Below are 57,340 nucleotides of genomic sequence, written 5' to 3' on the forward strand. Positions count from 1 at the left end.
AGCCAACAAAATCTTACCTTTTACTGAGGATTCATTCTTCTCCATGAACGGCTCTAAATAAGCCACGGACGCCTTCATCACTTCAGCGCTTTGCAGCACCTCTGCTACAATCAATTCGTTATTGTTAAACAGTCGTCCTACTTCCTCCATCCCCTTCATCAGCGGGCCGTTAATAATCTCCAGCGAAGAATATTTCACAAGCGCTTGCTCCAGATCCGGAATGAGTCCCTCCTTACTTCCCTCCACTACGTAGGAAGCCAGTCTTTCTTCGAGCGAAAGGTTTGATATCTTTTCTTTTTTCTCCACTTTCTTGTTACGAAAAGCTGCTACAAAAGCGGATAAAGTATCGTCATTTGTTTTATAGATCAAGTCTTCCGCAAGTTTCCGCTCATGCTCTGGAATGGATGCATAACGCTCAAGCTTCTCAGTGTTTACAATCGCATAGTCCAGACCTGCTTTGGTACATTCATATAAGTAGACGGAATTGAGCACTTCACGACCCGCTTCAGGCAAACCAAAAGAAACGTTACTGATGCCCAAGATAGTATGCACTCCGGGAAGCGCCTCTTTAATAATGCGAATACCCTCAATCGTTTCCTTAGCTGAACCGATATATTGCTCATCACCTGTTCCTACTGGAAATACAAGCGTATCAAAAATTAGATCCTCCGCTGCCAAACCGTAACGGTTCACCAACAGATCATAAGAACGTTTAGCTACCTCAAGCTTATCCTCACGTGAAATAGCCTGCCCGCGTTCATCAATCGTACCAACAACAACAGCGGCGCCGTACTTATGAATAAGAGGAGCCATGTTCTCAAATTTCTCTTCACCATCCTCCAGATTAATGGAGTTAATAATCGCCTTACCTTGCGAATATTGAAGTGCTTTATCAATGACTTTAATATCCGTTGTATCTATCACCAAAGGTACTTTTACCTTGTTTACAACCAGTTTCAAAAACGCTTCCATATCCGTCATTTCATCGCGGTCCGGGTCCTGCACACAAATATCAATGACATGCGCTCCGCTTTTTACCTGAGCACGGGCAATTTCAGACGCCTCTTCATATTTGCCTTCCACAATCAAACGCTTGAATTTGCGGGAGCCCAGAACATTTGTTCGCTCACCAACCATATACGGACGATTGTCCTGTTCAATATATACAGGCTCAATGCCTGATACGGCAGGAGGATGATGACCTACCAGCGGACGCGGCTCGAACTGCGCCATACTTTCACTCATAACTCGAATATGCTCAGGCGTGGTACCACAACATCCCCCAGCAATATTCAACCAGCCTTTTTCAGCGAAAGCAGCCATTTTACGTGCTAATGAATCAGGCGATTCATGGTATTGGCCATTTTCATCGGGCAAGCCCGCATTTGGATAACAGCTAATAGCTGCAGAGGACATTTCAGATAGAGAGCGAATATGATCACGCATAAACTCTGGACCCGTAGCACAATTCAACCCAATCGAAATTGGATGTAAGTGTTCCAGTGATATGGAAAAGGATTCGATATTTTGTCCGGCCAACGTCGTTCCCATAGGCTCAATCGTGCCTGAAATCATTAGCGGAAGCTCGATACCTGTCAGCTCAAAAGCCTGCCGAATTCCGATACTTCCAGCCTTGACGTTAAGCGTATCCTGTGAGGTCTCCAAAAGGAGTACATCCACGCCGCCTTCAATAAGTGCCAAGGCCTGCTCTTGATAGCTGTCAATCAGCTCAGCAAATGTAACACCGCCTGTGACAGACAAGGTTTTCGTGGTTGGGCCCATAGCTCCTACTACAAAACGAGGCTTGTCCGCAGTGCTGTATTTATCCACCGCGTTACGCGCCAGTTTGGCCGCCACCAGATTAATTTCACGGGCACGTTCTGGTATATCGTAATCCGCCAAAACGACGGATGTTGCTCCAAATGTATTCGTTTCAATTAGGTCTGCTCCGGCCTTCAAGTATGCTTCATGAATCCCTTGAATGACATCCGGTCTCGTTAAGACCAGCATTTCATTACAGCCCTCCAGCTCTTCCCCACCAAAATCATCGGGGGAAAGGTCTTCCTGTTGAATCATGGTGCCCATGGCCCCATCAAGAAGGAGTATTCTTCGTTGTAATGCATCCTGCAAGCTAACTTTATCCAAATTTCTTCACCCCCGCAAAACGTTAAATCCTAGTTTAGCAGAAACCGTATCATTTAGATAGATTGAAGTAAAAACATACGTTTTATACAGGTTGTTCTTTGTAAAAATGACTTCTCTAATCCATTTTTATAGTTTGTAGCATTTTAGAACGTACTTAACCCTGTATCCTTTAGCTATAGCCATTTGCATTATAAAATGTTGAAATCCTGTATTGTACAACGTTTCAAGACATGGTATTCTTTATACAACATTAATCCAAGTGGAAAAGAGGGAATAAATACATGGCCGAAATCTTAATACGTAATACGAATGAAAGAATTAGCGGTGAAGAACAAGTACGTGAATTTCTGGAGAGTCACGAGATATTGTATGAACATTGGGATGCTTCCAAATTGTCCGGGGAGCTGCAAGAGAACTTTACCTTAACAGATGATCAAAAGGCCGCTGTTCTCAAAACATTTGAACCCGAAATCAAGGATTTAGCCGCACGTCGCGGATATAAAATATGGGACGTTATCACTCTATCTGAAGCAACGCCGAATTTGGACGAGCTGCTGGCCAAGTTTGAGCAAATTCACACCCATACTGAGGATGAAATCCGTGCCATTGTCGCTGGTAAAGGCATCTTTATCATTAAAGGACCTGAAGAGATCGGCTATTTTAACGTAGAACTTTCACCGGGGGACGTTATCTCCGTACCCGAAAATATACCTCACTTCTTCACTTTAATGGAGAATCAAAAGATCGTGGCAGTCCGCTTGTTCATTGAAGAAAATGGCTGGATTGCGGAACCGTTCGAAGATCCAACCTTCATTAAAGCATAATTACGAATTTATCCTTGTGTAAATAAAAAACTCCCTCTGCTCTGTGACAATCGAGCGAAGGGAGTTTTCTTAATACTCGTTTCTAAAGGTGTAGATTTCTTACTTTAACGACTGAATAATTCCATCCAATTCAGACAGATGCTTGATTTGAAACTTCGGCTTGATCTCTGTGGTATTGGTTTTGGCGTTTCGGTTCACCCACACCGAGTGAACACCTGCTGCCAACGCTCCTTGAATATCAGTCGTCAGCTTATCTCCTACCATTAAAGCATGTTCAGGCTCAATACCAAGAAGCCCCAACGCATGCTGGAATATAGACGGATCCGGCTTGCCTCGACCAAATGAACCTGAAATGACCACATGATCAAAGAAAGGAGCTAATTGAGGAACTCCATCCAGTTTCTCCTGTTGTAAATCAGGGGAACCGTTTGTCAATAATAACAGCTTGTATTGTCCCTTCAATTGTTCTAGAATTTCAAACGTTTCTTCATATACATGGGGACGCGCGCGTCTTTCCGAAGCAAATTGGGTAGCCAGCTTTTCCGCCAACTTCTCATTATCTATCCCTAGTTGCTGGAGTCCTCTGCGCCATGATTCCTTTCGATAAACAGGGGCCAACTGTTCCAATTGACGGAATTCAGGTTGCACACCTGCTGTAAAATTCGCCCACAATCCTTCAAACGGATTAATGCCGATCATTTGAGTAAAACTAAAGGTTTCATAGGATTCATACAAAGCGCGTGCTTCTTTACGTACGGCTTCCTCCAGAGTTTTTGGATCAACACCTGCTTCACGGGAGCCTGTTTGACACGCTGCATCAAATGCCTCTTCTACACTACGTTCATCCCACAAAAGGGTATCATCAAGATCAAACATTACCGCCTGAATCGTCATCTGAATTATCCACTCTCTTTCCACAGTTTATGTACGCCTATTTGCTTGATTAAGCATTTGAATCGTTATGTGTGCCCATATTAAGCAAGCGGCCGCAGCATGTTATATGAAATAACATCATACGGCCTTTGTTACAGAGCTACAGGCTAAATCAGTTATTTCTTGTCAACCTGTATCTGATTGGATAGCGCAAACTTCTCAAGTCGCTCTGCAATGGCATCCGTGTCATAGCGACCTAACGATTTTGTGAAAATAAAATTACCGCCCTTACCTTTTCTTTCAACGGTTACGTAACCCTTTTCAATCTTGATGACTTTCATGTCCCCAGCGGTCATTGGACGTTCCCTACCACCTTTCAGCATATAGAGAGTATCCTTTCCCACTTTCAGATAAGGACGACGGATAAAAAAGATAACAGCCAGCATCAAGTACAGGCCGAATACAAGCCAATCCATCCCTCGCATACCGGTCTTAGTCAAAAAGTAACTCATAAGCATGTACAATACAGAAAGACCAGCCAGCATAATTGGCACAGTAATGTTACGGCCACGGAAAATATCCATTGCAGAACCTGCGCCGCTAATGGTTTGAATACCTTGCTTTTTGCGCGATTTATTTAAATGCGCTGTGTTTTTGCGTACTTTTCTTTCAAATGATCGGGCCATCTCTCAATTCCTTCCCAGATATATTACATTAAAACAATTGCCTCAAAGCTGATCTATATAGGTACCATGAGAGGTACCTAAAACAAAAGGCAAATTGCAGGCTTGGGCGCTTTAACAACATTAATGCTTCAGCCCGTCATTTCCCTTCGATGTATCATCGTCCACAAATTCAATCGTTTCTAGCTGCTGCCTAAAATTACGGCGAATGTTACCTAAATAAATTTCCCGAAGGTTGGCACGTTCTGTGGTTTCCTCTTCTGTTAATCCCTCGGATTTTGCTTTGCGCGCTAATTCATTAATGCGCTGTACCAAGCTGTCTATATCCAAATTGTGTCCCCTCCATAAAAGCAAAGATATAATACACTTTGACATGTAGAAAAGAGCTTGTCAAGGCTCCCGCATTACGCTCCCTGACAAGCTCTAATAGTCTATAGATCATAAGTCAGGAAGCTTGAGTACCTGACCTGCCTGCACTCCCCGATCCTCTAAACCGTTAATCCGCACAATTCCTTCTATATATACCCGTGTATCCATTCGTTCCGGTTTATGATTCGCGGCAATCTGCCACAACGTATCCCCAGGTTGTACTGTCAGTTTAGTCACTTCTTCCTTGGAAGCTGAAGGAGCCGCGAAAACCGTAAGTACACCTGCTCCTGCAATCCAAGCAACAATCACTATAATAAGAAGCTTAAGTAAAAGAGTATTGGTAATAATCTGCATAAAACGCGCCCTACCCTCTTTTCGGGTCTCCTGTAAATTTTCTATATTCATTGGAAAAATACTTTGATAGGTGCTATATTTCATCATGGTTGTGTCCTCCAAACGTTTGTTCTTATGTTTTCACAATATAACACGAACGTTTGTTTTGTTCAATAGAAAAGAGAACAAAAGTTCGCAATTTTTTTAGGGATTATTTAGAACTTATGTTTGTACGAACGGAGGTTCTATGCTATAATTTTCCCAAACGTTACTAAATGGGGTTGATACGGTATGTCTAAGATTTCGAGCCGCCAGCAGGCCATTCTTGAATTTATCCGCAATGAAGTGCGTCTAAAGGGATACCCCCCTTCTGTACGCGAAATAGGCGAGGCTGTCGGATTGGCCTCCAGTTCTACGGTTCACGGTCATTTGGATCGTTTAGAGAAAAAAGGACTCATTCGCCGCGATCCTACAAAACCACGGGCTATTGAGTTACTCGGTCAAGACGAATCGGATAACAGCAACTTGATTAATTACTCCATTAGTCGTGTCCCCGTCGTCGGCAAAGTAACCGCTGGTCTTCCTATTACGGCGACAGAAAATATTGAAGATTACTTTCCTCTTCCCCAACACTTTGTTGGTGAGGATAAAATATTCATGTTATCTGTTGTAGGCGAAAGCATGATTGAGGCTGGGATTGCTAACGGAGACTATGTAATCGTACGTCAGCAGCAGACCGCTGATAATGGCGATATTGTTGTAGCTATGACAGATGAAGACGAAGCTACAGTTAAAACCTTCTACAAAGAAAAAGATCATATCCGGCTTCAACCTGAAAATCCAGCCTTTGAACCGCTTCGTCTGACACACGTCAGTATTTTGGGCAAAGTTGTAGGACTCTTCCGGGACTTCCACTGATTTCTCGTTCTTCCTTCCCCGTTATTCTATCCCCTAATACAAAACCGGCTGCCTAGGGCAAGCCGGTTTTGTATTGTTATTATGCTTACTATGTATCTCACAACTATTCTTTCCTTTTAGCAACCTATTCCTATTGTATCTACTATAAAATCAGCCTCATCATCTCAAATAATCCCCCACTGATCTTGAACAGCTATACTGTTATGGGCAAAACTAATAGATCTTTCTTTCTTTTAGCTAAATATGGTATATTAATTACTCATAGCTCTGTAGGAGGAATTAAATGAAAAAAATAATAATTTCAGCGTTTGTCATGATATTTATCGTCGTAAGCTGTGCAGTTCCAACAATGGATCATTTGTATGCAGAAGAGAAATCACACATAACAACCTACGATCGTATTCAGTACATACAAATACTCATCCATTTCAGGTATTTAGAAAAGCAACTTGAAGCTGTAATTTCCGAAAGAAATAATTACCCAGAAGCCAGCCAAGAATATAAACAGCTCTCAGAACAACTGAATCATATTCTTGCCCAAGAGGCGTACTACGAAAAAAAACTTAACACCCTTAATAGTAAATAATTTTCATACAAACTGCATATTATCTTTATTCTACACATTAGACTCATGCCGACCTGCCTGTAACATCTCCTGCAACGTAAAGTTGAAAAGGCGAAGACAGGTTCGCATGAGTTTTTTTGTTAACCTTTAGGGATATAGGTACTAGCTTCTTTTTGCTTCTAATAGATTTATGCTGATACATTACTATCACAATTGACATATGTATATAGCAGAACTAAGCAAAGGAGATATGCAGATGATCAGAAATAGAGTTAAAACGTATAAGCATCGCATCGGGAAAAACAGATATCTGGTCGTTAAAGTCTTTCAAGCCGCAGCTGCTAAAACAGGAAGCGGAAATGCACTAGCAACCAATGCCTTGAATATCAAAATTTCCAAGCGTAAGCATAAACGCCACTAAGATTCAACCGCACCTTCATTTCTTGAAGGGAGGTGATATTATGAGCAGAAGACATTGCAGACGTGATTTAAGAAGAAGAAGATTGAACATCCGTTCCAATCAAAGAGCCACTGCGCGTGCAAGAGGTAACGCACTGGCTGTTAATTTGTTTAGCGTAAACGATAGACAACGCAGACGTTAATAATTGTTTCCATGCAAAAAGCGGGAGGAATTCTTCCTGCTTTTTTGTGTTAAACAGCACACCTAACTACTGCTATGAATCATTTAAGCAAGCGGAGGGGATTGTAAAATATCACACATAGTTGAACAGTCGCTACCATTTTACTCTTTTTATAAATCTAACAGACAGGAAAACGTGGTTCTCTTTTAGAATAATGTGCATAGAGAAATTAAACCAGGAGGAGACAAGCCATGATAATTAAAATGTCACTTTCAAATATGGGGGATTTTAAGAAGTCAAATGAGAATAACGGCTTTATTGTGTCCGGAAGGATTATACCTAAATACGAGAACAACAATTGGACATATATAGAAGAAAGTTTTCCCGAACCATATTTTAAACAGTATGAGGATGATGACGTCGATATCAGTTATATTAATGAACAAGGAAAATCTATTTTTTTATATTATGATGAGAACGACTGTGTTGGGAAAATTAAACTTTGTACTAATTGGAATGGCTATGCTCTAATTGAGGATATTGCCGTCGCTAAAGACTGGAGACACAAGGGAATCGGAGCAGCCTTATTGAGTAAAGCAACCGAGTGGGCTAAGCAGAATAACCTTGTTGGTCTTATGCTTGAAACACAGGATGTGAATATTTTAGCTTGTCGATTCTATGCTAAAAATAACTTTGTAATCGGCGGAGTTGATACTATGCTATATTCTAACTTTTCCACAGCCCATGAGAAAGCGATTTTTTGGTATTATAAGTTTAAGTATTCAAATTAGCCTATCCTTCTGTAATAAGGCCGAATTTAAAAACAATATCATCTTGTACGCACACTTTGCATTGCTACTTTTCCCGTATCTAGTAAAATCAAACTGATCAGCACACAAAACTCTGCCGGCCAATGAAGGTTAGCAGAGCTTTTGATTTATTTAGAGTATTCACTTACTTCAAACGTGAGGATGCGATCATTTTCAGCATGTAATCCTTTTTTGCTCTTATCAGGAATCTGAAACTGAACGTTTATATACAATAACAGATAAAATCCCGCTAATTATAATGACCACTGAAAAAATCAATAACATATTGCTATATAAATAAGCAGATGGAAAATATAAATATTTGATGAATAAGACGTATTGACAATAAGCCTCCTACAACTGAAATCCCCGTTCCTTCTGATAAAAAGCTTATAAAATTAAGCAAGCTCATTCCTGCGCCAGCTTCTTCTTGTTTTAAACTACTTGAAACAATAGTGGATATTACTGTTTTAATAAAAGAAAGACCACCGAAAACAAAGACTAGAATAATAGACATCAGCCAAGGTGTCATTTCAATAAAGAAAGCAGCTACCAAAAAACTGACGGCAAGAAATGCAACGCCGACTGCTAGCACATGTAAGGAACCTTTCTTATCAACAAGTGCTCCTCCAAGAAAACCAAAGAAAATAACACTCATCGTTCCAGGAAAAATAATTCCACTGCCAATCATTGCGGTACTTAAGTGGTGAACGTCTTTCATCATATAAGGGACCATAGAAACAAATCCAGCTACGGTACCAAACATAAGCCCGCCACAAAGGATTCCTATCATAAATGCAGTATTTTTCCCCAATGAAGGATCAACAAAAGGATTGGTTACTTGTCTGATATGTTTTAAAAAGATCAAGAAAAATAGAACACTTATCACCAGAAAAGAAATTCTGTAAGAAGTTGTATACAACATAAACAATACAATACCTAGAGATATAAGCACGATTCCTGCAATGTCAAACGAGCCCTTTGAAATGACTTCCTTTTTCAATAATTTTATCAGGAAGGGAACAGTTACAAACGTTAAAACAGGAAGAAGCAGTAAATAAGACCAATGAATATAATGAGCAATCACCCCACCAATAGCCGGTCCTATCCCTTCACCCATTGCTACGATAGACCCGATGAGGCCATATGCCTTTCCCCTGTTTTCTTTTGGGATATAGCGAGCAACTACGACCATCACAAGTGAAGGAAATGCAGCTGCACCAATCCCTTGTATAAATCGCCCCAAGATAAGTGTTGGAAAAAAAGTATGTCCCACAAATCCAATTAATGATCCTATGCAATTCACTATGATTCCAAACAGGAGCAACCTTTTAATACCTAACTGATCAGATAACTTTCCGTATATAGCTGTTCCTATAGAAAAACTTAGCATAAAGGCAGTATTCACCCAATTTGTAATGGCTGGTGTCTTATTGAATTCATCAGCAATATCAGGTAAAGAGATATTAAGAACCATTTCATTTAACACACTAAAAAACGAAAGCACACAAAGCCACATTAAAATTTGGTTATGGCTCAAAACGGACTGTGAATAAGGGGTTTTCACTTTTGACCCTCCAGAAATAAGATACATTCAAGACATGAGTGCGGCCTTGCTCCATATCATTGGAGGTTTAATACAGCGCCTATTTCCATACGAGAAAATGTAATGATCTTTTGGTCACCATCCCAGCCCCCTATGATTACAATATAGAGCGTATATCGCTCTTGTGGTCCCCTCTTCCAAAACCAGCAGACGCGCCTTTATGTCCATTACACTGCTACCTGTTTTTCTCTCCAGTCCTTCATGTTGGACCACGTCATTGCTCAGTAGAATAATTGTACAGTATTGGTAATAGCGTTTTGATATCGGGTAACAAAGCGTTCAGCTTCTTTATTACCTGTCGTTTTCCCTATACTGTACAGATCAGAACAATGAACGATAAAAGCGGATACAACTATTGTGCAACAATAGCGGAATTAGACGGTTGCCAAAGTGACACTGAACTTTTGCAGATGTTTATGGTGGTGTACGTGAAGCCAAGGAGAAGAATATGGGGGCGATATTCCTGTGCCAGTAGGATAAGACAAGAACCTAATTAAGCGTACAATCGCAGCACGTTAGATACATTTAAACTAATCAGGAAATTATCCAAGTAGGAGGGAATAACCATGGCATTTGAAGGTTATAGAGAAGACAAGCGAGGACAATGGTTTGACTGGCCATTCCCCTTGTCGGTATCAATACTGTATGTGGATGCGGATGTAGATGAAACAGAAACGAAATGGTACCTCATTATCGAACAAGAAAAACATTTGATCCGAATTAGGGATGAAAAGCAAATTGAACTGCTTCATCACTGCATGTTTGGAATCTTGTTAAATGACGAGAATATCAACTGGATTATTGATAAAAATGGCGGTAGATTTACCTATCACGACAGTGTACAAGATTTCATCAAATTCCAGAAAGAATACCTGGATATATTTTAAAAACCGTGAACAGTTAAAAGCTCTGCCGACCAATTAAGGTAACAGAGCTTTTCGATTTATTTAGAGTATTCACTTACTTAAATACACTTTTGGAATCAAGCCGACTTTAGAGCAGTGGAAAAGGCTACGATCCGGCGTGGATCAATCGTTTTCAAGCGGTTTGCCGACCGTTAATAGCAGTTTCATAGTCTTAATTTTCACACGCTAGGTACTAACTTCTCCATAAGTATTAGTTGTGATTTCGTACTGGCAAGGTCATTATTGTGAGTTATTGGTGCTTTTTGGGCAATTAGTTAAAGCTAAAGCTCACGTATCGTCACAATACATGTATGGGCTTTGGCTATTTCTTAGAACCCCCACCGTTGTCGTGAAATTCACTATTCTGTACCGTTACGTCGGAAAATCCTTTTATAAGGAGCCCCATATTTGTATTTTAAATCTTTATGTTGTCAAAGAGTACCCTATCGTTCACATAGCTACTACCCTCCAACAAAATACTATAATTTGTAATTCTATCATAACTTGGCGCTTTATCAGGCTCGGTTGTTGCTACACCATTCACTGTTAAATTTTTAATAATTACATTCAATGCCCGGTTTGAATTGTTCGAAGTTAAAGCTCCATTATCCCTAGTTAGCATCAATTTGCAGCACTGTAGCCTCCTTACCTACTGTGGTAAAAGTAACATTACTCTTTAGATATATTGGTTTTTTGATGCTGTTATTACATTTGTTTACTTCAACCTTCATCCTACCACCTCTTTGAGAATTTTATCTAACAGAAGCCTGATAAGCCAGCAGTGGTCTTGACTCGCTACTGAAAAGATAAAATGAAATGAAATACAATAAGCGCAAAACTATTATGGCAGGAATCCACCAAGTATTTGCCGAAAGAGAAGCGAATACGGTGGCTATTGCCAAATAGCTTATGCGCTCAATGGGCTCAACTATTGAATATCCATGAGTGAAGTGATATTTTCCAACAGTTCTTTTTACAAACTAAACCCAAAGTGATTTAGTGATGATAACTAAGAGAATAAAGAGCACTAAAATTGCCGCTGTAGAAGTCCATACACCGCCGCCACCTGTATTTTCATAGGCACCCATGTCTTTTAACCTCCTTTATTTGTCGTTACCTTAATATATGTTTAAATACGTTCTATGATAGGGCATGCAGGTAAATAAAAAAAACACTAGCTTAGCTAGTGGTCAAGACCCCATTTTATAGACAACTGAAAAAAAACTCTAGACTATAAGCTGTTTTCGGTATTCTTTCGGAGGCAACTTATTTAACTTTCGTTGTGATCGACTTTGGTTATAAAATCGAATATAGTAGCCAGTTATGTGAGTCCTTCATTACTTGTAATTAAGGAGATAGGAAGATATCTTTCGAATACATCGCTTTAAACATCAATATATCGGTCTGTATATCCTGTCCGTATCTGTATCAATCACGAAACCAACCTCTGTGTCATCTTCAAAACGTAATCGATCAAAATTATGAAGTCGACAAAATATATCAGGTAAATCTCTAATATTAAGACTCAGCATTTTTGCTTGTATATACTTTTGATATAGTTCTTCTTGTGTGCATAGGGGACCAGTAATCAAATTCTGAAAAAAGAAACCTTCAATTTTAATAATCATAATATCACCACTGGTGGTAACCATTCTTTATAAATTTAAAATACTTACATAACAATAGCTCAACTAAAGCGCATGTTAAGTTAACCTTTGTGAACAAGTTAAATCTCCCTTGCTACCACATTTGTTTATGATAGCTTCTATTTTTCCGTTAATTTATTAAATATCTCTCTATCTTTGGAAGTAAAGTCGGAAATCCGTTTCTTTTTCACGTATGTGTTGGTACTTGAATCCAATTTGATGAAGCCATTTTCCCCAACCATATATACGATATTTTTTTTTATCTTATATGACACAATATTATCAACAGCTTTTTCCGTTGGAGCAGCAAGATGATTATAAAGTATTAAACAGTTGTCCCGCCCCCCTCTCAAAATTTGAAAAGTCCCGTCACCAAAATATTCTACGGTATCTTTGCCATCTGGGTATTTATAGTTCGTATTATCCGCAAAATTTACTAGAAAAATTATAGTAGTAGTTATAACTAGTAGAGAGACCAAGATCAAAATAAAGATATATCTAAACTTCATCTGCAATTCACACCTCACTTCTAGGCTTTTCTTGTATCAGTTACTGTTACATAAGACGTATACTCATTGAGTGTTCCCCATGATTCCATTATATTTGTTAGATTGGCCGCAGCCCAACCGAGTTTGTTGTTCCCAGTAAACATTCGTTTAAAATTAAACTCGAAATTATATTTATCATAATATATTGTAGTAATTTTCCATTGCCCGTCAACGTAATCCCCATTTATTTCATAATACATGTTGTGAAAAGCATTATATAAATCTCTATCACTTTCTAATTGCGCAGATCCATTATAAGAAAAACTTTTAACTTTTTTACCATTAGCTTTTTTGACTTCATCATTAACTATTGCGATGTGCTCTTTAGATTTTTTAACTTGCTGCGCCTCATATGACCACTCGTTAAAGTGTAAATTTCCTGGTTTGTAGTCAAGTGAATGTTGAAGTAAATGGGCTGTGATGTCCCCGTACTTCTTTCGAGCTATAGGAACAGCTACTAATGCAAATGCTTTACGATCAGGATAATGTATTACAGTGTCTGTCGAATCTTTTACCTTCTCTACGCCTCGTACCCAAGTCTTTTCTAGTTCTACCATAGGATTTTCAAACGGAAAAGTAATATTTCCTGCATACACTAACATATTCTTACTATATGCACCTTCCAGTACTTTTTGCGAGACATCAGACTGATCCTTTTCTCTTGTTTCCTTAGATTCTAACTGAGGACTGTATTGAATTTTTCTCAATTGATCTTCTTTTTGTTTTAGAACAAGTTCAAACTCAAGGATCTCTTTACTGGTATCAATCTGTTCTTGATACTTAACTACATAAGCATGTGTAAACGTAATATCTCGGATTGTGTTTTCATTTCTAACGATTTGGATATTACATTTGCGATAGTAATCCTCACTATCAGGTTTATATTCTGTATTTGCCCATGTATACAGCATGTTGGAATTATCCGCATTGTCTATAACTGAAGGAAGCGAATGAAGCGGAATTTTGCTTCGAATATGTAGCGAATGAGCCAAGTTTGTAGACTTAGCTGAAAGGTTTATGGAACTATTATTCTTATAAGTAAAGCCAGTGATTTCACCTTTTACAAACTCAATTGGCTCACCACCGGATTTGCGTTCTATTCTTAATGAAATACTCATTAAAATAATCTCCTTTGTTAATTTAATCTGGTTTTGTAGGAAAAATTTATGAAAACTAATTTCCAGGTATTAATATATACGAAAAATATTAAATAGTAAACATATTTTCAACGTGATAAAGGACATCAATTGAGTTTCGTAACCTCGGCAAATTATATGAAGAAGCTAAAACGAAATATAATTCAGCCTAACACGAACCTGTTAGAAACGTTAAAAGCTCTGCCGACCAATTAAGGTTAGCAGAGCTTTTTATTTATTTAGAGTATTCACTTACTTCAAACGTTAGGATACGATCATATAGCATGTAATCCTTACGGCTACTGAATGGGCCTTTATTGTTATCGTGCTTATTGATAGCATATGATGCTGATCCAGAACCAGCCTGCTTGCTTTCGTACCAGGCAATAAAGTCATTGACTTCTTTCATGCTTAGGTCGAATTCCTTTTCCAAACCAGTTGTCATGGTAACTACCAGAATTGCACGATCCCCGTTTGGAGTCGGTTCCTCTGTTCCTGGGTTAGGAGTGGAACTTGATACTTTAGACATCATCTCCAATTCGCTAAGAGCTAGATACTGACTTCCATTATTACCTGTAATATTAATTCTATAATCCTTGTATGAATTAGAATTAGAGAAAGCGAATTTTTTTGGAGTACTATCTACCCATCCACTGATATTTGACTGAGTGTCTAGCACGTTCCAAGTAACCCCATCATTTGAGCCTTCGAAAGTCCAGTCTTTAGGGGCACGATCAGTTGCCGTTGTCTGTGGATATATAACATATTGCTCAATAACTTCGGCTTTAGGAAAATCATATCTTAACCAAGCAGAAGTTGTACTTGATGTCCATGCACTAGCAATTGTCGCAAATTCCTTGTTAAACGCCTCATATGCATATGAATATTCATTACTTGCGCTTGCTACTCCAGATGGCAAAATGTTAGTTGTCATATGCGGAACCAGATTTTCTGAATACTCTGCTTCAGCCGCAAAAACATTCGATAAGGGTAAAGATAAAAGAACTAAAAATAAAATCGTTATACATGCTTTCTTCATTAAATGATCCTCCAATATGTTTGATAGAACTAAGAATAATTTAATTGAGGAAATGTGTCTAAACATAAACTTGCTTATCTATAAATATGTTCTATATTTTTGCATATTTATTTTTTATTGGGTATTAAAAAGGACTCATTCCAGCTTCTATACTGGTTGAGTCCTTGTTTTTATTTCACGATAAACCTCACTTTGATTCCATCAGCATACTTTTCTAACTGATGACTTACCCATGATCCTGCTCCCCGGTTATCACTAGGGGTTATGTATCTGATATCAGCACCTACGCCACCTTCTCCACACATTCTATCGTCACACTAAAAAAAGAGAAAATAACTTCAATGTCCAGCAGTAATGATAAGCTGCTCCTCATAACCACTCGTTTCATTAATCACGGCAATCCCGAGTATAGTCTGGTTGATATTGCAACAGGTAAACGCACCAAAATAAAGTTGCCCTTTTTATCCCGCCAATTTGTCTATATGTCCCCGGACGGCAAGGGGGTCTATTATTTGGGCAGCACTTCTCAGAAAAATCAGGCAGAAAGACGCGGCGTATATTATTATGATTTCACATCGAAAATTCAAACCCCCATTTTCATACAAGAAGAGGGTTTTATCCATAACTTCATACTGCTGAACAAGTACTCATTCTGTTGAACTATGCCAAAAAGCCGGAAAGAAGCTTACGCTTTCTCTCCGGCTTTCTTTATCTGATTCCAATCACTAAACCTATTGCGTAACTTCTCCCACAGTCGCACCTTTGAGCACTCTTCTCTTACTAGCTTGGCCAGTAGAGCTTTTAGTGTTTACTTTGAAATTGTATCCGATTAGTCTATTCCATAGTAACAGTCGTTTGATCGGGTGTTTTTGGCGCAGTAATAGGGGCAGGAGCAGGACTTTTTGCACAAATCCTTAAAAACCAAGATAAGGGCAAAGGAATTACGATTAACTTGATGCGTACAGGATATTCCATCACAAGCAACTCTTAATTCCCATCTTTAACAGCCCCCATCCGAGTACAAGATAGGCATAATGAGTAAAGGGAGCTGATATTATCTATAATTCATTCACTTCAATATTTTTCGTTGTACTTGCTATAATAATTCAAATTACAATACAAAAATTGGAGCCTCGGATAAGTAAAAGCACAATGTTGAAAGTGAGAATTGCAATAACAACAACAGTCATGCTTGTCGGAGTCGTGTTGTATATAATTGACCCTCAGTGGTGGATCGTGATTGCTTTTGCAATATTTTTCTGTATACTACTTGTTATGCTTTTTGTAAATTTTTTGAAAAGACGTAGTAAATCACATTGATTTATGATTTGCATGCTCAGCGTTTAACAAGAGCCTTCCTTAAATGGAGGGCTTTTATATTACATACCAAATCTTATGGGTACATCCTATATGAGCAAAAACAAAAAAAGCCCCACCAGCCGAAACCAGCAGGGCATTAGTTTTTTAGATTTACTCTGTAATGACTGGAGTTTGTACGGAATCTACTGATGCAGAAATAGGCTCGGGTGCAGATTGAACCTGAGCGTCTGGCATTACCTCAGCCGTAGCCTGTGCCAAGAAATCATTAAGCTTTGCAGCCAGATCCGATACAGCTTCCTTAGCTGCTACTTGTGCCGCTTCCTCATTTGGCTGTGCTTCAGTAGCGAGTACCGCTTTTGTTTTAGCCTTATACTCCAGATATGCCTTTTCAATTGCTGCTTGTAACTCCGTAGACGATACCACAATGCCCTGTTCCGTAAGCCGTAAGGATGCATACTGTAAAGCCTCTTGCATCTTATGAACCCCACCAGCATCTTTAAACGTAGTCTGGGCAAGTGCAAAGCCTCTCCTGCTACTTTATGGATTACCTCACGTTGTGCTGCCGTTGTACGCGCTTCTAGCTACACGTTAACCTTAGTCTTGAGTTTATTCAGACCTCCTAAAACAAATGCTGTAAGCACACCCGCAGCGGCTGTGACAATGGTATTTACATAAGGCTGTACAGTTTCGATAATTGTTTGCATGATTACTTTTCCCCTTTCGTTTTCAACGATGCGATTTTATTTTTTGAATCCCAGGACACTACAGCACCGTATGCCGCCGCAACGGGTCTGAGCTGCACGTATGCCACTCCTTCGACCAGTTGGATAAATTGCAGCTTGGCTCCATTTAAATAAGCGACCTTGAGACTGGTGTCCCAATGACACGATAAGCCCAACACAGTAGCAAGCACACGCAGCGGAACATACGTCCTGCCACTATAGAGCAGCGTCTTCCCTACCTGTTTGCCATTTACGACGAACGTACCGGACGTGACTGTCTCCGGCTGCTCAGGGCGCTTTGTGAAACGTTCACGCAGCTCGTCCGCCGTACCATCATACTCATTCATATCCACGTTCCCTTTTATCCCTGCTACCTTGCCGCTGTCGCTGTATTGCCAAATATCCCAACGTTTCCACGTCACTGTGTCGCTTGGGACACGAGTATCACTGTACCGAGCTATCCATAATGGGTAACCACCCAAAGAGGCGTTAAAATTCGCTGCAAATGCATTACCTGTATAGATAATGGGCTTGCGTCCTGTAAGTCGCTCCAGTTCGAGAAGAAAAGCCAAAGCTACAGCGCTAATAAGCGTTTTGGACAGGTTACCGGGATTATTTTCATAATCCATTACAGGGGCAAGTCTAGCGTTTTCCCACCACCTACCTGTTCCAATACTTCGGCAAAATGCCGCGCTTCCGCTTTAGCTGCCTCAACAGTGGTGGCATCTAAAAAGTGGTATGCACCCGGCAATACCCCGACTGCTCTGGCTCCTTTTGCATTCGTGGTGAATGTAGGATCAACGTAACGTTGCCCCTGGCTGGCCTTATTAAAAGCAAAAGATATACCATCTGCCTTGACCGCCTTCCAATCAATCTTTCCTTGATAACGGGATACGTCGATCCCTCTTGCATTACGGCTGTTTCGTCGTTGCATCCTCTTTCTCTCCTTCCTTACCACCTTTACTTTTCAAAACTTCTACGGCCTGTCGGATCACAGGCGGGATAAGAGCGCCGAGTCTGCCGCCATTCTCCAAAATGGACAGCAGTTCATTTGCCATATAAAAATAGGCGACCGCATCTCGGAAAAGGTGCGAATCGCCTAAGACTCCATTGATTAGATGAGATACAGCAACTATTGTAAAAATAAATACCTCTCGAGCGATACCGATAAGACCAATCTTGCTTTTTAAGCCGGGTCCGGTTCCCTTCTTACCTTCTGCGCCAGCGGCAAATAATCTGGTCACATAATCAATAATGACCAGCGCGAGCAACACCCCCAATACTATATACAATTCTTTAAGTATTTTTCTTTCCGGCGTGCTGGCTGTGAAGCAATGACAGCAGAAATGACTAACAGTCAATTCTTCAACTGGTCTTGTTAGATCCAGTTGTATATATCCATGTTGACTTTATTTTTGCCACGGGTTTCGTCACCTCCTCAAGATGCAAAATAAGCCCCTGAGTTATCAGAGACTTCCATACTTATATCTTAAATTGGTTCTGCTGCTATAACGCTAGGGATTTTAAAAACCCATATGTTATTAACCTAATACGAACGAGCAGGATAGTTGAATAACAGTAATCGATCTAAGGAGCATGTCGAACTACGCGAGGCTTCAGCCTAACAGGGCTACGCAGGTTGTAGTTAAATTACTATTGTGATAAACTGGATGTAATTTGATGACGGGAGTTGAACGGATACATGTAGAACTTTCTTGCTTTGAGATCACGAAAAGAACGGACTCAGCGATCGGCTGTGGTCGTTTTATTCATCTCTGCAAGAAAGGTCTGCGTTTCGTTTGCGTTCCCTCTCCGGACAGTCATACGGCCCCTTGAAATGGGGCCGTATTTCCTCGTATGGATTAGAGCCGCAAGATAGCACCTTTCTTGCGGCTCTTTTTTATTTCCAAACGAAAGGATGACTGCCATGCCCGCCATTCAGGTAACCAATCTTACTTTTGCCTATCCAGGCAGCTATGACCCCATATTCGAAAATGTTCATTTTCAAATTGATACAGACTGGAAGTTGGGCTTTACGGGGCGAAACGGTCGGGGGAAAACGACGTTCTTAAACCTGTTGCAGGAGAAATACGAATACAGCGGTACGATCTCCACACCAGTCGCCTTTGATTATTTTCCGTTTCCCGTCGAGCACCCGGAGTATTTGACCTTAGACGTCGTCGAAGAGATCGTGCCAAGCTATGAGAGCTGGAAGTTGATGCGCGAACTGAACCTGCTTAAGGTTTCAGAAGACGTGTTGTACCGGCCATTCGAATCGCTGTCCCAAGGGGAACAGACGAAGGTATTGCTGGCCGTGCTATTCATCCAAGACAATCGATTTCTGCTCATCGACGAACCGACCAATCATCTCGACTTGCACGCACGCAAGCTTGTCGCCGATTATCTGAATACGAAGCGCGGTTTTATTCTTGTTTCACACGACCGGGCTTTTCTCGACCGCTGTGTGGATCATATTCTATCGATCAACAAAACGAATATCGAAATCCAAAAAGGCAACTTCTCCAGTTGGTGGACGAACAAAACTCGCCAAGATACGTTCGAAATGGCACAAAACGAAAAGCTGTACAAAGACATACAGCGTTTATCTGCTTCTGCTAAACGTACTAGCGGCTGGTCTTTCGAGACCGAAAAATCGAAGAACGGCACACGAAACTCCGGCTCCAAGCTTGACAAGGGATACGTCGGGCATAAGGCAGCGAAAATGATGAAACGCTCGAAATCCATCGAACAGCGGCAACACGCCGCTTTAGAGGAAAAATCGAAATTGCTCCGAAATATCGAACAGTCAGAAAGCCTTGCGATCTCTCAGCTCGTGTATCCCAAATCGGAACTGGCTATGCTGGATCACGTCACGATTTACTACGGGGAAAGAGCGGTTTGCAAGAACATTTGTCTGACGATCGAACCAGGAGATCGGATTGCAATTTCAGGTCCAAATGGTTCAGGTAAGTCTAGCTTGCTTCGCCTGCTGAACGATGAGACGCTACATTATACAGGTACGTTTCAACGGGAGCCTCAGCTTCGCGTTTCCTATGTATCCCAGAATACTTCTCATCTGCGAGGAACGCTTTCCGATTATGCAGCAGAGCACAGAATTGACGAAAGCTTATTTAAGGCCGTGTTACGTAAGCTAGATTTCGCCCGCATCCAGTTTGAAAAGGATATATCGGCGTTTAGCGGCGGGCAAAAGAAGAAGGTTCTGATCGCGAGAAGCCTATGTGAGGAGGCTCATCTGCATATTTGGGACGAACCGCTCAACTTTGTCGACGTGATTTCCCGGATGCAAATTGAGGAGCTGTTGCTTGAGTACACGCCGACCATTGTATTCGTGGAACATGATCGGGAATTTCATGACCGTGTCGCCACGAAAACGATTGAACTCGGTGGAGATTAGAATTTTACAAAGTGACTTGGAGTAAGACATGATTCAACGGTAGAAAGCTTTGCACAACAACTTTTATGAAAAGGGAAGCGATTGAACTTAAGGGACACGAGAGTTCAATAGAACATCGGCAGTCTAGGATTTTATTTTCTCATCCATGGCTGCCGATTCTTTCTATTGGGGGCATTCTAATAGTTATTTCACTAAGACTGAGAGCTATATTGGTAGGTCCGTACATATAAAACGTGGAATAGCAACATATTACAGTTACCGCTATCTAGAAGGGAACTGTATTGCTATGGTTGACAAGTTAAAAAAATGGCTGTTTAAGCAGCCTTCACGATCTAAAAATGGTACGAGCTCTGAACCAGTTAATGATAAAAAATCGACTGAGTTATCTAAGGAACTGAGTGGCACGCTTAAGGACAACGTGACCCTGCTGAAGCAGGAAATAGGACATAGCACGGATTTCATTCTTCGTTGTTTGAACGATAAACAGGGCAATCCGGTTCTCGCTGTAGGTTTTCTTCAAGGCCTGATTGATCAGCAAATTTTAACGACACTGCTGGAGGAACTTACTGCAGGTATTCGAAATGGGGATCTCTCTGATCGTAATGTTGAAAGTTGGTTGATGGATCGTATTCCTATTGGGGGCATCACTTGCCTTAAAAATGAGAAAGCACTTATCCATGCCGTTCTTCATGGACAGGTGGCTCTCCTCGTCGAAGGCAGCTCCAAGGCCTTTGCTGCTTCTATCAGCGGGGGGGCTAAAAGAGCTGTTGAGGAGCCAACATCGCAGACAGTAATTCGCGGTCCTAAAGAAGGGTTTACCGAGGATATTTCCACCAATATCGCACTCCTCCGGAGAAGGATCAAATCAACTGAACTCCACTTTGATTCTCGAATTATCGGATCATACACGCAAACGAAGGTATCGGTAGCATATGTTCGAGGTATTGCAGATCCAGAGGTGGTTAAGGAAATCTCCAGACGATTAGATTCCATTAACACTGATAGTATTCTCGAAAGTGGATATATCGAGGAATTTATTCAAGATGGGGTATGGACACCCTTTCCAACGATGGTTAACACCGAGCGGCCGGATACTGTAGCAGGCAGCTTGCTTGAAGGGCAAGTAGCGATATTGGTTGATGGGACCCCATTTGCCCTGATTGCTCCCGTAACCTTTTTTCGTTTCATCTCTTCCAGTGAGGACTACTACCAACGTTATGATCTAGCATCTTTTCTTCGGATCGTTCGGATGGCATCCTTTTTCTTGGCATTGCTTTTACCCGCGTTCTTTATTGCAACAACTACGTTTCACCAGGAAATGCTGCCTACAACAATGCTCATCACTTTAGCTGCACAGAGAGAAAATACACCATTGCCAGCCCTACTTGAGGCAATGATAATGGAGCTGACCTTTGAGGTTATTCGCGAAGCAGGAGTACGAATGCCGCGCGCCGTAGGGCCTGCAATCTCTATCGTTGGGGCTTTGGTTCTTGGACAAGCTGCCGTTCAGGCGGGATTGGTTTCCGCAGCTATGGTCATTGTGGTATCATTCACAGCCATCTGCAACTTTGTGTTACCTGCATTCAATATGGCTGGGTCTGTTCGTTTGCTCAGATTTGGACTTATGCTAATGGCAGGTTTATTGGGGTTATACGGCGTTTTGTCAGTCTTGGTTCCCATCCTCGTTCGATTAGTATCTGTAAATTCGTTTGGCGTTCCTTATATGATGCCGCTCGCACCTTTCTATAAAAGCAATATGAAAGACCTGTTTGTGCGTGTACCTAGGTGGAAGATGAAGAAGCGGCCTGTAATGATTGGGGATTCCAATCCAGTAAAGCAGGCAACGGAACAGGAATCATTTGCAGAACAGGCGGGGGAATACGGCCGAGATCCCATGGCGTAAGGAGGAATCGATATGTCTCAATTAGGCAGGTTTATTTGGGTCTTGGTCATATTATTCATTTTGCCGGGTTGCTGGAACCGAGTCGAACTGAATGAGCTGTGGGTAAATGCAGCTACAGGAGTAGATATGATGGACGATGGACAGTGGATGGTGTCCTATCAGATTATTATTCCCTCCGCCCTTGCAAGTGGTACCGGAGGAGGAACGGGAGGGTCTTCTCAACCGGCATCCCATGTATTCTCAGTAAAGTCCAAAACCTATAATCAGGCGTTATCGTACAGCAATTTAAAAACATCAAGACGAATTTACGTAGCACATAATCGTGTTGTATATATCGGCAAAAGAGCGGCTGAGAAGGGAATGGACCGTTTAATCGATTTTTATCTTCGTAATACGGAAGCGAGGGAGATGGTCAATATGATTGTATCGGACGGACTAGCATCTGATCTATTAAAGAAATTGTTGCCGCCTGTTCAAGGCGCCGCCATGGCTGAATTGGTCAACAAAGAGAGCAATATTTTATCGGTGTTTCCGAAAGTTAGGGTTTATGATTTCGTATTAAGCATGAACTCGGATTCCAAATCTATTGAAGTCCCTGTCGCCGAGATGATCGGAGACAGAGACTATCAGGATGAGAAGGAAGCAGAGAGTCTGGATGTCTTCAAAAAAACCTCGGCCCCGCTCAAATTGGCATTGACTAAATTGGCGGTATTCCAAAAAGGAAAGCTCAAAGGGTTTCTCAACAAGGAAGAGAGTTTGGGTGTATCTTATCTGTCTCAAAAGATTAACAACACCGAAATTTCGTTCCCATGCAGCGAACAACCCGGTAGGGAAATGTACTCTTCCATACTAGTAAACTCTGCTAATGTAAAGCTTACACCCAGAAAAACCAGTTCTCATTACACAATGCAGGTTGGAGTAAAAATTAATGGGACTTTAAATGAAACTACATGCACTAAGGATATTTCCAAGACGAAGACCATACATGATCTGGAAGAAGAGATTGCAAAAGAAGTGACCAGTACGATAAATAAGGGCTGGGCTAAACTTCAGGAACTTGGTGTAGACGCAACTGGTTTTGCTGACCGGATTCACAGGAGGTTCCCAAGGGAGTGGGAGACGGTGAAAAAAGACTGGGATCAGGAATTCAAGAAGATAGAACTGGACATTCGAGTGGATGCACGGATTCAGCGTCCTGGCCTCCTACAGAAGCATATCGGAAGTCAAACCTAACCCATTTTTATAAAGGGGCTTAAAAAGTATGAATAAAACCGTCACCAGAGTATCAGGGTTAGCTATCGCCTTTTCCTTATTTCAGGTTGGCAGTACAACATTATTCCTATTGGGAGGTAAAGCCAAACAGGATGCATGGCTAGCCATGTTGATCGGTGCACTTGCGGGCTTCATACTGCTAACAATGTACTTATCCATGCATAAACTTGATCCACATCGGGATTTGTACGAGCTCTTATGCCATTATTGGGGTAAATGGGTTGGTAGTCTGGGGGGGCTTCTGTTCATCAGTTACTTTGCTTACGAAGCTTCCAGGAGTGTCAGGGACATTGGTGAGCTTGGCGCATTGACATTGCTGAACAGAACCCCTACTGAAGTCATTACGTTTATAGCGTTAATTGTCTGTGCCGATGTGGTGTGGTTTGGACCGAAAGTCTGGTTCCTTCTATGTCATATATTTCTGCTTCTTGTTGCGTTTGGTTACTGCATGATACTAGTGCTTACTCCTTTTACAGGACTCATACACTTTGAATTTTTGTTTCCTGTATTGGAGAACGGCTTAACTCCCGTAGTGAAGGCTGCCATACCCGAGATTGTGTCTTTCCCCTTTGGGCAGACGATTCTTTTTCTTGTGCTGTTCAAGATCGTCACGGATAAACGTAAATTACAGCGATCGATCATCATTGTTTACTGGATCACTGCTGTGTTCCTTATTGTAATGAATGAACTCACAGTCCTGGTTCTAGGTCCGGAATGGGCAGCATCAAGCACCTATCCCTTATTTGAGGTTACTCAACTAATTCAGCTTCCGAAGATCGTTGAGAGAGCTGATGTCCTGTTTTCGATGATTCTATTTATTGGAATCGGAGTCAAAACGGCTGGTTTTATGTTTGGTGCCGTCATTGGGCTTCAAACGATAACCCCCTTTAGATATAAGCCTGCTTTACTGTTGCTAAGTATCATCATATACGCCCTTACGTTTCTCTCCCCTAGGTTAACCGAATTTTTGTGGTTCGGTCTTCATGTAGCCTTGGTTCGAGTCTGGCCTATCTTTCAGATTGCTCTGCCTGTCCTCCTTTTCCTGACCATGCTAATTCGGAAGAAAAAGAGAAGGACTTATAGTTAGCTATAGCCTTCTCAACACTGTCTAATTTCTTCTTTGTCTTAGCCACATTGGATTCTCTAATGACTAATGTTGAAGAACTTACTGATGTTTTCGACCAATTTGTCAGCAATCTTTAGCTTCATGATTCAATTTTTCTTTGCTGTTTTACTATGCTATGCCTTTACGCTTACCACTATGGCATTTTCAGAAAGAGAATTTCCATTTATCTTGAAGGTGTCTTGATTTATCTCACCAATGGGTCATTTCCCCTAGAGCGCCAAGGGATTTCACTTCTTAATAAAGCACAGATACTGATCACGTTCCCACTGGTGAACTTGTGTGCGATACAGATACAAGTAGCTCCAGCAAATCTTCATTAGTGTGATTTTGTAACTTATCAGGTCAATTATGTGCGCCCGCTGATGCTTTTTTGACAGCCAGTTAAAAATTCCCCACTGATTGGAGTTACTTGGAACTGTCGCCCTACCAATGCCCTTCATTTGACGCTAACCGATGCCGGATGGACTGCATTTGCAAACTTCTATAAATACAGAACAACGTCTGACTTATCCAGATTTACTATTGATTTCCGAGCGAATAAACTTCTTTTTTTAATGTCACAACAAAAAGAAGGTAGGAAAAGTTCCCCAACCTTCTTAGCATTCATATTTCTATGTTTGAATAATATCATTGTTTTTTACAATGTTACTGCGGATTTACCATTTTAACTTTATAGATAGGCTTTGGAGTAGTGATAGTGTTTAATGGATCTTATTACTGCCACTACGTCCTCTTGCCATGCTACACAATCCCTCCCCCATAAATACGTCTGCTTACTATAAGTGAATTAGACAAACTGACGATATGAAATCGTACAGTCTTTTCTAAAGCGGCTACATATAATGTTCTATATATCATTAAAAATGGCTTAAACGGTCAACTTTAATATAGTAAGAGTAGTATTGGTAAAGTTATGAAGTTGGGCTGGGGTTGCATTTGCATTTACCAATTGAATAGTTGTAGGAACGACCCCTACAGTAATAATGACTTCTGCCGAAATTGGTCCGCCACCGTTACCCGTGAAGGGAACAGGAGTAACAGGGATTCCATTTACGGTAAGGTTAAAGGCAGCATCACCTTGGTTATGAATTGTAAAATCTATTAGATAGCTTCCCGTTTCGTTGATTGTTATCGTTGTAGATGGAGGAGTGAAAGTAAATGCACCACCAACATTAGCCAAAACTCCAGTAAAGGTAATTGGTGAGTTACCCGGAACTGTGTCCGTTCCCGTACCAGGATCTGCTCGGAAAACACTTAAGAAGTCTGATATCCCGCCGCCTGCTGGCCCTGCTGCTCCCGTTGCTCCTGCTGGTCCTACCGCTCCTGCCGGTCCCACTGGTCCTGCTGGCCCCACTGCTCCTGCGGGTCCTGTTGGTCCGGGAATTCCTTGAAAACCTTGTAGCCCTTGCTGGCCTTGAGCACCTGGAACTCCCTGTGGGCCCGGCAGTCCCTGCGCTCCCTGCGGTCCCTGAGGTCCTTGAGGTCCTTGAGGTCCTCGGATCCCTTTAACAATAACTTTCGGTAAAACTTTGACCTTTTTAACTACACATCTTCTAAATTTTCTCCGATGCATTTTCTTTTGCCAATAATAATGTCTAAACATAATTAATGATCACCTCCAAAGTCTAGTCAAAGTAGCTTATTGTGCAATTAACCAAAAAGATTGGGCTGTTGACTTGATCTTGGGAAAATAGGCATAGGTCTGACCCTATCGTGTTAGATTATTACTGCTTATCCTTCTAAAGCTTAATAGCCCTACTATCAACCGATCCAGCCCCTGCACTGTATGTATCTTTCTATTTCCAGCTTGCAAAATCTTTACCCAAAAAAGGAGATGAGATAATGACTAGATTGTTAGATGCTCGAACATCTCAAAACGCAAGTTACGGTAATACGATCTCAATCTCCATGCCAGCCAATACTCCTGTTGCCATTGCAGAGCTTGGCTTAGACGTGACGGGCGCTGGGGAAAATATGCGTGTACAATTATCAGGGATTGCTGAGCTTTCATTTCCCACTACTCCACCTTTTGACTCCGTTATTGCTATTTCTATTGTTAGAGGCACTCTCGACTCTCCTGTTGCATACGCCCTTTACTCTGTTAGTGTCTCCGAAGCAAACCCAAACGCTGTACAGGTCGTTACCATTAATGCATCCGATTACAATGTCCCTCTACCACCATCAAATGAATTGGTGTATACCTTATATTTATTTTGCACAGCGGATGCCACCCGAATAGGAATAGAAAGTTTTAATGCGGTTGCCTATTCAGATTAACATTACACCATCATATGGAGGGCAAAGCCCTCATTTTTTCCATCTGTCCTTGAGGGACGACACTTTCCATCTGTCGTTCTTTTTTGGTATAGTTTACTTAAGGAGTTGATCAAATGGGATTCATGCTTATTTTTATTGCGATTATTTTTTTCTCACTTGGTATTTTAAGTAAACGAAACCCCACTTGGGGATGGCGTGCAAACGAAGCCTGGAAGATCAAAGGTGACTCAGAACCAAGCGACGCTTACATTGACGACATGAAATTTAGAGGCTCTGTATCTATACTCTTTGGGTCCTTCTTTTTAGTATGTGGACTTTTGGTTATCTTCCTATAAGTTCCACTACCTGTTACCAATCACCAAAATACCATATTGAAACGGAATTTGCTGTTTGGCTGATGCTCCTCAAATATCATTTAGTATATTTTCAAAACAGAAATCTGTCTCTCATCCAAAGCTTCCAGTAATCGAATTTCCTTAATCTTCAGAGACCGACCTGCCGCTGTAGTAAGTAGTAAAGATCATTTTTCTCGCATAGTATTTATTCATCAAAACAGCCATCCTATAAGGAAGAACAATGTAAAACTCGACTCGTCACTCTCGAGAGTGAGTGGCTTAGAAAAGCTAGTATACCCGGGTGTAATGACTTGTTTTCTTTCTAAGGCTTTCAAGGCATCCAACACATATTTCGCATTCAATGTTAGTTTTAAAATTTTCTCTCGTGAAACTGATTGGCGTTATGCTCTTTGTTCGGACAAACGCATATATAACATCATGCGGTATTGCTACATGGAGCTAGGGCTACAATGAAATTTGTACAGGAGAGGCTTTGGACGTGGTGACATCCAAATATCAGCCGACGTTTATACACATCTCCAAAAAATAGAGATGAATAGCATGGAGAACTATGAGTCTTTTACCGAGGGCCGACTTTAATAATATTTTTTGTGGGGAGAATTAATTAGTCTCAAATGACGGATGGATTACCCAAAAACAAAAAAATCCCTCAACGCTTAGAGCGCCAAGGGATTTCTCATTTTAATACAGCGTCAGATATTGATCACGTTCCCATTGATGTACTTGGGTGCGATACAAAAGCTCTCTATTTCCCTTTGAGTCCCAGTATGTTTTTTAGGTTGAACACAATATGTAATGCTTTAATTTCAGATAAGCAATATACTTCAAAATTCACCTGCATTCTCAAAAGTCGCGGTCAAAATGCGGTCAAAAAAATAGCTTTAACGGTTACTCGTTAAAGCTATTTTTTTCTCATTTTTGCGATGTGACAGACTTGATGTAATTAAGTATTTTCACCAACTGTTCGGGTGAAATTTTTCTTCCTCCATATTCCCAAATTTCTTCAATAACAGACTGTACTCCAATTTCCCTAATAGTCCCATTTTCAAGTGGATAAGTGAAGATGTCATTCTCTTTGATACCTATATAATTTTCTTCATTTGAGAATATCATAAAAACCTCTCCTGTGTGATTGAAATGTAGTTTACTGATAAATGATTATCCTGTATACTCTCTGTGGAATATTAGAGGTGGGACTAACTTGGCTATCCTGGCAGGGATGCCACCCCACACTATGCGCCTCTCTTATGGGAGGCGTTTTTTTGTTACACCCAATCTATATAATTATCTAGGCTTATCCGCCTCCCTTTATTTTCAAAATCGAACCTTATACCTATATTAAATGCCAATATTAGGTGCTTTGGCAACAAAAATTCATTATATGAATTTTGTCGAATAAAATCGCTGTTTTCGACAAAAAAGAGTCGCACATTAACGACTCTTTACGTTATCAAAATACTGGGGTTTAAAAATAATAACTCTTGACGGACTTCCGTAAATTTGTGATATGCCAGCAAACATCTTTTTGACTTTTTACTAGGTTCTTCGTCAAAATAAACACATCTTTTCCTTTCGTCCAATATAGTTATATTATCCACATTGATCATGTGGTAACGGTCTGCTTTGAAAAAATTGTACCCACTATTTCTTAATGTAGTTGTCCAAAAAACTAGCGTTGAATGTAAATAATAAAATTCGGTGCGTGTATGAACTATTATCCGATCTACTAATCCATCATATATGCCAAAAAGAATATCCCTAATTGGTATACTTACGATGTCCCCATTTACTTCCTTAGTAACCGTTATTAGTTCCTTTACGATTTCATCCATTAGTTTCATCTCCAGCTTTATTTAAGCAATTCTTCCGGAGGTTCCGGGTTGTGGACAAACACCAAACTTGCAACACTGACAGACATTAGTGCAACGGCAGCAAGGCTCGATGCAATTGTGCTATAGATGTTTTTAATCATGTTAGTTTTCACCTCCTAAAGTTAATTAGAGATACAGATTGCACTAAAAAACTTATAGCTACATATGGATTGCCAATCCATAAATTAAAGCTCACTGCAATAAAAGCACCGGACCGAAGCAGTGGAAAATAGCGTGGGGGTATACGCGTTTGCCGCTCTATCCCAGCAGGTGCAAAAATCAGAATTAGCAGCATGCTAAACAAAGTTGTGCCTGTTGTCCAATTGTAATCCAAGTTTATAAAAGACATCCCTGTAAAGAGTGCTGTAGAAACTGCAACACACCACATACTACTTTTAAGATGCAGCCCGCCTGTCATTTGACGCAGGAAAGCAAATGATGCCATTATAATCAACACTTCAATTGTGAAGCCTGTAAAAGCAGAAACAAAGAGTGTCATACTGGTAATAAACACTACGTTTAATATTACAGCCATAGCGTGCTTTAAAACGGCCACAGAAGCAGGATGGTCCGGCACAACATTTTTAATGTGTTGAGCTATACGCAAGGCTAAAACCTCAATCAGCGTATTCACCCCTCTTCTCTTTCTTTTTTTAATGCATAGTATAAAAACATTCCTGCAGCGAGTACGAAATAAATAATAATAAGTGCAAGATCAGCCGCATACATGATAAATGCGGCAGCTACAAGGGACGTAACGATAAGAATTGTTACTATGGTATGTTCCCATTTAATGCGAAGTCTCTCGAAATCAAATGTGAATCCAATCCTGAATGTGTTCAAAAACCAAGATATCAAGAAGACCAGGGCACTGGTTAACGCTTGTAATAACGCTCCTTGGGTGGTATTTTGTAGATGGCTAGAGTCCATCCCATTGAATGCAGCCACCAGTATTATGGCTTGAACAGCACCATATAAGAATACTCCGGCTATAGAAATTATCGCCGACCATAATATTGGTACCTTAATAACTGTTTCCAATAGAAATGTGAACAACAAAATATTAACTATTGGTGCCAGATAAGACAAGGAAGTTTCTTCACGGAGCATGTAGCTCTGGAGGTTCATTATTAAGCTCACAAATAATCCTTGCCAGACATAATCAATTCCTCTTAAACGAAATATAGCAGTCATAAAAAAAAATGCGGCCATAGCTTCCGCTGTCGAAAATAGTAAGAACCTAATAGGCTCCCACATAACACATATCCCCTTCACGTAATTGGTAACAAACACACTTTTAATACTACATTTGCTACCAATGTGTGGCAATCCAAATACCAGTTGGATATGGAATTAATTGTGTATATGTGAGGTAATTATTTTCAACTTGTCGAAACAATATCCTCTAGCTTAATCCAACTAAAATCATCTTCCCCACGAGACAGCTTTACTTCGCGTCTAGCCGTGTTGATTACTGTTATCACACCAGTCATTACCTCATCATCAAACGAGGTTTCCGCATCAATTTCACCCGGCGGGAACGATTGACGTATCTGGTAATACAACACATCCTGTTTCTGCTGTCGGCCTGTTATCGCCTTATATTTTGCTTTAGAAAGCAGAAATTCTGCGTCAGCCGTAGCTGGATCGCATTCATAGGCCATGATCAAACCATTTCTTTGATTTTCTCAAAAGGTACGACGGTATCTCCAGAAATGGGGATATGTCTTTGACCGCTAGGAGAATCTAGCTGGGATTTCACCTCTTGCTGCTCATTTGGAACTGTTTCTTTCTTTGGAACTGATGTCTCTGATTTTGTTTTCGGAATGGAGGGTTTTTCGGTTGCTTGTGCCATCTTATCAGAAGATCCTTGTTCCTTGGTAGGAATTTTATTCTCAGGATTACCTTTTGCCGTGTCCAGCTTTTTCTGCTCAGTTTTTGACATTTGCTTTACCTCCTTTGACACTGGCCAGGTTGACCCGAAGTATCGCTATCCAGACATAAAAATACCGCCCAGCTTGTCCAATGGGGCGGCATTTTGTGCAATGTGATAGCTCGAATTTTATTGCCCGTGTACCGGGCTTTTTTGCAGTTTTCCTATTATAACAGTCCCCACCGGAGCAGCTGGATATACCGGAGTAACTAGTTAGCGGAGGAGCAATTACCTCAAATAAGGGATTCGACCAGCAGTATTTCTGACTCAAGCAGCGTTGCACAACCAGTGGATTCATTTGGTGTCACCTTGACACTACCATCATCTGCCAAATGGCGGCTTTTTTTATATGCCGTTTGGCAGCTATTAAACTATAATCCTTATTCAAAATCCCAAAGATTCACCAACAAGGATAACCTTTATTCTCCCCGCTGCTTTACACATTCTTGTTTGGACAATGTAAGAACAGATGCAATCATCTGTTTTACAATCTCCGCAAGCACCATTGATTAGGCAGGGCGTTTTTTGCGGCGAGTGTAAAAACGGGCTGGATGAACACGAACAGCGGTATACATTAATGGGGGCCGCATATGTTCTGGCTCTTATAAGTGCGTCTTCAGCGGTCTTGCAAACCTTATTCATCCCAACGATAGCAACAACACTTTTCGGTCCAAAGGTAATCGCCGCTGTTCGATTGCCCACACTGTCTATATTGACCAATATGCCATCTTCGCTAACGGCGTTAAAGCTCGTTAAATAGGTGTCGCACAAAAGAGATTGGCGCATGAGGTCATAACGTTCCTCCATTGTTTGCGCTTTATCACGATCAGTGATTATATAGCTGCCTTGACGTACTCGATTAAGGAGCCCGATTTCCTCAAGCGTGACCGACCCCCCCCATGATACCGAAGAATGTTCCGGAATAAATGATAGTGCCTTTTCTACAGCTTCTATGGCGTTATCACAGTAATAAGCCTCAAACCTTCTGCTTTGCAGATTTTTAATAACCTTTGAGGCTAAAAGTCGATTTCTCGCTTTTATTGAATTTTCTTTCCCTTGCATTGTTTTTCCTCCATTCTGACGTTAGAAAAGGTGACTAACTTCTTATGTATTTATGATTAATATAGTATAGTAAAAAGAAAAAGTATGTTGCACGTGCAACGAGGAGTCTCTCATGAACAATTTAGATTCCCTATGTCAATCACGTTTATTTTCGGGGATTCCCCCAAATGTTATTCCCCAAATGCTTAAATGTCTGTCAGCCACACGGAAAGAATATGCAAAAGATGAAATGATTGTCCGTGAGGGCGATTTAGTTGATGATGTCGGCATCATATTGCAGGGTAGCGCTCAAAGTACGAAATTGAGCGTCACGGGAAAACAAATTATTATATCCCTCCATTATCCGGGTGGATATACCGCAGTTTTAACAGCGGCTAGCCGTGGAAGAAGATGCCCTATGTCAGTACAGGCAATAGAACCACTTGAGGTTCTGTTTATTCCTATCAAAAGCATATTGAGCCGTTGTACGAAGTTATTTATGGCACACGAACAATTACTTGGCAATCTTTTTGATAGTATTGCAGAACGAGCGTTAGAACTGCATGACCGAAATGATTGTCTGATTATGCCTACTATTCGGGATAAGGTCTTAACTTATTTAACAAGAGTTATGCATGAAGCTGGAACAGAAACTTTTACTATTCCTTTTGATAGAGAAGCCATGGCCGAGTATTTAGATGTAGATCGAAGTGCTTTATCCAGAGAGCTTGCATGGATGAAGCGGGACGGCTTGATTGACTTTTATAGAAACGAATTTAAGCTATTGCAAAAGCAGTAGAAAAAGATTTTCACTAACCGGCAAGCAGGGCAAATGTATTAACACTTGCTTCTTTGCTTGTTGGGGAGTGCCTTCACCAAACCCAGCTCCCGATATTCTGCTTTGAGCGCATTTATTTTCGGCAGCTTCTTCCCTGACAATAAGCGTCGGAAAGTATCTTGCGCCGTCCGATAAGCGGCAAGATCGGCCCCATGCTCTGCAAGATATTTTTGGCTGCATTTTGCCGCTTTGTATTCTGCAAATACTGTTACGCCGCTACCATCTGTTTGATGTTAAAAATTTGGCCCAACGTTCATAAGCGGGGCCTTTTCCTGCTCTCATGCGAGATTCAATATCTTCAATTAGAATGACCTTGCCTCGTTCCTGTCGAGTGTCCTGACTCTCAATAAATGCCCTTATATCCTCCTGACTATAGCTTTACCAAGCGTGGAAGCCCGAAGCCGGGTAAAGCGTTGCTGCCCCTCTGCGCGGAAGCTGATTGTACCTCCGCAGCCATGCTTGACCTCATATCCAGCAGACGATATTGCATGTAAAAAACATTTATATCTGGCGGCTTCATTATAAGAAAAACATCAATCTGCGCTTTTAATTTATCTTGGAATGTTAACGGCTGACGAATCCCAAGCCACTCGCCATAATGATTGAACTTCCCTTTGCTATGGTGTTTTGAATTGGTAATAATAGATAATCCCTGTTCTAGGCAAATACGGTCAGAGAGCCGACGAACGGCACGAGCAGTACCAATAAAATCTCGGAACTTTCTCGTACAGTCCAGGGAGGTTGAATTCTAGTATATATGGCAATGGGGACGGTCAACGTGAGAAACAACGAAGAAAGCGTGCTGCCCCTTTGTCCAGCGCATAGCCAGTTCATAGCCAATTTTAAGTGGGGCTAAATACGATCACTGTCAAGGCTGTACGTGTATTGTAAGACTCTATTAGAGCCTGCTCGATCAATTGTACCTCTTGGTCATCCAGCTCCGGTTTACCGCGCCGCTGACGGTCTTTCATTAAACGCAAATAAGCTTCTTTGTGCTCAGGGATGATTATCCGACTGCTTTCCCACAAGCCATTACCTTCTAATTTTTCCGACATGTATGTAGCCTCCTGATGTATTATGTAGAAATTATATTAAGAACATATGTTCTAGACGAGACCTTTCGCGTTCTGAATCTAAAACTTTTGTACTAGAAAATTATTCCTAGGTCATATATACTAATTTACAATAATATTACCAATAGATAGGGGTTATGTAATGACTGCAATTGCTGTGATTGCTTTGCTGGTTTTTTTTGTGTTTTTTGTTTTGTGGGCTATAGCTTTAATTAGAAAGAATGGCAAGGCTAAGAAAATGTTTCTCTTTGGTTTAGCTGCTCTCTTAGTATTTATTATTGGAATATCAGTCGCTGACACTCAGAAACCAGCCGAAACTAATTCCAAACCAGTAGCTACCACGCCTGTTAATGAGAACAAAGTTACTACTGAACCAGTCCAAAATGAACAGACTGATGCTAAAAAACCATTGATTGACACATCGCTTCCTTTTGATAAGTTTTCATCTGCTCTCTTTGCATTGCCAGTATCCAAGCAAGGGGAAACATTCGATAGTGTAAGAAACCAAGTTGTTTCATGGTCAGGTGTTGTTATTGAAGCTGGATCAAGCAGCCTTTATGTCTATGGTAAACCAGCAGATTACAACGGTGAATCATGGTCAGATATTAGCACTGAAAAGAAAAAACTCGGGGATGTTATCGTTGTAAAAGTTTCAGATCGTTCAGAATTGAATGGTCTTAATCCGGGGGATATAGTTACCTTTAAGGGTGAACTTGGTTCCCGTGGTGTTAAGGGAGAAGCCAATTGGAAACTATATAACGGAAAAATAGAGGGTCGGACAGTAGCAGAATCGCCAAACCTCGGAACCATTACCAAAGCTAAATATAACAAGATTAAAAATGGAATGACTTATGAGGAAGTTGCGAAAATTATCGGTGGTTCCGGTGAGGCTGTTTCAGAGGTTGGTGAAAAAGGAGACGAATTTTATACTGTAATGTATTCGTATAAAGGTGAAGTCGGACCTGGTGCAAATGCCGTTTTCACATTCCAAGGCAACAAACTACAAGCAAAAGCACAATTTGGTCTCGAATAAAACAGCCCCGGAGCAATCCGGGGTTTTAATATTTCTATAACCATTATGACTATTGTCAACAAAGGTAATTCCATTGCCTGAATAAAATGAATATGATAACATAAGAATAGAAAAAGGGAACGGCAGCCACCGTCCCCTGCACGACTTACCGCTATAAGAGCGGTCAGCAATTGAGGTTTGATCCAGAAATAGACCGTATCCTCGTCAGGGCGGTCTATTTCCGTTTATGGAAAGAAAGTATCAGAATCACCAACGTTGCGAATTGAATCATCAACATCAGTGTGTCTTTAACTTCCATGGCGTCACCTCCCTTCCGGGAGATTAGCCGACCGCCCTTTATAGCCGTTTTGTCGCACAATCCAGATTATACCACAAAAAAAACCTAGGTAGGTCCGGAAACTTGTTTTTATTTTTCCATTAATTTATTAAATATCTCTCTATCTTTGGGAGTAAAGTCGGAAATCCGTTTCTTTTTCACGTAAGTGTTGGTACTTGAATCCAATTTAATGAAGCTATTTTCACCAACCACGTATACGATATTATCTTCTATTTTATAAGACAGAACGTTATCAATCACTGAATTTGGGGCTTCAATTTGATGAGTGTATAGTATTGGAGGCTCACCCGCTCCTCCCCCCCTGTAAATCTGAAAAGTCCCATCTCCAAAAAACTCTAACGTATCTTTTCCATAAGGGTACTTCTTAATCGTGTCATCTCCAGAATTTGCCAAAAAAAATATAGTAGTAGTTATTACTAGTAGAGAGATCAAGATGTAGATGTATCTGCGTTTCATCTGCACTTCACACCTCACTTCCAAGCCTTTTTTGTATCAGTTACTGTAACATAAGATGTATACTCATTGAGTGTTCCCCATGATTCCATTAAATTTGTTAGATTGGCCGCAGCCCAACCGAGTTTGTTGTCCCCAGTAAACATTTGTTTGAAATTATATTCAAAATTATATTTATCATAATATATTGTAGTAATTTCCCATTGTCCTTTTACATATGTTCCATCTATTTTGTACTTCATTTTGTGAAAAGCGTTATACAAATCTCTGTCACTTTCAATTGCAATAGACCCATCACTTGAAAAACTTTTAACTTTTTTGTCGTTAGCTTTTTGTACTGCTTTATCAATTACATACATATTATGTTCTTTGGATTTTTTAATTTGCTGCGCCTCATACGACCACTCGTTAAAGTGTAAATGTCCTGGTTTGTAATCAAGTGAATGTTTAAGTAAATTGGCTGTGATGTCTCCGTACTTCTTTCGAGCTATAGGAACAGCTACTAATGTAAATGCTTTACGATCAGGATAATGTAATACAGTATCTGTCGAATTCTTTACCTTCTCTACGCCTCGCACCCAAGTCTTTTCTAGTTCTACCATCGGATTTTCAAACGGAAAAGTATTATTTCCCGCATACACTAACATATTCTTACTATATGAGCCTTCCAGTACTTTTTGCGAGACATCAGACTGATCCTTTTCTCTTGTTTCCTTAGGTTCTAACTGAGGACTGTATTGAATTTTTCCCAATTGATCTTCTTTTTGTTTTAGAACAAGTTCAAACTCAAGGATCTCTTTACTGGTATCAATCTGTTCTTGATACTTAACTACATAAGCGTGTGTAAACGTAATATCTCGGATTGTGTTTTCATTTCTAACGATTTGGATATTACATTTGCGATAGTAATCCTCACTATCAGGTTTATATTCTGTATTTGCCCATGTATACAGCATGTTGGAATTATCCGCCTTGTCTATAACTGAAGGAAGCGAATGAAGCGGAATTTTGCTTCGAATATGTAGCGAATGAGCCAAGTTTGTAGACTTAGCTGAAAGGTTTATGGAACTATTATTCTTATAAGTAAAGCCAGTGATTTCACCTTTTACAAACTCAATTGGCTCACCACCGGATTTGCGTTCTATTCTTAATGAAATACTCATTAAAATAATCTCCTTTGTTAATTTAATCTGGTTTTGTAGGAAAAATTTATGAAAACTAATTTCCAAATATTAATATATACGAAAAATATTAAATAGTAAACATATTTTCAACGTGGTAAAGGACGACAATTGAGTTTCGTAACCTCGGCAAATTATATGAAGAAGCTAAAACGAAATATAATCCAGCCTAACACAGGCCTGTTAAAAACGATAAAAGCTCTGCCGACCAATTAAGGTTAGCAGAGCTTTTTACTTATTTAGAGTATTCACTTACTTCAAACGTTAGGATACGATCATATAGCATGTAATCCTTACGGCTACTGAATGGGCCTTTATTGTTATCGTGCTTATTGATAGCATATGATGCTGATCCAGAACCAGCCTGCTTGCTTTCGTACCAGGCAATAAAGTCATTGACTTCTTTCATGCTTAGGTCGAATTCCTTTTCCAAACCAGTTGTCATGGTAACTACCAGAATTGCACGATCCCCGTTTGGAGTCGGTTCCTCTGTTCCTGGGTTAGGAGTGGAACTTGATACTTTAGACATCATCTCCAATTCGCTAAGAGCTAGATACTGACTTCCATTATTACCTGTAATATTAATTCTATAATCCTTGTATGAATTAGAATTAGAGAAAGCGAATTTTTTTGGAGTACTATCTACCCATCCACTGATATTTGACTGAGTGTCTAGCACGTTCCAAGTAACCCCATCATTTGAGCCTTCGAAAGTCCAGTCTTTAGGGGCACGATCAGTTGCCGTTGTCTGTGGATATATAACATATTGCTCAATAACTTCGGCTTTAGGAAAATCATATCTTAACCAAGCAGAAGTTGTACTTGATGTCCATGCACTAGCAATTGTCGCAAATTCCTTGTTAAACGCCTCATATGCATATGAATATTCATTACTTGCGCTTGCTACTCCAGATGGCAAAATGTTAGTTGTCATATGCGGAACCAGATTTTCTGAATACTCTGCTTCAGCCGCAAAAACATTCGATAAGGGTAAAGATAAAAGAACTAAAAATAAAATCGTTATACATGCTTTCTTCATTAAATGATCCTCCAATATGTTTGATAGAACTAAGAATAATTTAATTGAGGAAATGTGTCTAAACATAAACTTGCTTATCTATAAATATGTTCTATATTTTTGCATATTTATTTTTTATTGGGTATTAAAAAGGACTCATTCCAGCTTCTATACTGGTTGAGTCCTTGTTTTTATTTCACGATAAACCTCACTTTGATTCCATCAGCATACTTTTCTAACTGATGACTTACCCATGATCCTGCTCCCCGGTTATCACTAGGGGTTATGTATCTGATATCAGCACCTACGCCACCTTCTCCACACATTCTATCGTCACACTAAAAAAAGAGAAAATAACTTCAATGTCCAGCAGTAATGATAAGCTGCTCCTCATAACCACTCGTTTCATTAATCACGGCAATCCCGAGTATAGTCTGGTTGATATTGCAACAGGTAAACGCACCAAAATAAAGTTGCCCTTTTTATCCCGCCAATTTGTCTATATGTCCCCGGACGGCAAGGGGGTCTATTATTTGGGCAGCACTTCTCAGAAAAATCAGGCAGAAAGACGCGGCGTATATTATTATGATTTCACATCGAAAATTCAAACCCCCATTTTCATACAAGAAGAGGGTTTTATCCATAACTTCATACTGCTGAACAAGTACTCATTCTGTTGAACTATGCCAAAAAGCCGGAAAGAAGCTTACGCTTTCTCTCCGGCTTTCTTTATCTGATTCCAATCACTAAACCTATTGCGTAACTTCTCCCACAGTCGCACCTTTGAGCACTCTTCTCTTACTAGCTTGGCCAGTAGAGCTTTTAGTGTTTACTTTGAAATTGTATCCGATTAGTCTATTCCATAGTAACAGTCGTTTGATCGGGTGTTTTTGGCGCAGTAATAGGGGCAGGAGCAGGACTTTTTGCACAAATCCTTAAAAACCAAGATAAGGGCAAAGGAATTACGATTAACTTGATGCGTACAGGATATTCCATCACAAGCAACTCTTAATTCCCATCTTTAACAGCCCCCATCCGAGTACAAGATAGGCATAATGAGTAAAGGGAGCTGATATTATCTATAATTCATTCACTTCAATATTTTTCGTTGTACTTGCTATAATAATTCAAATTACAATACAAAAATTGGAGCCTCGGATAAGTAAAAGCACAATGTTGAAAGTGAGAATTGCAATAACAACAACAGTCATGCTTGTCGGAGTCGTGTTGTATATAATTGACCCTCAGTGGTGGATCGTGATTGCTTTTGCAATATTTTTCTGTATACTACTTGTTATGCTTTTTGTAAATTTTTTGAAAAGACGTAGTAAATCACATTGATTTATGATTTGCATGCTCAGCGTTTAACAAGAGCCTTCCTTAAATGGAGGGCTTTTATATTACATACCAAATCTTATGGGTACATCCTATATGAGCAAAAACAAAAAAAGCCCCACCAGCCGAAACCAGCAGGGCATTAGTTTTTTAGATTTACTCTGTAATGACTGGAGTTTGTACGGAATCTACTGATGCAGAAATAGGCTCGGGTGCAGATTGAACCTGAGCGTCTGGCATTACCTCAGCCGTAGCCTGTGCCAAGAAATCATTAAGCTTTGCAGCCAGATCCGATACAGCTTCCTTAGCTGCTACTTGTGCCGCTTCCTCATTTGGCTGTGCTTCAGTAGCGAGTACCGCTTTTGTTTTAGCCTTATACTCCAGATATGCCTTTTCAATTGCTGCTTGTAACTCCGTAGACGATACCACAATGCCCTGTTCCGTAAGCCGTAAGGATGCATACTGTAAAGCCTCTTGCATCTTATGAACCCCACCAGCATCTTTAAACGTAGTCTGGGCAAGTGCAAAGCCTCTCCTGCTACTTTATGGATTACCTCACGTTGTGCTGCCGTTGTACGCGCTTCTAGCTACACGTTAACCTTAGTCTTGAGTTTATTCAGACCTCCTAAAACAAATGCTGTAAGCACACCCGCAGCGGCTGTGACAATGGTATTTACATAAGGCTGTACAGTTTCGATAATTGTTTGCATGATTACTTTTCCCCTTTCGTTTTCAACGATGCGATTTTATTTTTTGAATCCCAGGACACTACAGCACCGTATGCCGCCGCAACGGGTCTGAGCTGCACGTATGCCACTCCTTCGACCAGTTGGATAAATTGCAGCTTGGCTCCATTTAAATAAGCGACCTTGAGGCTGGTGTCCCAATGACACGACAGACCCAAGGCATTAGCAAGCACACGCAGCGGAACATACATCCTGCCATTAAAGAGCAGCGTCTTCCCTACCTGTTTGCCATTTACGACGAACGAACCGGACGTGACTGTCTCCGTCTGCTCAGGGCGCTTTGCGAAACGTTCTCGCAGTTCGTCCGTTGTACCGTCATACTCATTCATATCCACGTTCCCTTTTATCCCGGCTACCTTGCCGCTATCGCTGTATTGCCAAATATCCCAATGTTTCCACGTCACTGTATCGCTTGGGACGCGAGTATCACTGTATCGGGCTATCCATAGTGGGTAGCTGCCCAATGAAGCATTAAAATTGGCTGCAAATGCATTGCCTGTATAGATAATGGGCTTGCATCCTGTAAGTCGCTCCAGCTCTAGCAGGAAGGCCAACGCTACAGCACTAATAAGCGTTTTAGACAGGTTCCCGGGATTATTTTCATAGTCCATTACAGGCGGAAAGTCCAATGATTTCCCACCACCTACCTGTTTCAACACCTCAGCAAAATGCCGCGCTTCCGCTTTGGCTGTCTCAACGCTGATTGCGTCTACAAAGTGGTATGCTCCCAACAATACCCCGGCTGCTCTGGCTCCTTTAGCATTCGTGGTGAATGTTGGATCAACATATCGTTGTCCCTGACTTGCTTTAATGAAGGCAAATGAAATACCATCCGCCTTGACTGCCTTCCAATCAATCTTTCCTTGATAACGGGATACGTCAATCCCTTGAGCATTACGGCTGTTTCGTTGTTGCATCCTCTTTCTCTCCTTCCTTACCACCTTTACTTTTTAAAACTTCTACGGCCTGTCGGATCACAGGCGGAATAGGAGCGCCGAGTCTGCCACCATTCTCCAAAATGGACAGCAGCTCATTTGCCATATAAAAATAGGCGACCGCATCCCGGAATAGGTGCGAATCGCCTAAGACTCCATCAATTAGATGGGATACAGCAACCATTGCGAAAATAAATACCTTTCGAGCGATACCGATAAGACCAATCTTGCTTTTTAAACCGGGTCCGGTTCCCTTCTTGCCTTCTGCGCCAGCGGCAAATAATCCGGTCACATAATCAATAATGACCAGAGCAAGTAACACCCCCAATACTCCCGACCACCCACCGTAAAAATACGTCACAGCGCTGCTTCCTAAAGCAGTGCTGAACTTAAAAACCTCCCACTTATCCACCTTGCTTCCCCCGTCTCTCCGTTCAGGAAACTTTTCCTGAGCTATCATCGTCTACTTTCTGTTCCTTTTCTTCCTGGGCCTGTATCTCTGCTAATGCATTTCCTATTGCTATATCCAATCCTTTAAGTATTTCTTTCCGGCGCGCTGGTTGCGAAACAATGACAGCAGAAATAACCTCAGTTAATTCTTCAACTGGCCTTGTTAGATCCAGTTGTATATCCAATGTAGATTTTATTTTTGCCATGGGTTCCATCACCTCCCTCAGACACAAAAAAAGACACCTTTAGTTTGCAGATGCCTTTAATTGCTCGTTATTATAAATTTTCACTAGCCATTCACGGCCTAATTGAGTAAATCTACGGTGATAGATCACTTTACCGTTATCAAGAACTTCTTGTTTGATTTCAACATAGCCACAATCCGCATATCTGCTATAAAGCAGCCAAGTGTCATTTTGTCTGAATTGAATCTTACGACTCCCTAAATCATTATTCAGAGCAATTGCCGACTTGAATCCAAGTTCCTTTGCAATCTCCGTAGCAGTATAGGTCTTGTTAACATGCATCAGAATCGCATTTGTTCTTTCAGCCTCTACTCTGGCAGTGCGCTCCTCTTTGAGTTTAGTCAAGAGTTCAATTCCGAAGTCAGGATTGTTTAGTATTTTATCCATGACGTCATCTGTTGCATAAACACCATGTTTTTGGATCGAAGGAAGAATGTCTTCATATAACCAATCTTGAAACGTCTCAGCCTTGGATTGACCAGATTGTCCAAGTACACGATTCAAAGCAAAACTTGTTATAAAAGCCTCTCCTGCATTATTCATTTTTCGGACATTCCGATTCAGAATGTCCGAATTCTTTACTCGATATATATGAGATTCTTTGCAGAATTTCAATACATTATTAGTCGCTTTCTCTCCTTGGTACTCCAGGATTGAAGCAACATCTTTTGCACTTATTAAAAAGTCACCTTTGAAATCAATTCCTACGTCTTCCCTTGCCAGTATTGTCACTTCATGCTGATTTTCAAAAACAACTAAACCATTATTCATCCCTTTTCACTCCTATAATTTATTTTGAGACGCAAAATAAGCCCCTGATTTATCAGAGGCTTTCATACTTATATCTTAAATTGGTTCTGTTGCTTTAACGCTTCGGATTTTAGAGGGAATTATTGTTCGGTAAATATAAAGTTGTAGACAGACAACGCGATTAGCTAACGGGCAGGATAGTTGAGTAATGAGTTAGTAAAATGATTTGAGTATACGAATGGTACAACTGTAAATGTGGTCTTACTTTGGTAACCAACATTAAAAGGCTCTTGAGAGCCTTTTAATGTACAAAGGATTTTATTTTTTTCATAATGTTATCACCATTAGTAGTAAACAAAATGTAAGTTTGAGAACTGGTTTTTATAACAACACGATCCGTAGTTCCGTAAGGAGTGCCTATTCTTATGGCGTTTCTTACCTCTCCCCCGTAAGTATTATCATTAGAAACGTCTTTAATATCAGATAGTGGAATTACCGTTTTAGATAACTGCCAAGTTATTACTAATTTTTCTTCTATTTCTTTTACATCAATTCCTAACATCGTTCAACCTCCCGATTTGAGATGATGTGCAAGTATGATTATATAATATATGGTTAATCCGTACAATATTACAAGTTAGTATTTGCAGAACTAACGGGACACGATTATTAAATATCACACTCGTTGAGCAGGCACATAAGTCTACTCTTTGGGTATAGACGCTAATTTGATTATTTTTAAAATTGAGTTGTTTATCATTTTAAAGCATTATAAGATGATTTCAGACATCGATGTACTTTAAAAAGAAAGAGAAGAAAATATGAAGGCTGAAATTGAAAAAATACCGTCTTGTAGAATTGCATACATGAGACAGATTGGTCGTTATGGGATTGCCAATTCACAACTAATGGAGAAATTTAAATATTGGGTTAAATCGAATAATTTATTTAATAATACATCTATTATCCTTGGTATTGCCCAAGATAATCCTGCATTTGTGAAGCCGGAAAATTGTCGCTACGATGCATGTTTGGTTCTTCCTGATGGTTACTGTGTTAATACTGATGAAGTAAACTTGAGCAACATTAGTGGAGGAAGATACGCTGTTTTTAAAATAAATCATACAGCAGAAGCTGTTCAAAAGGCTTGGACTGAAATATTCCTGGAGTTGGAAAATCAAAGGTTTAGCTTAGATGAAACCCGACCTATCTTGGAGCGATATACAGTTGAACTTATTAATAATCATTATTGCGAAATTTGCGTTCCGATTTAATAAACCTATTAAGGCATAGGGGTGTTCCTATTATTAAAGGCAGTCTAATATCATTCCCTTATATAAGAGTAAAAGCCCTCTGTTTAAGAGGGCTTTTGTGTATACAGTATATAATTTTTGTTTGCTACTAGATTACTACATATTTATTTAGTAGCTAATGCTGCTTTAAGTTGTTCTAGCTCTTTTTTATGCTCTAATAAACTATCTTTGGATTCTTGTAATTCCTTTTTTGTCTTAGTGGCGCTTTTTTCAATTCGCTCAATAAGTCTCTGATCGTGGCCCGCTGCACCTATTTTTCTATCGATGTCAGTCAATGACTTTTCATATTTTTTTATATTATTATTAATTATTTCGATCAATTCCTGCACAGTTCCAATGTGCTTTACAATTAGTTCCTTGGACCAATTGGTATATGGGTTATCTTTCAAAGCTATTGCTTGTGACTGCTCTTTAACAACCACATTAATAGAAGGATTTCCTGTTGCAATTTCAATAGTTTTCCCCTTCACCGCTAGGTTCGCCCCCAAAGATTCTGAGATCGAGCGCAAAGGTACATACGCTGTATCATCGACGGCAATAGCGTTTTCAGTCAATTTTGTTCCATTTACTCTCACATTGTATTCCCCTGCAACAGTCTTCCCAACTAGCGATTTCACTTGATCTGCCGCAGCTCCACCAGAAGTAGCTAGTAGTACTCCGAGTAAAGCACCTATAAACAGATACATCTTTTTATTCATCTAAATGCCTCCGCTAATGCTAATGATCTATTCGTTTCTATTTTATTTAAGTGCTTCTATAGCCTTATTTATTTCTTCTAGTTCAGTCTTATATTTAGCTATATCGCTTTCAATATTAGTTAATTCTTTCTTTGTTTTTTCCGCATTCGATTCACCAATTGCCAAAGCTTTTTCTGAATTAAACGGATTGGATTCTAATAGCTTATTTGCAATGTCGAGTTCTTTCGATAACTTCTGCTTGCTATTTTCGGATTCTGAAATATATTTCTCTAGTTCATCTTTTCTTTGTTCTAATCTCTCTTTGCTCCAACCCGCATATTTTACTTCTTTTTCTACTTTATTAAGACTAGAATTCTTTTCAGGAATAGCCGTAGATGTCGTACTGGCTTCAGTTGGTGACTCTGTACTTATCTGAATTGTTTTGCCGTCCACTTTTAGATCCGCTCCTAAAGAGTCGGTTACAGCTCGCAAGGGAACATGCGCTTTTCCGTCAACTACTATCGCGTTTTCTGCAAGAGAGTTTCCGTTAACCTTTACTGCATACTCCCCAGCGACCTTTTCCCCAACTAAAGATTTGATTTGTTCCGCAAATGCACTTCCAGCCGTAGCGACAACCGCACCAATTAACACACCGCTGAGTAAATAAGACCATTTTTTCATTATCCGTACCTCCTACATAGTATATATGTCCTAATATTACCATTGGTAGAAGGTGCAGTAAACATTATGTTGTCGCACTACTGCCAGTCGGAATATTCACGGTAGCAACTGTTCTTGTACGACTAAACAATTTTAAGTTTCTTGACGATGGATCGAATGTGGCATTTACAATTATGTCATTGTAAGTGTCTCCCCTCAAAGAGGCGACTTCGTTTCTTAATTCTCTGATTGTATCCCTGAGCCCTTCAATATTTTCCACTTCAAGCTTAAGCCCACTTACAGTAGCCTGAGAGAAATCTACCTCACCACTAAAATACACCATATCATCTGTAGAGTGAATATATACTCCCGCCATATTTCCCAAGTGTAAGCCGTTCTGGTCTCCATAAACACTTCCTCTTGGACTCCCATTATCCATAAAAAGTAGTCCGCCACCATCATTATACTGACCTAAAGAAATAGACTCTCCACCTCTTGAGTTATAGGCAGTCAAGCCATTGGAGTTTATCTCAATGCGCCTACCCTCTTTGGCTGTACGGAATAAGGCTCCTGTAATAATACCGCCTTCTATTTCATTACCTATTAGTTTACTACCACGTATTGTACTTGCATTAACTGTACTTGCTCGTATGTCTGAAGCATTCATTTCTGAATTGTCTATTTGTCCTGTCAACTTAATGGATCTAGCAACTACATTACCCTGCATATCTACCCGAAACGGAGCAATAGTATAATCGTCATTTCCTGCACTGATTCCATTCGTATTGATTTTGGTTACGTTATTACCACTACCAATAACCAAAGATACAAAGTTACCAAGTTGTCCGACAATCTGCTCAGCTACAACCCCGCGTGCTGTAATAGCTGTTCTTGCCGTTTTGCCTCCATCTGTTGTCAGGACAACTCCGTTTGAAGTCATAATGACCTGATTCAATGCGTTGGTTTGATCCTGTAAGACGATGCCGCGTTGATCGTACTTGATTTCTGTTTTGGAATTATCAATGTCGATCACGGCCTGCTTTGCAAAGGATTCAAACACTTCCGTTCGGATCTTTCCATTACTAAACAAGTTATTGATAATATTTTTGTTCCGCTCCAGGTCAGAAATGATATCTGCATAGTCCCGTAAATTGACATTTGATATGGTAGGCTCACTGTGTTTGTCTCGGCTATACGGATACTCTGTAAGTTCTGTGATTCGGGCTTTGAGTTTGTTCATATTCATTGCTGGGTCAATACACATTACCGTATCACCTAAATGTGGTTCTGGCTCTGTATTGTCAATTTTGAATAGGTCAGCCGTAGAAACGGTAACTTCTAGCGTTACATTCTCTTGTTCTCTGAGAGCCTTCCGAGCAGCCTTAAGCAGCTCTTCAGGTTCTTCAATATCCTGCTCTATGATTTCACCATCATAAAATGGTACGGAATCACTGGCCCAATATTGAGCATAAGGAGAAATTAAATAGTTAACCGCCAGCTTCCCGTTTACAATCGTTCCTGGCACACCGGAAAGCAAACTCCGCTCCTCGTCCGTCAGTTTAGATGCATCCATTCCAATAAAGGTGCGTCCATCCTTCATCTGCGAAAACATGCGGGTTACAAGGGATTCCCCTTTATCTTTGAAGGAGCTAGAAACGATATTCTTTTTAAGCCTGTATTGTAGCCCATTATCAGCTCCAATCTTTTTTCTCAGATTGATTACAAAATTATTTGGTTCGACTTCACATTCATACATTTGTACGATCTTATTGAGAGCTTCCAAGCACGTCCCACGCCCAAAGTCTTTGACATCATGCAAATCAAATGTGTCGTGGATTACGAATTTGAATCTCCCACCAGTAGCAGCTGTAATCAGATCCGTGAGTTGATTGATATGGATACCATAGGCTTCAGCGATGTAAGATGCATACGGAAACTTGTAATCATTGAGCTTGAACATAACGTGATTACAATAAATATTGGCAGTCAGCTTTTTTCCCTCGCGTGATCGGCTACGAGACTGAATGACGTAAAATTGACCACGCTCGTCTCGAACGTGGCCTTTGATTGCTATCTTCTCCCTATAGTCTTCGCTGGTCATCGGGACCATAAAGGTTAATTCATAGTCGCTGTTAATTCTCCTCCGTCGCTGGATTTCGTAAGAGTCCACCAGCGTACCAACGCGCCGCATGTTTTTATCAAACACTTGCATAGTTGGAGTAGGCATAGTCCACCTCACTTAATATAAAAATTTATCTCGGTGCGTAATACGGAACAAAACCGTCCGGCCTGTCTCTGGGTCCGTCCAGGTCAGGTTGTTGTTTCCGAGATTCAAATCGAAAAAGTCTCCGTTATATAGATGGGAAACGTTCTGACCATTTCTCGTTATTTTGTATTTTCCTGAGTCAATGACAATTACCTCTCCTGGTCTGAACACATCTGTGAACTCAATGTAGTCGGTATGGAATTTCGACAGTTCCGCCGATATCCTTCCTTCCCCAGACATGGGTACTGCTTGCATCAGAATTTCTCGAACGTATTCTGCGTTAGTTATGCGTCCCTCGCCAGACATAGGAACGGCTTCCAAGGCATATTCACGGACAAAATCAGCCTGCGCCTGACCTTCACCGAACAACTCCGCAGCGGCAGTCATATCCAAAACAAATTCCAAAATGTATTCCGTTACGGTATCAGGTTCGTCAACATTAAACGACATGAGATTAAACGCATTATCGTTTTCTGCTCCAGCTGTCTCCACCTTCCGTGAGTACATTTGCCCGGAACCAGAAAGAGATGCAGAAAGGTCAATAATGTTCCCTTCTACATCTCCTGTATTAAAACCAAGGCTATTAAATCCACCATTAAACATAGCTTCCTCCTATCAGGCAAGGAAAATTTTCCTTACTGGAAGTCCACGCCTGTTATGGTCTTGTATTCTTCCGGTGTTATTTCCCCGAAACGGTTTGTCTCTGTAATTACAGCACCCTTTAATTTCTCTGCGGTTACCCAGTTCAATTTAAAAGCAAGGCTCCAGAAATTCATGATTGATTAGCTCCCTTCAAGTCAATAATTTCAAGTTTAGCTGCCGCTAGTTCTGCCCCCATGCTGGCTAAAAGTTGGGTTTGCTGCATGGCTTGAATCTTCAGCTCCGCAAGCTGCTGGCCCACAACCTCCGATGCATCCTGAACTTGATCCGTAGGTTTGGTCAGCTCCGCTATCTCTTCAACTGTAAGACCTTCTTCCCATTGCAAAGCTTCCAAGTTAAAGCGGAACGCCTTACCCTCTGTCACGTATGCACCAAAACCTTCTGGAAAAGGAACGCCAACGATATACCCTGCTATAACTGGCTCAGGCTTCTCGATCTCGTCACCATCAGATATAATCGTCTCTGGCTGTTCATAAAAAGGGACGACACTCGAAAAGGCATCGTCCACTACTTCATCCTCCAAATAGAGACCGTCTGTATTTACTTTAGGAACTGCTTTCATGTGGTAGACCTCCTTATTGTTCAGCTAAAAAACTAACTTGATAAAACGACACGCTTGTTCCTGATACGGCATCTACAGAAACACTTCCATCCAAGTTAACAACTACTGCCGATGTTTTCAAATTAGTACCCGAATCGCTGTAATCGTATACTGTGAATATGCTGCGCTGTGAAGGTCTATATCCTACTGGAAGTCTAAAAATGACCGTAGCCTGTGCTTTTGCACCATCTTTCACCCATCCCCGAAGGTGTACAACTCCCGTACCGTCTTTGTAGTATCCTGGCGGATACGTTGACACTCCCACCCACGGAACCCACCCATTAAGCAATGTGGGCGTAATCCATGCAGGATTATCTTTGTCAGCCTTCTTATTCTCAAGCACACTCACACGCACTGTGTTTTGCTGCACGCTGTCCACCAAGTCCGTCAGCAGCGTCTTTTCATTCGCCGCATATGAGCCTGTTAACGGTACGACTGGCGACTTGTCCAGCATCAGGTAGGTGGCACTGTAGGATGCTACTGGATCGTAGTTACTTGCTTTTATAACTGCCAGTTGCACACCATAAGCAGCGGTATTGCTGATAATCTCAAACGCCTTATCGGATACGCTGTTCCTAAAAATATTTAAAATCCTCTCGGCTTTATTGCGTAAGGCAGAACCAGTTAACGCTGAATTATTAACTTGGTAGTTTCCGCTTGTGCTTTCGTATGAGGGTTTCGCGGCTTCGCGCAACACAATCCCCGTACCTACTTCAACCTGATTATCTCCCTCAATAAAAGATAACTGGCCTTCGCTAACGATAGGCTCCACAGTAGGCGTTGCAAGTTGGTATACGAGTTTGTAAGGCGTGTATCCTGCATAGGATGCTAGCGGTACAGATTGTGTAAAATTAGCTGCTCCAACTCGTTGCACCCAATATTTAGTTCCTGTACCATTCCATGTCGCTGTCGTGGCTGCTTGAGCGGTGGCAGGAGTAATGGTATTAGCGTCATACGCCTTGTACCCGTAAAAGTACGCTTTGATGTCATTCTGGTCCGGGCCGTAGCTGTCAGCCCATCCACTATCTGCAACTGGAATACCAAAGTAAATATCCCCCGCTGCTGTAACGGCGTTCGTGTCGGCGGTGTTGCCTGTACTTCCTTGAGGTAAAATCTTACCATCGAATTTCACACCGATACCGCTACCCGCTACCGCGCCTGTTGCCGCCCCTACCAATCTTACCTGTCTGACTCCAGCAGTAGCGCCGCCCTCACCTTGCACCCATGCTCTATTACCATCAAGCGTCAGCCCTTGCCATTTCTTGCTTTTGAAGTATTGACCATCACGCTCAAACACTGTATCTGCATTAGCTCCTGTAACTGGATCGGCGTAAAGGTCTGTTTGCAACGCCAGCATGGAATCTTCGCGCGGTTTGAATGGTTTGGCTGTGCTGCCGATGTTTAACATAGGGTTTTTGTATGCATGTGCTGTTGAAGGACTGTTATTGTTGCCCACCAACAAAACCAGATAATAAACGTTGCTTGGTACAGTCACACTTATAGTCTGATCCGTTAGCCATTCGTCAAACTTGGCAACTCCGGTGTTAATACTCACATTATCTTTATCCCTGGTATTCATGGCTATTACACCGTTATGTTCCATCGAATAAGTGTAATTTTGTCCGGGTTTTACAGGCACGATTGTGTAAAAGTTAACCGTCTGTATACTGCTTCCGCTTGCTCTAGCCGCTAACGTCGCACTGTACGGCTCGTTCGCCAATAGTAACCCCGTTGCACCGTTTGTTAATGCTGTCCACTCATAGAACGGCGGCAATAGATTCTCCCCGTACCGTATCACATACGGATTACGTACACCGAATAAACCTTTTTGACCTTCATAGTCAATTACCGTTTTACCTGTTAGTCCTGCTAAATTAAATACAGTCTGCTTGTCTGTTTTTACAATTTGGACACCTGGTTGTAATGTAATGGGTTTACGAGATTCCGAGCTTGCTTCCTCATGCAAAGCTTGGATATTGTTAATAGCTGCTCTCCAGTCTGCCGCTGTGAAATTACGGGCAATTCGTGTACCAACAGGCCACGCACGGGCAACACCTTCAAAACCGCGTATACAGCCTTTCAATACGTTATCTTCCACACTTGTATACGTAATCGTCTCCGCTGCATCTCCATTACCCAATACGGCAATACCTTCGCCTTGAAGCAGTACAGACGCATTAGCAACAGTAATTTCCGTTTGTTTGTCTGTAATCAATTCCGTCAACTCTGTTTTAGGAGAATTGACGATTGGTGGATACATTTTTTCCATGCTTAACACCTACCCTTCATCAATGTTTATCCGACCAGCCATAAAACGCAGCGAGTCATTTGTCTGCACCGTCCGTGGGTTCTTAAATGCCCCGTGATACATTAAATTGCCTCCGGTCGCTGCCGTACGGATGCCGATATGTGTAACCAATCCCCAATCAGCCGTTGCAATTGGGAAATATACATCTGCTGCACTGGCTACGGCCGCCCTACGATCCGCAATAACCGGAGCGCCAAATGTAACAGCACGCCGCGCATAGCCGCCTCCGCTTACTTCTTGTCCTGTATCTGCGTCTGTCGGGTTGCTAGTGTACAGAGCAATGTACACGGTCTGTGGAGCTATGAAATTCGTCCCCCTTAAAGCAGCATTGATACAAGCTGTCTTCCACCAATTACTTTTACTAAGCAATATTTCTTCTTCAGTCGATTTACCAAACAATGTGTCTGCCAATATAAAGACCTCCTATTCTACTTGGTACTCATTCGCAATACGAAAATTCCGTATGTCGTTGTTTCCGATGTTGGTAAGAACTATTACAGGACTCGCCCGTTCATCCCCTGTAGAAATAACTGGCACTGTTTGTGGAGACTGTGTGATAATTATCTCTTTTATGTTCTCCTCCGATTCTGGAAACGGATGCTCACCCATCTTAATCGGGATAGTCAGTTCTCCATCCCAAAGTATTTTTTCGATATCCAATGTTCCGGCATAGCGTCCGATATATCGCCTTCCTGGTAAGTCCGAAAACGTGAATACGATATCCCCTTTTTTGGCATTAAAAAGAGCCGCCACTTGGGCGACTCTCCTATGGTAATCAAGGGTTGTATCATCAGCCATTAGGACGCATTCGAGATTGATTGTTCTCGCTCCATAGGTACTGCCAAAATCCAGTTCCCCATCCCTTTCAGCGATTTCAAGACTGTGGTCCTTTGTCGGTGGCAAAACGGGTATGTTATGCTTTTTAAGCCCTAACCCAATGGAACTAAACGACTTACCGTCAGCAGTAGCTTCAATCATTTAGGATTTACCTCCCCTCACTTGCAACCTCCGCACTAGGTTGTCTCGTTCGGTCCAGAAAACCTTTGCTGCGGATTCATCTTCAATATAAGTATCGCCTGATTTTATTACGAACTGGTTGCTGATTTGCTGCGGATTTGAACCGCCCGAAGCCATTGGCATAGAGAAGTCTGGCATAGAAAAATTAAGTCTCGGCATCTTAAAATTGATAATCTTCCACAAGTTGCTCTGCTGTTGACCATTCAGATACATTTCCCCTTCTCGGGCAATGACGGGTACCTCTGCTCCCTTCTGGCCTTGAACTATCCCACCAGAATGGAATTTTTGAAGTTTCCCTGTATCCTTCTTAATGCCATACTTATTCCGCAGAGCAGCATTTTCCTCGTGCAGTTTAGCCTTCTCGGCAGCGCCTGCCGAATACCATTTATCAATATTAGAATTGTATCTCGCCAAATCGCTGTCCTTTTCTGATATTGAGGAACCTGTATCAAAGGATGCAGACAATGAGGTGGCATTGATTTCAGCCATTTTAGCCTGATAGTCAGCAATAAACTGATCCAACTGACGCAAAATCTCCGCGTTCTTCTCGGTTTCTTTTGAGATTTGGGTATTTTTCAAATCTTCAGCTTTGGATTCAACTCCGTCTGAATATTCATCGTATTTCTCAGCAAGCTGATCATAATGCTGCTTGGCAGCTTCAATCCGGTCATTGTAATCCTTTTCTCTCTCAGTCTTCTCATCTTGAAGCTTTTTCTTTTGATCCTCCAAGCCCCGCTTCGCCAGCGTCCGGTTATGTTCCCGTTGCATATCCTCAATGTCTTTTTCAGTCTGCTTACGTTCGGCAATACCTTCAGGACCGACCGCAGATTGTAGTAGGGCAAGACGCGCTTGCTTCTCCGCCATAGCACGATCATAGTCCTCGTCTTCATTAGCTGTCTGCATCTTGGCTAACAAGTCGTCTATGGCCTTAATCTTAGCGTCCTGAGCCTCGATAAAAGCATCACGTTCCGCCTCAATACGCTTTACTTCCTCATCCCGAGTCTTTTCAAGTGCTTCCTTTTCCTTCTTGGCAGTTTCTGTAGCTGCCTTCTTCTGATCCTCCAAAAGTTGCTTCTTCAAATCATGGACCTGTACATCAATTTCCATCCGTTGTTCTGATCCTTCTTTATAAAGAGCCTGCATTTTTGTCCATAAATTGAGCTGATCGGAAACAGATACGGCTTCCATACTCTTTTGGTAATTGATTCGTTTTTGGAAGTCGGACAGGAACTCATCTTCCAGAGCTTTACGTTTCTCATAAATCTTCTGTTGCAACTCAAAACTTTGTTCGGCAGTACGATCCTTTGCCTTACTCATACGCATATAAGCGTCATATTCCATTTTGAGGATAGCAATTTGGGTTTGCCCTGCCATCTCCATTTTGGAAGTCTCTTTATCAATCCACTTCTCACTGTTTTGATAGCGAAGCTCATTGTATTTGACGGTTAAATCATAGATTTGTTTGGCAATCTCTCTACGGTTAGCAGGAAGCAGATAATTTTTACTTTGCTCCTTCTTATAGAAATCCAGACTGGTTTTTACCATCTCAATTTCTTGTTTGTTGGCCTGCCGCATACGCTCGGTTCTTCGCTCAAGATTCTCCACGTCTTCCTGAAATCTTGAATCATTCAGTTTCTGAACATCGCGGCTCCATTGCTTCATTGCATCCTTATCTTCCGATAGGTACTGCTTATGTCGTTGAGCCAGTCGTTTGTATCCTGCAATCTGCTGGTTTATAGACCATTCATTTCGTTCAGCGATGTACTTAAAGTTATCAAGATCGTCATCATAACTATCTTTTCGTGCCGCAGATGCGTCCTTGACTGCTTTTTCAGCTGCACGTTCCGCATCGCTATTGCCTTTTTTGCCCCCGCTTCCCTTCGATTTTTTCGAACCAGAAGAACTCACACCAAATTTAGGATCATTATATAGCTTGGTTAAAGCATTAATCTGAGTGTCATACTGCTTCATATCTTTCTCGTATCCGCTATATATTTCGCCTATATCTTTTTTGCTTTGCTCCATGTTTTTCTTGTCTTGGTTTAACTGGTTCTGAAAAGGAGCATTTAGGAAAGATTTCACTCCGGTCATGTTGTTTAGTTCTTTTTGTTTATTAAAAACTTCTAATGAACTTTGAGCCATAACTCCATTCAATCTAGCTTTTAACTCAGCAAGACTCTTAATCGCTCCTGCCTCTTTAATGTAGACTGCAATACGATCATCAGACTCAAGTTTTGCACTTAAACTGGAAGCTTTTTCAGACTTTAGATCATCTATAGCCTTTTGAATTTTAGCTTTACGAACAACTTCGAGTGCATTCTTTTCAAAAGCCCATCCTTCAGATGTTTTGTAAATCTCCGAAGCTAATTGAGGGTATTTGAGAATTAATTCAGCCGCAGCTTCTGCGTTCATGGACTGTTTATTTGCAAGATCATTTAAAACAGTGTTCATCTCAGAAATTGCCTTACCATTACCCTGAATCTGTTCTCTTAAATCAGCAAGAGCTTCCTCCTGTGATTTAACACTTTCGGTTGCTGTTCCAGCTTTCCCAGCAAATTGGTCAGTTTCAATAGCTGCTTGGCCTAAAGCTACTCCTACTTCTGTTACAGATAAAGTGAGTTTGTTATTCTCTTGTTCTAACGTTTTTATTTTTTCTTCTAACTTCGCAGCATCTTCCTTAAATTCGCCTGTCCCTAAAAAATTTCCAATTGGATTAGCGATGATCTTTTTTACTCGTTCCAGTTCTTGTGTAGCTTCTGTGATTTCATTTATTTTTTGTTTTTGTTGTTCGATTAATTGCGATTGCTGATCTTTCAATACATTTTTTTGGGCTTCATTCTGCTTCTCGATGAGTTTGTTTAACGCATCAACTTGCACCTGTACAGCCTCATCCGTATAACCAGCAGCTTCAAGCTGCTTGGCCCCTTCTTTTCCGAGAGTAATAACCAGCGCCTTAGAAATCTCTTCAAGTTGTTTTTTTACCTGTGTTACCTTCTCTGCTGAAATGCTTCCCGCTTTCATTGATTGTTCAAGTGAGCGATGAGCATTTGCCAGTTTAGGCAATAATTCAATCTGTCTTTGATATTGGCTAACCATTTGCTGCGATGCCGAGTCCTCATCTTTTAAATTCTGAATTCTATCGCGAGCAGCCTTCTCTTCTTTACCACTGTTCATCGCAACCAGAGCAATTGCACCGACAAGTAAGCTCAATCCCGCTGTGGCGGCGGCTGTTGTCACAGTCGCTGTGGCTTGAGCGACAGACAGCGACTTCGTAGCAACTGTTGCTCCCTCGGTTGCTACCGTTAAAGCTCCTTGTGCTACTGTAGCTCCTTCTGTAGCAGCTACCCTTTGAACTGTTGAAAGAGTCGCCCCTTGTGAGGTAACGATATTAACATTATTAGCTACCGTATTAGCGCCAATAGCAGCAGTTTCCGCAGCCTTTGCAGTAGTTAATACTTTTACAGCAGCAATTACATTCATGATCGGGCCGCTCAGAGCTTTATAGGCAAGCAGTAGACCACCGATTGCCGCTGTTCCCTCAAACGCACCTGAAGGAACTTTTGTCAGTCCTATAAGTAATTGGTCTATGGCATCCAGTACATCCTTGATCGCACGCCGCAGTCCATCATCACCAGCGTTATTAAAAATCTCTAAGAGAGATGCCTTGGTTTGTGCTGCTTTACGCTGAATAGTATCCATTTGGACTTTAAGATACTCCATTGTTGATCCGGTAGAACCGATAGACGCTGCTGTACCCAGCAAGATATCCCCTGCGTTTAAGGAAGCGGCCAGTTTTGCGTATTGATATACGCCACGCGATATATCAGCGTAGGATTTCGTAAGGTCATAGTTCTTGTCGATTACTTTAGTCGACAACTCTAACAGGATGTCTTCTGCCCTTTTCCACTGCTCTGTACCATTTACAACTTCTTTTGTCTGAACTCCTAATCTCTCAATCTCTGCTACGGCTTTATCTGTACGGATTGTACCCAGGACTGTCTTCCACATGTTCCCCAAGTTTTCCCCGCTGAGAGCCGTGTTACGAACACCTGCTGAAATCAAGCCGTTCATAAAATCAAATGAAACGCCTGTTTCTGCCGCTATCTTACCTGTCCGTTCGAAGGCAGCTCCCAAGTCTCTCGCTGGTGCCATCGTGTCATGGGCAACCTTGGACCAGGAATCCAGCACGCGACCACCAAGCACCATGGCATCGTTGCTGTCTTTAATCTGCACGCCATATTGAGCAAATGTGGACTCCATTGATTTAGTCGCGCCTTCAAGAGAAACCAAATCGACAGTCGAAAGCATCGTAGACTTACGCACCATTTCCTGAACTACGCCTGCGTCCTTATACATCCGGCCCCAAAGACGTGCTGATTCGGTAACGTCCATAATTTCCGAACCAAGGTCATGCGCCGTTCGAATAAATTTGGTCGTCTGGTCATGAAGTTTTTCGGTGTTCATCACCATTTCTTTGGTGCCTTCGTTGTACTCCAAAAAATAGTGCTCATTGGTTTGGATATAACCCGCCATGTTGGACTCAATGCCAACTAATCCCTCTTTAAGTGCCTCCTGCGTTTTATGCATAGCTGCGTATGCTGTATTAAATACCAGAGCATGTGTAGCCATATCTCCTACACGACTAATCCAATTAGGAGTTGTACTAAAAGTCTGCTTCATTTGCGATTCGGTTTGGCTCAGTGAACGACGGATCTTCTGTTCTTCTTGAAGTACCTTTTCGCGAACCTGTGCTTCTTTCTGCTCTCTAGCGCGCAGAGCACTTAGCCAGAACTTTTCATAATCCTGTGCGTTTTTCCTCGCCTGCTGCGCTTCCTTATCCGCCATTTGTTGCAGCTTTATGCGGATAGCCTGTTCTTGCATAAGGACACGTTCACGCGTCTTATCCTCCGTTCCTGCCCCTGAAACTTTAGCGGCTTTCTGCCCGGTTGATGTGGCCTTATTTTGAAGGGCCTCCATCCGTTTTAGATGCTCTCGTTCCTGCTGCTCAATTGCATCCTCACGCTTTTTTACAATGGCCTGCTGTGCTCTAAGTTTCTCGTCGGTTATCTTATTCGCCTGGTCCAGTTGATTCTTCCGAGCAGTATTTAATTCTGCCTGTGCAGTGCGTTGCTTAACAAGAGCCTCAGATTCAGCAAGAATCTTCTTCCGTCTGTCCTCGGCACACAAAGCAAACTTATCCGCACTACTGGCTAAGGATTTAAAATTCT

General features: G+C 41.1%; 61 protein-coding genes and 5 pseudogenes (2 of these 66 running past the window's edge). 19 read left to right on the forward strand and 47 right to left on the reverse strand.

Going from position 1 to position 57,340, the window contains the following annotated elements:
• Positions 1–2,145 carry the 5' portion of a methionine synthase gene (gene metH, locus MKY35_RS13785; RefSeq protein WP_342444000.1) on the reverse strand. The gene continues 1,296 nt to the left of window position 1, outside the view, so the window shows 2,145 of its 3,441 coding nt (coding positions 1–2,145); it begins with the start codon at positions 2,143–2,145; the stop codon falls past the left edge of the window.
• A gap of 281 nt (positions 2,146–2,426) precedes the next feature.
• Between metH and MKY35_RS13790 the strand changes: the two genes are divergently transcribed.
• Positions 2,427–2,969: a cupin domain-containing protein gene (locus MKY35_RS13790; protein ID WP_322252526.1), complete on the forward strand. Its 543-nt coding sequence runs from the start codon at positions 2,427–2,429 to the stop codon at positions 2,967–2,969.
• Between the two features lie 99 nt (positions 2,970–3,068).
• On the opposite strand, the gene MKY35_RS13795 is transcribed toward MKY35_RS13790, so the two are convergent.
• The 4 genes from MKY35_RS13795 to MKY35_RS13810 all read right to left on the reverse strand — a co-directional run bounded on the left by MKY35_RS13795 (position 3,069) and on the right by MKY35_RS13810 (position 5,332).
• Positions 3,069–3,863 (reverse strand): HAD family hydrolase, encoded by a 795-nt coding sequence (locus MKY35_RS13795; protein ID WP_342446650.1) that lies wholly within the window; start codon positions 3,861–3,863, stop codon positions 3,069–3,071.
• Between the two features lie 155 nt (positions 3,864–4,018).
• Positions 4,019–4,528 (reverse strand): hypothetical protein, encoded by a 510-nt coding sequence (locus tag MKY35_RS13800; protein WP_342444001.1) that lies wholly within the window; start codon positions 4,526–4,528, stop codon positions 4,019–4,021.
• A gap of 120 nt (positions 4,529–4,648) precedes the next feature.
• Entirely contained in the window at positions 4,649–4,855 is a 207-nt protein-coding gene (locus MKY35_RS13805) for a DUF896 domain-containing protein (protein WP_029517413.1), read from the reverse strand.
• A 108-nt stretch (positions 4,856–4,963) separates the two neighbouring features.
• The gene (locus MKY35_RS13810; RefSeq protein WP_322252560.1) at positions 4,964–5,332 is read right to left on the reverse strand and encodes a LysM peptidoglycan-binding domain-containing protein; all 369 of its coding nucleotides are present in this window, start codon (positions 5,330–5,332) and stop codon (positions 4,964–4,966) included.
• Positions 5,333–5,518: 186 nt separating this feature from the next.
• Here MKY35_RS13810 and lexA point away from each other — a divergent pair, with 186 nt between their 5' ends.
• From lexA to MKY35_RS13835, 5 genes are all read left to right on the forward strand, one after another.
• Positions 5,519–6,145, forward strand: coding sequence for a transcriptional repressor LexA (gene lexA / locus MKY35_RS13815; RefSeq protein WP_013310545.1), 627 nt, complete (start codon positions 5,519–5,521; stop codon positions 6,143–6,145).
• Between the two features lie 283 nt (positions 6,146–6,428).
• A complete protein-coding gene (locus tag MKY35_RS13820) occupies positions 6,429–6,731 on the forward strand; it encodes a hypothetical protein (RefSeq protein WP_029517411.1) in 303 nt (100 codons plus the stop codon).
• A gap of 235 nt (positions 6,732–6,966) precedes the next feature.
• The gene (locus MKY35_RS13825) at positions 6,967–7,131 is read left to right on the forward strand and encodes a hypothetical protein (protein ID WP_013310546.1); all 165 of its coding nucleotides are present in this window, start codon (positions 6,967–6,969) and stop codon (positions 7,129–7,131) included.
• 40 nt (positions 7,132–7,171) lie between these two features.
• Positions 7,172–7,312: a hypothetical protein gene (locus MKY35_RS13830; RefSeq protein ID WP_165146693.1), complete on the forward strand. Its 141-nt coding sequence runs from the start codon at positions 7,172–7,174 to the stop codon at positions 7,310–7,312.
• Between the two features lie 230 nt (positions 7,313–7,542).
• Positions 7,543–8,082: a GNAT family N-acetyltransferase gene (locus tag MKY35_RS13835; RefSeq protein WP_342444002.1), complete on the forward strand. Its 540-nt coding sequence runs from the start codon at positions 7,543–7,545 to the stop codon at positions 8,080–8,082.
• A 219-nt stretch (positions 8,083–8,301) separates the two neighbouring features.
• Here the strand turns inward: MKY35_RS13835 and tet are convergent.
• Positions 8,302–9,667 (reverse strand): annotated as a pseudogene (tet, locus tag MKY35_RS13840) (Tet(L)/Tet(K)/Tet(45) family tetracycline efflux MFS transporter).
• A gap of 605 nt (positions 9,668–10,272) precedes the next feature.
• Between tet and MKY35_RS13845 the strand changes: the two are divergent.
• Positions 10,273–10,593 carry a hypothetical protein gene (locus tag MKY35_RS13845; RefSeq protein ID WP_342444003.1) on the forward strand — a complete coding sequence of 107 codons (321 nt, stop codon included), beginning with the start codon at positions 10,273–10,275 and terminating at the stop codon, positions 10,591–10,593.
• 998 nt (positions 10,594–11,591) lie between these two features.
• Here MKY35_RS13845 and MKY35_RS13850 read toward each other — a convergent pair.
• From MKY35_RS13850 to MKY35_RS13870, 5 genes and pseudogenes are all read right to left on the reverse strand, one after another.
• The gene (locus tag MKY35_RS13850) at positions 11,592–11,699 is read right to left on the reverse strand and encodes a sporulation protein YjcZ (protein WP_080658622.1); all 108 of its coding nucleotides are present in this window, start codon (positions 11,697–11,699) and stop codon (positions 11,592–11,594) included.
• 677 nt (positions 11,700–12,376) lie between these two features.
• Complete coding sequence (locus MKY35_RS13855) at positions 12,377–12,766, reverse strand: hypothetical protein (RefSeq protein ID WP_342444004.1); 390 nt, start codon at positions 12,764–12,766, stop codon at positions 12,377–12,379.
• 20 nt (positions 12,767–12,786) lie between these two features.
• A complete protein-coding gene (locus MKY35_RS13860) occupies positions 12,787–13,923 on the reverse strand; it encodes a hypothetical protein (RefSeq protein WP_342444005.1) in 1,137 nt (378 codons plus the stop codon).
• 253 nt (positions 13,924–14,176) lie between these two features.
• Positions 14,177–14,980, reverse strand: coding sequence for a discoidin domain-containing protein (locus MKY35_RS13865; protein ID WP_039271252.1), 804 nt, complete (start codon positions 14,978–14,980; stop codon positions 14,177–14,179).
• Between the two features lie 170 nt (positions 14,981–15,150).
• A pseudogene (locus MKY35_RS13870) lies at positions 15,151–15,285 on the reverse strand (sporulation protein); the annotation flags it as partial.
• 36 nt (positions 15,286–15,321) lie between these two features.
• Here MKY35_RS13870 and MKY35_RS13875 point away from each other — a divergent pair.
• Complete coding sequence (locus tag MKY35_RS13875) at positions 15,322–15,639, forward strand: hypothetical protein (protein ID WP_318627230.1); 318 nt, start codon at positions 15,322–15,324, stop codon at positions 15,637–15,639.
• Positions 15,640–16,450: 811 nt separating this feature from the next.
• Here MKY35_RS13875 and MKY35_RS13880 read toward each other — a convergent pair.
• The 4 genes and pseudogenes from MKY35_RS13880 to MKY35_RS13895 form a co-directional block, all read right to left on the reverse strand.
• On the reverse strand, positions 16,451–16,774 hold the full coding sequence (locus MKY35_RS13880; RefSeq protein WP_342424938.1) for a hypothetical protein: 324 nt from the start codon (positions 16,772–16,774) through the stop codon (positions 16,451–16,453).
• Positions 16,775–16,881: 107 nt separating this feature from the next.
• Complete coding sequence (locus MKY35_RS13885) at positions 16,882–17,004, reverse strand: hypothetical protein (protein WP_342444006.1); 123 nt, start codon at positions 17,002–17,004, stop codon at positions 16,882–16,884.
• A 2-nt stretch (positions 17,005–17,006) separates the two neighbouring features.
• A pseudogene (locus MKY35_RS13890) lies at positions 17,007–17,956 on the reverse strand (GH25 family lysozyme).
• Positions 17,934–18,326 (reverse strand): phage holin family protein, encoded by a 393-nt coding sequence (locus MKY35_RS13895; protein WP_342446651.1) that lies wholly within the window; start codon positions 18,324–18,326, stop codon positions 17,934–17,936. The pseudogene MKY35_RS13890 and the gene MKY35_RS13895 overlap by 23 nt, the downstream one beginning before the upstream one ends.
• Before the next feature lie 623 nt (positions 18,327–18,949).
• Between MKY35_RS13895 and abc-f the strand changes: the two genes are divergently transcribed.
• The 4 genes from abc-f (at position 18,950) to MKY35_RS13915 (ending at position 24,699) form a co-directional block, all read left to right on the forward strand.
• The gene (gene abc-f / locus MKY35_RS13900) at positions 18,950–20,437 is read left to right on the forward strand and encodes an ABC-F type ribosomal protection protein (protein ID WP_342444007.1); all 1,488 of its coding nucleotides are present in this window, start codon (positions 18,950–18,952) and stop codon (positions 20,435–20,437) included.
• 286 nt (positions 20,438–20,723) lie between these two features.
• Positions 20,724–22,340: a spore germination protein gene (locus MKY35_RS13905; RefSeq protein WP_342444008.1), complete on the forward strand. Its 1,617-nt coding sequence runs from the start codon at positions 20,724–20,726 to the stop codon at positions 22,338–22,340.
• A gap of 12 nt (positions 22,341–22,352) precedes the next feature.
• Positions 22,353–23,573, forward strand: a complete 1,221-nt coding sequence (locus MKY35_RS13910; protein ID WP_342444009.1) for a Ger(x)C family spore germination protein — start codon at positions 22,353–22,355, stop codon at positions 23,571–23,573.
• 28 nt (positions 23,574–23,601) lie between these two features.
• Positions 23,602–24,699, forward strand: a complete 1,098-nt coding sequence (locus tag MKY35_RS13915; RefSeq protein WP_342444010.1) for an endospore germination permease — start codon at positions 23,602–23,604, stop codon at positions 24,697–24,699.
• Positions 24,700–25,606: 907 nt separating this feature from the next.
• Here the strand turns inward: MKY35_RS13915 and MKY35_RS13920 are convergent.
• Positions 25,607–26,341 carry a large adhesin gene (locus MKY35_RS13920; protein WP_029517854.1) on the reverse strand — a complete coding sequence of 245 codons (735 nt, stop codon included), beginning with the start codon at positions 26,339–26,341 and terminating at the stop codon, positions 25,607–25,609.
• Between the two features lie 239 nt (positions 26,342–26,580).
• On the opposite strand from MKY35_RS13920, the gene MKY35_RS13925 reads away from it, so the two are divergent.
• The 3 genes from MKY35_RS13925 to MKY35_RS13935 all read left to right on the forward strand — a co-directional run bounded on the left by MKY35_RS13925 (position 26,581) and on the right by MKY35_RS13935 (position 28,270).
• Positions 26,581–27,015, forward strand: coding sequence for a hypothetical protein (locus MKY35_RS13925; RefSeq protein ID WP_029517855.1), 435 nt, complete (start codon positions 26,581–26,583; stop codon positions 27,013–27,015).
• Between the two features lie 113 nt (positions 27,016–27,128).
• Entirely contained in the window at positions 27,129–27,350 is a 222-nt protein-coding gene (locus MKY35_RS13930; RefSeq protein WP_307345765.1) for a DUF6199 family natural product biosynthesis protein, read from the forward strand.
• A gap of 635 nt (positions 27,351–27,985) precedes the next feature.
• Complete coding sequence (locus MKY35_RS13935; RefSeq protein WP_342444011.1) at positions 27,986–28,270, forward strand: hypothetical protein; 285 nt, start codon at positions 27,986–27,988, stop codon at positions 28,268–28,270.
• A gap of 13 nt (positions 28,271–28,283) precedes the next feature.
• Here the strand turns inward: MKY35_RS13935 and MKY35_RS13940 are convergent, their stop codons facing one another.
• From MKY35_RS13940 to MKY35_RS13975, 8 genes are all read right to left on the reverse strand, one after another.
• Positions 28,284–28,484 (reverse strand): hypothetical protein, encoded by a 201-nt coding sequence (locus MKY35_RS13940; RefSeq protein WP_342444012.1) that lies wholly within the window; start codon positions 28,482–28,484, stop codon positions 28,284–28,286.
• A gap of 329 nt (positions 28,485–28,813) precedes the next feature.
• A complete protein-coding gene (locus MKY35_RS13945) occupies positions 28,814–29,203 on the reverse strand; it encodes a LytTR family transcriptional regulator DNA-binding domain-containing protein (RefSeq protein ID WP_342444013.1) in 390 nt (129 codons plus the stop codon).
• A gap of 17 nt (positions 29,204–29,220) precedes the next feature.
• Positions 29,221–29,343: a cyclic lactone autoinducer peptide gene (locus tag MKY35_RS13950; RefSeq protein ID WP_342444014.1), complete on the reverse strand. Its 123-nt coding sequence runs from the start codon at positions 29,341–29,343 to the stop codon at positions 29,221–29,223.
• 8 nt (positions 29,344–29,351) lie between these two features.
• Positions 29,352–29,876, reverse strand: coding sequence for an accessory gene regulator B family protein (locus MKY35_RS13955; RefSeq protein ID WP_342444015.1), 525 nt, complete (start codon positions 29,874–29,876; stop codon positions 29,352–29,354).
• Positions 29,873–30,499, reverse strand: a complete 627-nt coding sequence (locus MKY35_RS13960) for a hypothetical protein (protein WP_342444016.1) — start codon at positions 30,497–30,499, stop codon at positions 29,873–29,875. Before MKY35_RS13960 ends, MKY35_RS13955 begins: the two co-directional genes overlap by 4 nt.
• Before the next feature lie 125 nt (positions 30,500–30,624).
• A complete protein-coding gene (locus tag MKY35_RS13965; protein ID WP_342444017.1) occupies positions 30,625–30,906 on the reverse strand; it encodes a hypothetical protein in 282 nt (93 codons plus the stop codon).
• A 2-nt stretch (positions 30,907–30,908) separates the two neighbouring features.
• The gene (locus MKY35_RS13970) at positions 30,909–31,187 is read right to left on the reverse strand and encodes a hypothetical protein (RefSeq protein ID WP_342444018.1); all 279 of its coding nucleotides are present in this window, start codon (positions 31,185–31,187) and stop codon (positions 30,909–30,911) included.
• A gap of 372 nt (positions 31,188–31,559) precedes the next feature.
• Positions 31,560–32,237 carry a lactate utilization protein gene (locus MKY35_RS13975; protein WP_342444019.1) on the reverse strand — a complete coding sequence of 226 codons (678 nt, stop codon included), beginning with the start codon at positions 32,235–32,237 and terminating at the stop codon, positions 31,560–31,562.
• A gap of 112 nt (positions 32,238–32,349) precedes the next feature.
• Here MKY35_RS13975 and MKY35_RS13980 point away from each other — a divergent pair, with 112 nt between their 5' ends.
• Entirely contained in the window at positions 32,350–33,015 is a 666-nt protein-coding gene (locus tag MKY35_RS13980; RefSeq protein ID WP_342444020.1) for a Crp/Fnr family transcriptional regulator, read from the forward strand.
• A 696-nt stretch (positions 33,016–33,711) separates the two neighbouring features.
• Here the strand turns inward: MKY35_RS13980 and MKY35_RS13985 are convergent.
• Both MKY35_RS13985 and MKY35_RS13990 read right to left on the reverse strand, forming a co-directional pair.
• Positions 33,712–33,888, reverse strand: coding sequence for a hypothetical protein (locus tag MKY35_RS13985; protein ID WP_342444021.1), 177 nt, complete (start codon positions 33,886–33,888; stop codon positions 33,712–33,714).
• A 14-nt stretch (positions 33,889–33,902) separates the two neighbouring features.
• Positions 33,903–34,109 (reverse strand): annotated as a pseudogene (locus MKY35_RS13990) (YolD-like family protein); the annotation flags it as partial.
• Positions 34,110–34,269: 160 nt separating this feature from the next.
• Between MKY35_RS13990 and MKY35_RS13995 the strand changes: the two are divergent.
• Positions 34,270–35,160, forward strand: coding sequence for a hypothetical protein (locus tag MKY35_RS13995; protein ID WP_342444022.1), 891 nt, complete (start codon positions 34,270–34,272; stop codon positions 35,158–35,160).
• Between the two features lie 406 nt (positions 35,161–35,566).
• On the opposite strand, the gene MKY35_RS14000 is transcribed toward MKY35_RS13995, so the two are convergent.
• From MKY35_RS14000 to MKY35_RS14015, 4 genes and pseudogenes are all read right to left on the reverse strand, one after another.
• A complete protein-coding gene (locus MKY35_RS14000) occupies positions 35,567–35,953 on the reverse strand; it encodes a hypothetical protein (RefSeq protein WP_342444023.1) in 387 nt (128 codons plus the stop codon).
• A 14-nt stretch (positions 35,954–35,967) separates the two neighbouring features.
• On the reverse strand, positions 35,968–37,113 hold the full coding sequence (locus MKY35_RS14005) for a hypothetical protein (protein WP_342444024.1): 1,146 nt from the start codon (positions 37,111–37,113) through the stop codon (positions 35,968–35,970).
• Positions 37,114–37,366: 253 nt separating this feature from the next.
• Positions 37,367–38,170, reverse strand: coding sequence for a discoidin domain-containing protein (locus MKY35_RS14010; RefSeq protein ID WP_039271252.1), 804 nt, complete (start codon positions 38,168–38,170; stop codon positions 37,367–37,369).
• A gap of 170 nt (positions 38,171–38,340) precedes the next feature.
• A pseudogene (locus MKY35_RS14015) lies at positions 38,341–38,475 on the reverse strand (sporulation protein); the annotation flags it as partial.
• A gap of 36 nt (positions 38,476–38,511) precedes the next feature.
• Between MKY35_RS14015 and MKY35_RS14020 the strand changes: the two are divergent.
• Complete coding sequence (locus tag MKY35_RS14020; RefSeq protein ID WP_318627230.1) at positions 38,512–38,829, forward strand: hypothetical protein; 318 nt, start codon at positions 38,512–38,514, stop codon at positions 38,827–38,829.
• Between the two features lie 811 nt (positions 38,830–39,640).
• Here the strand turns inward: MKY35_RS14020 and MKY35_RS14025 are convergent.
• From MKY35_RS14025 to MKY35_RS14055, 7 genes are all read right to left on the reverse strand, one after another.
• Positions 39,641–39,964 (reverse strand): hypothetical protein, encoded by a 324-nt coding sequence (locus tag MKY35_RS14025; RefSeq protein WP_342424938.1) that lies wholly within the window; start codon positions 39,962–39,964, stop codon positions 39,641–39,643.
• A gap of 107 nt (positions 39,965–40,071) precedes the next feature.
• Positions 40,072–40,194 (reverse strand): hypothetical protein, encoded by a 123-nt coding sequence (locus MKY35_RS14030; protein ID WP_342444006.1) that lies wholly within the window; start codon positions 40,192–40,194, stop codon positions 40,072–40,074.
• Between the two features lie 2 nt (positions 40,195–40,196).
• Positions 40,197–41,147 carry a GH25 family lysozyme gene (locus MKY35_RS14035; RefSeq protein ID WP_342444025.1) on the reverse strand — a complete coding sequence of 317 codons (951 nt, stop codon included), beginning with the start codon at positions 41,145–41,147 and terminating at the stop codon, positions 40,197–40,199.
• A complete protein-coding gene (locus MKY35_RS14040) occupies positions 41,125–41,625 on the reverse strand; it encodes a phage holin family protein (protein ID WP_342444026.1) in 501 nt (166 codons plus the stop codon). The genes MKY35_RS14035 and MKY35_RS14040 overlap by 23 nt, the downstream gene beginning before the upstream one ends.
• On the reverse strand, positions 41,600–41,821 hold the full coding sequence (locus MKY35_RS14045) for a hypothetical protein (RefSeq protein WP_342444027.1): 222 nt from the start codon (positions 41,819–41,821) through the stop codon (positions 41,600–41,602). Before MKY35_RS14045 ends, MKY35_RS14040 begins: the two co-directional genes overlap by 26 nt.
• Before the next feature lie 39 nt (positions 41,822–41,860).
• The gene (locus MKY35_RS14050) at positions 41,861–42,631 is read right to left on the reverse strand and encodes a phage antirepressor KilAC domain-containing protein (protein ID WP_342444028.1); all 771 of its coding nucleotides are present in this window, start codon (positions 42,629–42,631) and stop codon (positions 41,861–41,863) included.
• Between the two features lie 280 nt (positions 42,632–42,911).
• Complete coding sequence (locus MKY35_RS14055) at positions 42,912–43,172, reverse strand: PH domain-containing protein (protein ID WP_342444029.1); 261 nt, start codon at positions 43,170–43,172, stop codon at positions 42,912–42,914.
• A 259-nt stretch (positions 43,173–43,431) separates the two neighbouring features.
• Here MKY35_RS14055 and MKY35_RS14060 point away from each other — a divergent pair, with 259 nt between their 5' ends.
• Positions 43,432–43,884 (forward strand): GyrI-like domain-containing protein, encoded by a 453-nt coding sequence (locus MKY35_RS14060; protein WP_342444030.1) that lies wholly within the window; start codon positions 43,432–43,434, stop codon positions 43,882–43,884.
• 143 nt (positions 43,885–44,027) lie between these two features.
• Here the strand turns inward: MKY35_RS14060 and MKY35_RS14065 are convergent, their stop codons facing one another.
• The 10 genes from MKY35_RS14065 to MKY35_RS14110 form a co-directional block, all read right to left on the reverse strand.
• Positions 44,028–44,621, reverse strand: coding sequence for a stalk domain-containing protein (locus tag MKY35_RS14065; RefSeq protein ID WP_342444031.1), 594 nt, complete (start codon positions 44,619–44,621; stop codon positions 44,028–44,030).
• A gap of 42 nt (positions 44,622–44,663) precedes the next feature.
• Positions 44,664–45,281: a 2,' 3'-cyclic nucleotide 2'-phosphodiesterase gene (locus tag MKY35_RS14070; RefSeq protein ID WP_342444032.1), complete on the reverse strand. Its 618-nt coding sequence runs from the start codon at positions 45,279–45,281 to the stop codon at positions 44,664–44,666.
• 64 nt (positions 45,282–45,345) lie between these two features.
• Entirely contained in the window at positions 45,346–47,487 is a 2,142-nt protein-coding gene (locus tag MKY35_RS14075; RefSeq protein WP_342444033.1) for a phage tail spike protein, read from the reverse strand.
• A gap of 12 nt (positions 47,488–47,499) precedes the next feature.
• Entirely contained in the window at positions 47,500–48,129 is a 630-nt protein-coding gene (locus MKY35_RS14080) for a hypothetical protein (protein WP_342444034.1), read from the reverse strand.
• Between the two features lie 32 nt (positions 48,130–48,161).
• Complete coding sequence (locus MKY35_RS14085) at positions 48,162–48,302, reverse strand: XkdX family protein (RefSeq protein WP_076158350.1); 141 nt, start codon at positions 48,300–48,302, stop codon at positions 48,162–48,164.
• Positions 48,299–48,748 carry a hypothetical protein gene (locus tag MKY35_RS14090; RefSeq protein ID WP_342444035.1) on the reverse strand — a complete coding sequence of 150 codons (450 nt, stop codon included), beginning with the start codon at positions 48,746–48,748 and terminating at the stop codon, positions 48,299–48,301. Before MKY35_RS14090 ends, MKY35_RS14085 begins: the two co-directional genes overlap by 4 nt.
• A gap of 13 nt (positions 48,749–48,761) precedes the next feature.
• Positions 48,762–51,056: a hypothetical protein gene (locus tag MKY35_RS14095; protein ID WP_342444036.1), complete on the reverse strand. Its 2,295-nt coding sequence runs from the start codon at positions 51,054–51,056 to the stop codon at positions 48,762–48,764.
• Positions 51,057–51,065: 9 nt separating this feature from the next.
• Complete coding sequence (locus MKY35_RS14100) at positions 51,066–51,506, reverse strand: hypothetical protein (protein WP_342444037.1); 441 nt, start codon at positions 51,504–51,506, stop codon at positions 51,066–51,068.
• Between the two features lie 12 nt (positions 51,507–51,518).
• Positions 51,519–52,073, reverse strand: a complete 555-nt coding sequence (locus MKY35_RS14105) for a phage tail domain-containing protein (protein WP_342444038.1) — start codon at positions 52,071–52,073, stop codon at positions 51,519–51,521.
• Positions 52,074–57,340: the 3' portion of a phage tail tape measure protein gene (locus MKY35_RS14110; RefSeq protein ID WP_342444039.1), read on the reverse strand. 148 nt of this gene lie beyond the right edge of the window; the window shows 5,267 of its 5,415 coding nt (coding positions 149–5,415); the start codon falls outside the window, past its right edge — the gene reads right to left on this strand; it ends in the stop codon at positions 52,074–52,076.

Source organism: Paenibacillus sp. FSL L8-0638 (genome assembly GCF_038593075.1).
Classification (GTDB): Bacteria; Bacillota; Bacilli; order Paenibacillales; family Paenibacillaceae; genus Paenibacillus; species Paenibacillus polymyxa_D.

Bases quoted from the DNA above. Each gene is read 5' to 3' on its own strand.
- MKY35_RS14040 (WP_342444026.1), bottom strand. From the start codon at position 41,625: ATGATAGCTCAGGAAAAGTTTCCTGAACGGAGAGACGGGGGAAGCAAG.
- MKY35_RS13820 (WP_029517411.1), top strand. From the start codon at position 6,429: ATGAAAAAAATAATAATTTCAGCGTTTGTCATGATATTTATCGTCGTA.
- MKY35_RS14020 (WP_318627230.1), top strand. From the start codon at position 38,512: ATGTCCAGCAGTAATGATAAGCTGCTCCTCATAACCACTCGTTTCATT.
- MKY35_RS13790 (WP_322252526.1), top strand. From the start codon at position 2,427: ATGGCCGAAATCTTAATACGTAATACGAATGAAAGAATTAGCGGTGAA.
- lexA (WP_013310545.1), top strand. From the start codon at position 5,519: ATGTCTAAGATTTCGAGCCGCCAGCAGGCCATTCTTGAATTTATCCGC.
- MKY35_RS13830 (WP_165146693.1), top strand. From the start codon at position 7,172: ATGAGCAGAAGACATTGCAGACGTGATTTAAGAAGAAGAAGATTGAAC.
- MKY35_RS13975 (WP_342444019.1), bottom strand. From the start codon at position 32,237: ATGCAAGGGAAAGAAAATTCAATAAAAGCGAGAAATCGACTTTTAGCC.
- MKY35_RS13965 (WP_342444017.1), bottom strand. From the start codon at position 30,906: ATGGCCTATGAATGCGATCCAGCTACGGCTGACGCAGAATTTCTGCTT.
- MKY35_RS13905 (WP_342444008.1), top strand. From the start codon at position 20,724: ATGGTTGACAAGTTAAAAAAATGGCTGTTTAAGCAGCCTTCACGATCT.
- MKY35_RS13850 (WP_080658622.1), bottom strand. From the start codon at position 11,699: ATGGGTGCCTATGAAAATACAGGTGGCGGCGGTGTATGGACTTCTACA.
- MKY35_RS13885 (WP_342444006.1), bottom strand. From the start codon at position 17,004: ATGCAAACAATTATCGAAACTGTACAGCCTTATGTAAATACCATTGTC.
- MKY35_RS13945 (WP_342444013.1), bottom strand. From the start codon at position 29,203: ATGGATGAAATCGTAAAGGAACTAATAACGGTTACTAAGGAAGTAAAT.
- MKY35_RS14105 (WP_342444038.1), bottom strand. From the start codon at position 52,073: ATGATTGAAGCTACTGCTGACGGTAAGTCGTTTAGTTCCATTGGGTTA.
- MKY35_RS14010 (WP_039271252.1), bottom strand. From the start codon at position 38,170: ATGAAGAAAGCATGTATAACGATTTTATTTTTAGTTCTTTTATCTTTA.
- MKY35_RS13810 (WP_322252560.1), bottom strand. From the start codon at position 5,332: ATGAAATATAGCACCTATCAAAGTATTTTTCCAATGAATATAGAAAAT.
- MKY35_RS13995 (WP_342444022.1), top strand. From the start codon at position 34,270: ATGACTGCAATTGCTGTGATTGCTTTGCTGGTTTTTTTTGTGTTTTTT.
- MKY35_RS13925 (WP_029517855.1), top strand. From the start codon at position 26,581: ATGACTAGATTGTTAGATGCTCGAACATCTCAAAACGCAAGTTACGGT.
- MKY35_RS14050 (WP_342444028.1), bottom strand. From the start codon at position 42,631: ATGAATAATGGTTTAGTTGTTTTTGAAAATCAGCATGAAGTGACAATA.
- MKY35_RS13950 (WP_342444014.1), bottom strand. From the start codon at position 29,343: ATGATTAAAAACATCTATAGCACAATTGCATCGAGCCTTGCTGCCGTT.
- MKY35_RS14095 (WP_342444036.1), bottom strand. From the start codon at position 51,056: ATGGAAAAAATGTATCCACCAATCGTCAATTCTCCTAAAACAGAGTTG.
- MKY35_RS13800 (WP_342444001.1), bottom strand. From the start codon at position 4,528: ATGGCCCGATCATTTGAAAGAAAAGTACGCAAAAACACAGCGCATTTA.
- MKY35_RS13920 (WP_029517854.1), bottom strand. From the start codon at position 26,341: ATGTTTAGACATTATTATTGGCAAAAGAAAATGCATCGGAGAAAATTT.
- MKY35_RS13935 (WP_342444011.1), top strand. From the start codon at position 27,986: ATGACGGATGGATTACCCAAAAACAAAAAAATCCCTCAACGCTTAGAG.
- MKY35_RS13795 (WP_342446650.1), bottom strand. From the start codon at position 3,863: ATGACGATTCAGGCGGTAATGTTTGATCTTGATGATACCCTTTTGTGG.
- MKY35_RS13845 (WP_342444003.1), top strand. From the start codon at position 10,273: ATGGCATTTGAAGGTTATAGAGAAGACAAGCGAGGACAATGGTTTGAC.
- MKY35_RS14030 (WP_342444006.1), bottom strand. From the start codon at position 40,194: ATGCAAACAATTATCGAAACTGTACAGCCTTATGTAAATACCATTGTC.
- MKY35_RS14060 (WP_342444030.1), top strand. From the start codon at position 43,432: ATGAAGGCTGAAATTGAAAAAATACCGTCTTGTAGAATTGCATACATG.
- MKY35_RS14055 (WP_342444029.1), bottom strand. From the start codon at position 43,172: ATGTTAGGAATTGATGTAAAAGAAATAGAAGAAAAATTAGTAATAACT.
- MKY35_RS13960 (WP_342444016.1), bottom strand. From the start codon at position 30,499: ATGTGGGAGCCTATTAGGTTCTTACTATTTTCGACAGCGGAAGCTATG.
- MKY35_RS13915 (WP_342444010.1), top strand. From the start codon at position 23,602: ATGAATAAAACCGTCACCAGAGTATCAGGGTTAGCTATCGCCTTTTCC.
- MKY35_RS14000 (WP_342444023.1), bottom strand. From the start codon at position 35,953: ATGAAACGCAGATACATCTACATCTTGATCTCTCTACTAGTAATAACT.
- abc-f (WP_342444007.1), top strand. From the start codon at position 18,950: ATGCCCGCCATTCAGGTAACCAATCTTACTTTTGCCTATCCAGGCAGC.
- MKY35_RS14075 (WP_342444033.1), bottom strand. From the start codon at position 47,487: ATGCCTACTCCAACTATGCAAGTGTTTGATAAAAACATGCGGCGCGTT.
- MKY35_RS14070 (WP_342444032.1), bottom strand. From the start codon at position 45,281: ATGAAAAAATGGTCTTATTTACTCAGCGGTGTGTTAATTGGTGCGGTT.
- MKY35_RS13835 (WP_342444002.1), top strand. From the start codon at position 7,543: ATGATAATTAAAATGTCACTTTCAAATATGGGGGATTTTAAGAAGTCA.
- MKY35_RS13865 (WP_039271252.1), bottom strand. From the start codon at position 14,980: ATGAAGAAAGCATGTATAACGATTTTATTTTTAGTTCTTTTATCTTTA.
- MKY35_RS13970 (WP_342444018.1), bottom strand. From the start codon at position 31,187: ATGTCAAAAACTGAGCAGAAAAAGCTGGACACGGCAAAAGGTAATCCT.
- MKY35_RS13860 (WP_342444005.1), bottom strand. From the start codon at position 13,923: ATGAGTATTTCATTAAGAATAGAACGCAAATCCGGTGGTGAGCCAATT.
- MKY35_RS13940 (WP_342444012.1), bottom strand. From the start codon at position 28,484: ATGATATTCTCAAATGAAGAAAATTATATAGGTATCAAAGAGAATGAC.
- MKY35_RS13910 (WP_342444009.1), top strand. From the start codon at position 22,353: ATGTCTCAATTAGGCAGGTTTATTTGGGTCTTGGTCATATTATTCATT.
- MKY35_RS13930 (WP_307345765.1), top strand. From the start codon at position 27,129: ATGGGATTCATGCTTATTTTTATTGCGATTATTTTTTTCTCACTTGGT.
- MKY35_RS14065 (WP_342444031.1), bottom strand. From the start codon at position 44,621: ATGAATAAAAAGATGTATCTGTTTATAGGTGCTTTACTCGGAGTACTA.
- MKY35_RS14035 (WP_342444025.1), bottom strand. From the start codon at position 41,147: ATGCAACAACGAAACAGCCGTAATGCTCAAGGGATTGACGTATCCCGT.
- MKY35_RS14080 (WP_342444034.1), bottom strand. From the start codon at position 48,129: ATGTTTAATGGTGGATTTAATAGCCTTGGTTTTAATACAGGAGATGTA.
- MKY35_RS14090 (WP_342444035.1), bottom strand. From the start codon at position 48,748: ATGAAAGCAGTTCCTAAAGTAAATACAGACGGTCTCTATTTGGAGGAT.
- MKY35_RS13880 (WP_342424938.1), bottom strand. From the start codon at position 16,774: ATGCAAGAGGCTTTACAGTATGCATCCTTACGGCTTACGGAACAGGGC.
- MKY35_RS14045 (WP_342444027.1), bottom strand. From the start codon at position 41,821: ATGGCAAAAATAAAATCTACATTGGATATACAACTGGATCTAACAAGG.
- MKY35_RS13980 (WP_342444020.1), top strand. From the start codon at position 32,350: ATGAACAATTTAGATTCCCTATGTCAATCACGTTTATTTTCGGGGATT.
- MKY35_RS13875 (WP_318627230.1), top strand. From the start codon at position 15,322: ATGTCCAGCAGTAATGATAAGCTGCTCCTCATAACCACTCGTTTCATT.
- MKY35_RS14085 (WP_076158350.1), bottom strand. From the start codon at position 48,302: ATGAATTTCTGGAGCCTTGCTTTTAAATTGAACTGGGTAACCGCAGAG.
- MKY35_RS13985 (WP_342444021.1), bottom strand. From the start codon at position 33,888: ATGAACTGGCTATGCGCTGGACAAAGGGGCAGCACGCTTTCTTCGTTG.
- MKY35_RS14005 (WP_342444024.1), bottom strand. From the start codon at position 37,113: ATGAGTATTTCATTAAGAATAGAACGCAAATCCGGTGGTGAGCCAATT.
- MKY35_RS13855 (WP_342444004.1), bottom strand. From the start codon at position 12,766: ATGAAGTTTAGATATATCTTTATTTTGATCTTGGTCTCTCTACTAGTT.
- MKY35_RS14025 (WP_342424938.1), bottom strand. From the start codon at position 39,964: ATGCAAGAGGCTTTACAGTATGCATCCTTACGGCTTACGGAACAGGGC.
- MKY35_RS13825 (WP_013310546.1), top strand. From the start codon at position 6,967: ATGATCAGAAATAGAGTTAAAACGTATAAGCATCGCATCGGGAAAAAC.